The organism is Bacillus sp. M5A3_1b, assembly GCF_053345335.1.
In genome coordinates this window covers 1-56564 of sequence record NZ_JBKEZY010000008.1, presented here as the reverse complement: position 1 = coordinate 56564, position 56564 = coordinate 1, and the positions used below count along the sequence as shown (strand labels likewise).

Annotated in this window: 61 protein-coding genes and 4 pseudogenes; 47 read left to right on the top strand and 18 right to left on the bottom strand. The window is 35.6% G+C overall.

Going from position 1 to position 56564, the window contains the following annotated elements:
- The first annotated feature begins 51 nt into the window (after positions 1–51).
- From ACLBWW_RS21595 to ACLBWW_RS21585, 3 genes are all read left to right on the top strand, one after another.
- Positions 52–1953 carry an endonuclease MutS2 gene (locus ACLBWW_RS21595; protein ID WP_098706350.1) on the top strand — a complete coding sequence of 634 codons (1902 nt, stop codon included), beginning with the start codon at positions 52–54 and terminating at the stop codon, positions 1951–1953.
- A gap of 6 nt (positions 1954–1959) precedes the next feature.
- The gene (locus ACLBWW_RS21590) at positions 1960–2484 is read left to right on the top strand and encodes a GNAT family N-acetyltransferase (protein ID WP_048543860.1); all 525 of its coding nucleotides are present in this window, start codon (positions 1960–1962) and stop codon (positions 2482–2484) included.
- Positions 2485–2644: 160 nt separating this feature from the next.
- Positions 2645–3355 carry a histidine phosphatase family protein gene (locus ACLBWW_RS21585; RefSeq protein ID WP_048543858.1) on the top strand — a complete coding sequence of 237 codons (711 nt, stop codon included), beginning with the start codon at positions 2645–2647 and terminating at the stop codon, positions 3353–3355.
- 50 nt (positions 3356–3405) lie between these two features.
- Here ACLBWW_RS21585 and ACLBWW_RS21580 read toward each other — a convergent pair whose 3' ends face one another.
- Complete coding sequence (locus tag ACLBWW_RS21580; RefSeq protein WP_048543855.1) at positions 3406–4371, bottom strand: quinone oxidoreductase family protein; 966 nt, start codon at positions 4369–4371, stop codon at positions 3406–3408.
- Between the two features lie 122 nt (positions 4372–4493).
- On the opposite strand from ACLBWW_RS21580, the gene ACLBWW_RS21575 reads away from it, so the two are divergent.
- The 4 genes from ACLBWW_RS21575 to ACLBWW_RS21560 all read left to right on the top strand — a co-directional run bounded on the left by ACLBWW_RS21575 (position 4494) and on the right by ACLBWW_RS21560 (position 7712).
- Entirely contained in the window at positions 4494–5387 is an 894-nt protein-coding gene (locus tag ACLBWW_RS21575; RefSeq protein ID WP_048543853.1) for a LysR family transcriptional regulator, read from the top strand.
- A 300-nt stretch (positions 5388–5687) separates the two neighbouring features.
- Positions 5688–6200, top strand: a complete 513-nt coding sequence (locus ACLBWW_RS21570) for a DUF2690 domain-containing protein (protein WP_000473763.1) — start codon at positions 5688–5690, stop codon at positions 6198–6200.
- A 16-nt stretch (positions 6201–6216) separates the two neighbouring features.
- Complete coding sequence (locus ACLBWW_RS21565) at positions 6217–6693, top strand: DUF2690 domain-containing protein (RefSeq protein ID WP_048543851.1); 477 nt, start codon at positions 6217–6219, stop codon at positions 6691–6693.
- Between the two features lie 257 nt (positions 6694–6950).
- The gene (locus ACLBWW_RS21560; RefSeq protein ID WP_048543849.1) at positions 6951–7712 is read left to right on the top strand and encodes a CPBP family intramembrane glutamic endopeptidase; all 762 of its coding nucleotides are present in this window, start codon (positions 6951–6953) and stop codon (positions 7710–7712) included.
- A gap of 215 nt (positions 7713–7927) precedes the next feature.
- On the opposite strand, the gene ACLBWW_RS21555 is transcribed toward ACLBWW_RS21560, so the two are convergent.
- On the bottom strand, positions 7928–8416 hold the full coding sequence (locus ACLBWW_RS21555) for a DinB family protein (protein WP_048543844.1): 489 nt from the start codon (positions 8414–8416) through the stop codon (positions 7928–7930).
- Between the two features lie 184 nt (positions 8417–8600).
- On the opposite strand from ACLBWW_RS21555, the gene ACLBWW_RS21550 reads away from it, so the two are divergent.
- Together ACLBWW_RS21550 and ACLBWW_RS21545 are read left to right on the top strand one after the other, a co-directional pair.
- Positions 8601–9077, top strand: coding sequence for a DinB family protein (locus tag ACLBWW_RS21550; protein ID WP_116442961.1), 477 nt, complete (start codon positions 8601–8603; stop codon positions 9075–9077).
- A 218-nt stretch (positions 9078–9295) separates the two neighbouring features.
- Positions 9296–10333 (top strand): DUF4003 domain-containing protein, encoded by a 1038-nt coding sequence (locus tag ACLBWW_RS21545; RefSeq protein ID WP_098078045.1) that lies wholly within the window; start codon positions 9296–9298, stop codon positions 10331–10333.
- 84 nt (positions 10334–10417) lie between these two features.
- Here ACLBWW_RS21545 and ACLBWW_RS21540 read toward each other — a convergent pair whose 3' ends face one another.
- Positions 10418–11182 (bottom strand): DUF817 domain-containing protein, encoded by a 765-nt coding sequence (locus ACLBWW_RS21540; protein ID WP_048543841.1) that lies wholly within the window; start codon positions 11180–11182, stop codon positions 10418–10420.
- A 275-nt stretch (positions 11183–11457) separates the two neighbouring features.
- Between ACLBWW_RS21540 and ACLBWW_RS21535 the strand changes: the two genes are divergently transcribed.
- The 5 genes from ACLBWW_RS21535 to ACLBWW_RS21515 all read left to right on the top strand — a co-directional run bounded on the left by ACLBWW_RS21535 (position 11458) and on the right by ACLBWW_RS21515 (position 15529).
- The gene (locus tag ACLBWW_RS21535; RefSeq protein WP_048543839.1) at positions 11458–12492 is read left to right on the top strand and encodes a FecCD family ABC transporter permease; all 1035 of its coding nucleotides are present in this window, start codon (positions 11458–11460) and stop codon (positions 12490–12492) included.
- Entirely contained in the window at positions 12493–13509 is a 1017-nt protein-coding gene (locus tag ACLBWW_RS21530; protein WP_097889787.1) for a FecCD family ABC transporter permease, read from the top strand. It abuts the gene before it with no gap.
- Positions 13510–13530: 21 nt separating this feature from the next.
- Entirely contained in the window at positions 13531–14439 is a 909-nt protein-coding gene (locus tag ACLBWW_RS21525) for an iron-hydroxamate ABC transporter substrate-binding protein (RefSeq protein ID WP_048543835.1), read from the top strand.
- 216 nt (positions 14440–14655) lie between these two features.
- Positions 14656–15207: a GNAT family N-acetyltransferase gene (locus ACLBWW_RS21520; RefSeq protein ID WP_048543832.1), complete on the top strand. Its 552-nt coding sequence runs from the start codon at positions 14656–14658 to the stop codon at positions 15205–15207.
- Between the two features lie 94 nt (positions 15208–15301).
- Complete coding sequence (locus tag ACLBWW_RS21515; RefSeq protein ID WP_001047304.1) at positions 15302–15529, top strand: hypothetical protein; 228 nt, start codon at positions 15302–15304, stop codon at positions 15527–15529.
- Positions 15530–15659: 130 nt separating this feature from the next.
- Here ACLBWW_RS21515 and ACLBWW_RS21510 read toward each other — a convergent pair whose 3' ends face one another.
- Positions 15660–16985, bottom strand: a complete 1326-nt coding sequence (locus ACLBWW_RS21510; RefSeq protein ID WP_048543830.1) for an ArsB/NhaD family transporter — start codon at positions 16983–16985, stop codon at positions 15660–15662.
- 262 nt (positions 16986–17247) lie between these two features.
- Here ACLBWW_RS21510 and ACLBWW_RS21505 point away from each other — a divergent pair, with 262 nt between their 5' ends.
- Positions 17248–17598, top strand: a complete 351-nt coding sequence (locus ACLBWW_RS21505; protein WP_000407039.1) for a YojF family protein — start codon at positions 17248–17250, stop codon at positions 17596–17598.
- A gap of 15 nt (positions 17599–17613) precedes the next feature.
- Positions 17614–18276 carry a bacillithiol biosynthesis deacetylase BshB2 gene (gene bshB2, locus ACLBWW_RS21500; RefSeq protein WP_048543828.1) on the top strand — a complete coding sequence of 221 codons (663 nt, stop codon included), beginning with the start codon at positions 17614–17616 and terminating at the stop codon, positions 18274–18276.
- 79 nt (positions 18277–18355) lie between these two features.
- Here bshB2 and ACLBWW_RS21495 read toward each other — a convergent pair whose 3' ends face one another.
- Positions 18356–18781, bottom strand: a complete 426-nt coding sequence (locus ACLBWW_RS21495) for a cytidine deaminase (RefSeq protein ID WP_447614230.1) — start codon at positions 18779–18781, stop codon at positions 18356–18358.
- Positions 18782–18886: 105 nt separating this feature from the next.
- The gene (locus ACLBWW_RS21490) at positions 18887–19438 is read right to left on the bottom strand and encodes a DUF5823 family protein (protein ID WP_048543823.1); all 552 of its coding nucleotides are present in this window, start codon (positions 19436–19438) and stop codon (positions 18887–18889) included.
- A 363-nt stretch (positions 19439–19801) separates the two neighbouring features.
- On the opposite strand from ACLBWW_RS21490, the gene ACLBWW_RS21485 reads away from it, so the two are divergent.
- Together ACLBWW_RS21485 and ACLBWW_RS21480 are read left to right on the top strand one after the other, a co-directional pair.
- Entirely contained in the window at positions 19802–21001 is a 1200-nt protein-coding gene (locus ACLBWW_RS21485; RefSeq protein WP_447614229.1) for a multidrug effflux MFS transporter, read from the top strand.
- A 578-nt stretch (positions 21002–21579) separates the two neighbouring features.
- The gene (locus tag ACLBWW_RS21480; RefSeq protein WP_048543817.1) at positions 21580–22971 is read left to right on the top strand and encodes an amino acid permease; all 1392 of its coding nucleotides are present in this window, start codon (positions 21580–21582) and stop codon (positions 22969–22971) included.
- A gap of 48 nt (positions 22972–23019) precedes the next feature.
- On the opposite strand, the gene ACLBWW_RS21475 is transcribed toward ACLBWW_RS21480, so the two are convergent.
- Positions 23020–24039, bottom strand: coding sequence for a zinc-binding alcohol dehydrogenase family protein (locus ACLBWW_RS21475; protein WP_447614228.1), 1020 nt, complete (start codon positions 24037–24039; stop codon positions 23020–23022).
- 308 nt (positions 24040–24347) lie between these two features.
- Between ACLBWW_RS21475 and ACLBWW_RS21470 the strand changes: the two genes are divergently transcribed.
- The 4 genes from ACLBWW_RS21470 (at position 24348) to aiiA (ending at position 27172) form a co-directional block, all read left to right on the top strand.
- Positions 24348–24677: a PadR family transcriptional regulator gene (locus tag ACLBWW_RS21470; RefSeq protein ID WP_001102638.1), complete on the top strand. Its 330-nt coding sequence runs from the start codon at positions 24348–24350 to the stop codon at positions 24675–24677.
- Positions 24664–25227: an HAAS signaling domain-containing protein gene (locus ACLBWW_RS21465; protein ID WP_048543814.1), complete on the top strand. Its 564-nt coding sequence runs from the start codon at positions 24664–24666 to the stop codon at positions 25225–25227. Before ACLBWW_RS21470 ends, ACLBWW_RS21465 begins: the two co-directional genes overlap by 14 nt.
- The gene (locus ACLBWW_RS21460) at positions 25217–26083 is read left to right on the top strand and encodes a DUF4097 family beta strand repeat-containing protein (RefSeq protein ID WP_098706685.1); all 867 of its coding nucleotides are present in this window, start codon (positions 25217–25219) and stop codon (positions 26081–26083) included. Before ACLBWW_RS21465 ends, ACLBWW_RS21460 begins: the two co-directional genes overlap by 11 nt.
- Positions 26084–26419: 336 nt before the next feature.
- On the top strand, positions 26420–27172 hold the full coding sequence (aiiA, locus tag ACLBWW_RS21455; RefSeq protein WP_048543810.1) for a quorum-quenching N-acyl homoserine lactonase AiiA: 753 nt from the start codon (positions 26420–26422) through the stop codon (positions 27170–27172).
- A 47-nt stretch (positions 27173–27219) separates the two neighbouring features.
- Here aiiA and ACLBWW_RS21450 read toward each other — a convergent pair whose 3' ends face one another.
- The 3 genes from ACLBWW_RS21450 to ACLBWW_RS21440 form a co-directional block, all read right to left on the bottom strand.
- Entirely contained in the window at positions 27220–27714 is a 495-nt protein-coding gene (locus tag ACLBWW_RS21450; protein ID WP_116442960.1) for a hypothetical protein, read from the bottom strand.
- Between the two features lie 89 nt (positions 27715–27803).
- Positions 27804–28268 carry a DMT family transporter gene (locus ACLBWW_RS21445; RefSeq protein WP_000965807.1) on the bottom strand — a complete coding sequence of 155 codons (465 nt, stop codon included), beginning with the start codon at positions 28266–28268 and terminating at the stop codon, positions 27804–27806.
- Between the two features lie 13 nt (positions 28269–28281).
- The gene (locus tag ACLBWW_RS21440) at positions 28282–28728 is read right to left on the bottom strand and encodes a DMT family transporter (protein ID WP_048543806.1); all 447 of its coding nucleotides are present in this window, start codon (positions 28726–28728) and stop codon (positions 28282–28284) included.
- 109 nt (positions 28729–28837) lie between these two features.
- Between ACLBWW_RS21440 and yeiL the strand changes: the two genes are divergently transcribed.
- From yeiL to ACLBWW_RS21425, 3 genes are all read left to right on the top strand, one after another.
- Positions 28838–29530 (top strand): transcriptional regulator YeiL, encoded by a 693-nt coding sequence (gene yeiL / locus ACLBWW_RS21435; RefSeq protein WP_048544259.1) that lies wholly within the window; start codon positions 28838–28840, stop codon positions 29528–29530.
- Positions 29531–29543: 13 nt separating this feature from the next.
- Complete coding sequence (locus ACLBWW_RS21430; RefSeq protein WP_048543803.1) at positions 29544–29897, top strand: glyoxalase superfamily protein; 354 nt, start codon at positions 29544–29546, stop codon at positions 29895–29897.
- A gap of 524 nt (positions 29898–30421) precedes the next feature.
- On the top strand, positions 30422–30670 hold the full coding sequence (locus ACLBWW_RS21425; RefSeq protein WP_000666938.1) for a hypothetical protein: 249 nt from the start codon (positions 30422–30424) through the stop codon (positions 30668–30670).
- A gap of 36 nt (positions 30671–30706) precedes the next feature.
- On the opposite strand, the gene ACLBWW_RS21420 is transcribed toward ACLBWW_RS21425, so the two are convergent.
- A complete protein-coding gene (locus ACLBWW_RS21420; RefSeq protein WP_048543801.1) occupies positions 30707–31744 on the bottom strand; it encodes a serine hydrolase domain-containing protein in 1038 nt (345 codons plus the stop codon).
- Between the two features lie 102 nt (positions 31745–31846).
- Positions 31847–32041, bottom strand: a complete 195-nt coding sequence (locus ACLBWW_RS21415; protein ID WP_048543799.1) for a hypothetical protein — start codon at positions 32039–32041, stop codon at positions 31847–31849.
- Between the two features lie 132 nt (positions 32042–32173).
- On the opposite strand from ACLBWW_RS21415, the gene ACLBWW_RS21410 reads away from it, so the two are divergent.
- Positions 32174–32455: a hypothetical protein gene (locus ACLBWW_RS21410; RefSeq protein WP_048543797.1), complete on the top strand. Its 282-nt coding sequence runs from the start codon at positions 32174–32176 to the stop codon at positions 32453–32455.
- 29 nt (positions 32456–32484) lie between these two features.
- Here ACLBWW_RS21410 and ACLBWW_RS21405 read toward each other — a convergent pair whose 3' ends face one another.
- Positions 32485–32775, bottom strand: a complete 291-nt coding sequence (locus ACLBWW_RS21405; RefSeq protein WP_048543795.1) for a DUF3784 domain-containing protein — start codon at positions 32773–32775, stop codon at positions 32485–32487.
- 111 nt (positions 32776–32886) lie between these two features.
- Here ACLBWW_RS21405 and ACLBWW_RS21400 point away from each other — a divergent pair, with 111 nt between their 5' ends.
- The 9 genes from ACLBWW_RS21400 (at position 32887) to ACLBWW_RS21360 (ending at position 40491) form a co-directional block, all read left to right on the top strand.
- Positions 32887–33168: a MazG nucleotide pyrophosphohydrolase domain-containing protein gene (locus ACLBWW_RS21400; RefSeq protein WP_048543793.1), complete on the top strand. Its 282-nt coding sequence runs from the start codon at positions 32887–32889 to the stop codon at positions 33166–33168.
- A 34-nt stretch (positions 33169–33202) separates the two neighbouring features.
- Entirely contained in the window at positions 33203–33940 is a 738-nt protein-coding gene (locus ACLBWW_RS21395) for a glycoside hydrolase family 25 protein (protein WP_048543792.1), read from the top strand.
- Between the two features lie 137 nt (positions 33941–34077).
- Positions 34078–34851, top strand: coding sequence for a BcII family subclass B1 metallo-beta-lactamase (gene bla2 / locus ACLBWW_RS21390; protein WP_048543790.1), 774 nt, complete (start codon positions 34078–34080; stop codon positions 34849–34851).
- A gap of 744 nt (positions 34852–35595) precedes the next feature.
- Positions 35596–36882 carry a hydroxylamine reductase gene (gene hcp, locus ACLBWW_RS21385; protein ID WP_098131986.1) on the top strand — a complete coding sequence of 429 codons (1287 nt, stop codon included), beginning with the start codon at positions 35596–35598 and terminating at the stop codon, positions 36880–36882.
- Positions 36883–37153: 271 nt separating this feature from the next.
- On the top strand, positions 37154–37585 hold the full coding sequence (locus ACLBWW_RS21380) for a bleomycin resistance protein (RefSeq protein WP_088110357.1): 432 nt from the start codon (positions 37154–37156) through the stop codon (positions 37583–37585).
- A gap of 501 nt (positions 37586–38086) precedes the next feature.
- The gene (locus ACLBWW_RS21375; protein ID WP_098131987.1) at positions 38087–38407 is read left to right on the top strand and encodes a PadR family transcriptional regulator; all 321 of its coding nucleotides are present in this window, start codon (positions 38087–38089) and stop codon (positions 38405–38407) included.
- 75 nt (positions 38408–38482) lie between these two features.
- A complete protein-coding gene (locus ACLBWW_RS21370) occupies positions 38483–38824 on the top strand; it encodes a DUF1048 domain-containing protein (RefSeq protein WP_000891990.1) in 342 nt (113 codons plus the stop codon).
- 155 nt (positions 38825–38979) lie between these two features.
- Complete coding sequence (locus ACLBWW_RS21365; protein ID WP_098631170.1) at positions 38980–39741, top strand: ABC transporter ATP-binding protein; 762 nt, start codon at positions 38980–38982, stop codon at positions 39739–39741.
- Entirely contained in the window at positions 39742–40491 is a 750-nt protein-coding gene (locus ACLBWW_RS21360; RefSeq protein WP_000837803.1) for an ABC transporter permease, read from the top strand.
- A 150-nt stretch (positions 40492–40641) separates the two neighbouring features.
- Here the strand turns inward: ACLBWW_RS21360 and ACLBWW_RS21355 are convergent, their stop codons facing one another.
- Positions 40642–41601, bottom strand: a complete 960-nt coding sequence (locus ACLBWW_RS21355; protein WP_048543782.1) for a helix-turn-helix transcriptional regulator — start codon at positions 41599–41601, stop codon at positions 40642–40644.
- Between the two features lie 110 nt (positions 41602–41711).
- On the opposite strand from ACLBWW_RS21355, the gene ACLBWW_RS21350 reads away from it, so the two are divergent.
- From ACLBWW_RS21350 to ACLBWW_RS21340, 3 genes are all read left to right on the top strand, one after another.
- Positions 41712–42188 carry a GyrI-like domain-containing protein gene (locus ACLBWW_RS21350; protein WP_048543781.1) on the top strand — a complete coding sequence of 159 codons (477 nt, stop codon included), beginning with the start codon at positions 41712–41714 and terminating at the stop codon, positions 42186–42188.
- A 146-nt stretch (positions 42189–42334) separates the two neighbouring features.
- Entirely contained in the window at positions 42335–42592 is a 258-nt protein-coding gene (locus tag ACLBWW_RS21345) for a DUF3963 domain-containing protein (protein ID WP_048543778.1), read from the top strand.
- Positions 42593–42744: 152 nt separating this feature from the next.
- The gene (locus ACLBWW_RS21340) at positions 42745–43377 is read left to right on the top strand and encodes a LysE family translocator (protein WP_447614224.1); all 633 of its coding nucleotides are present in this window, start codon (positions 42745–42747) and stop codon (positions 43375–43377) included.
- Between the two features lie 243 nt (positions 43378–43620).
- On the opposite strand, the gene ACLBWW_RS21335 is transcribed toward ACLBWW_RS21340, so the two are convergent.
- On the bottom strand, positions 43621–44211 hold the full coding sequence (locus tag ACLBWW_RS21335) for a TetR/AcrR family transcriptional regulator (protein WP_048543775.1): 591 nt from the start codon (positions 44209–44211) through the stop codon (positions 43621–43623).
- 629 nt (positions 44212–44840) lie between these two features.
- Between ACLBWW_RS21335 and ACLBWW_RS21330 the strand changes: the two genes are divergently transcribed.
- Entirely contained in the window at positions 44841–45494 is a 654-nt protein-coding gene (locus ACLBWW_RS21330; protein ID WP_048543773.1) for a CPBP family intramembrane glutamic endopeptidase, read from the top strand.
- 320 nt (positions 45495–45814) lie between these two features.
- On the opposite strand, the gene ACLBWW_RS21325 is transcribed toward ACLBWW_RS21330, so the two are convergent.
- The gene (locus tag ACLBWW_RS21325; protein ID WP_048543769.1) at positions 45815–46396 is read right to left on the bottom strand and encodes a TetR/AcrR family transcriptional regulator; all 582 of its coding nucleotides are present in this window, start codon (positions 46394–46396) and stop codon (positions 45815–45817) included.
- 274 nt (positions 46397–46670) lie between these two features.
- On the opposite strand from ACLBWW_RS21325, the gene ACLBWW_RS21320 reads away from it, so the two are divergent.
- From ACLBWW_RS21320 to ACLBWW_RS21310, 3 genes are all read left to right on the top strand, one after another.
- Positions 46671–47930 carry an MFS transporter gene (locus ACLBWW_RS21320; RefSeq protein ID WP_048543767.1) on the top strand — a complete coding sequence of 420 codons (1260 nt, stop codon included), beginning with the start codon at positions 46671–46673 and terminating at the stop codon, positions 47928–47930.
- Positions 47931–48030: 100 nt separating this feature from the next.
- Entirely contained in the window at positions 48031–49104 is a 1074-nt protein-coding gene (locus tag ACLBWW_RS21315) for an LLM class flavin-dependent oxidoreductase (protein ID WP_000402360.1), read from the top strand.
- 51 nt (positions 49105–49155) lie between these two features.
- Entirely contained in the window at positions 49156–50094 is a 939-nt protein-coding gene (locus tag ACLBWW_RS21310) for an alpha/beta hydrolase (protein ID WP_048543765.1), read from the top strand.
- 581 nt (positions 50095–50675) lie between these two features.
- On the opposite strand, the pseudogene ACLBWW_RS21305 reads toward ACLBWW_RS21310, so the two are convergent.
- A pseudogene (locus tag ACLBWW_RS21305) lies at positions 50676–51340 on the bottom strand (NAD-dependent epimerase/dehydratase family protein); the annotation flags it as partial.
- Between the two features lie 113 nt (positions 51341–51453).
- Between ACLBWW_RS21305 and ACLBWW_RS21300 the strand changes: the two are divergent.
- The 5 genes and pseudogenes from ACLBWW_RS21300 to ACLBWW_RS21280 all read left to right on the top strand — a co-directional run.
- Positions 51454–51657 (top strand): annotated as a pseudogene (locus ACLBWW_RS21300) (hypothetical protein); the annotation flags it as partial.
- Positions 51658–52041: 384 nt separating this feature from the next.
- Positions 52042–52716 carry a response regulator transcription factor gene (locus ACLBWW_RS21295; protein WP_048543763.1) on the top strand — a complete coding sequence of 225 codons (675 nt, stop codon included), beginning with the start codon at positions 52042–52044 and terminating at the stop codon, positions 52714–52716.
- A complete protein-coding gene (locus ACLBWW_RS21290; protein ID WP_048543761.1) occupies positions 52713–54080 on the top strand; it encodes a sensor histidine kinase in 1368 nt (455 codons plus the stop codon). Before ACLBWW_RS21295 ends, ACLBWW_RS21290 begins: the two co-directional genes overlap by 4 nt.
- A gap of 165 nt (positions 54081–54245) precedes the next feature.
- Positions 54246–55226 (top strand): alpha/beta hydrolase, encoded by a 981-nt coding sequence (locus ACLBWW_RS21285; protein WP_048543759.1) that lies wholly within the window; start codon positions 54246–54248, stop codon positions 55224–55226.
- Positions 55227–55519: 293 nt separating this feature from the next.
- Positions 55520–55615, top strand: a pseudogene (locus ACLBWW_RS21280) (YjcZ family sporulation protein); the annotation flags it as partial.
- A 729-nt stretch (positions 55616–56344) separates the two neighbouring features.
- Here ACLBWW_RS21280 and ACLBWW_RS21275 read toward each other — a convergent pair.
- Positions 56345–56564 (bottom strand): annotated as a pseudogene (locus ACLBWW_RS21275) (IS4 family transposase); the annotation flags it as partial.

The following is a 56564-nucleotide window of genomic DNA, read 5'->3' as shown; positions in this document are numbered from 1 at the left end:
GGTAGGTATCTTCATTTATGATAAAAATCAATCATAGTGAGGAGAAACAAAATGAATACGATGACTTTTGAAAAATTACAATATAACGAATTGAAGGATATAGTGAAATCTTATTGTGTAAGTGGATTAGGTAAGGAATTATTAAATAAATTAGAACCGAGTACGAGTATAAAAGTAGTGAGAAATCGCTTGAATGAAACGACGGAAGCACGAGCTATAGTAGATGCAGAAGGGCATGTTCCTTTTTTCGGTATTTCAAATATTGCTAGTACAATTCAAAAATTAGAAAAAGGGATGATTTTAGATCCTGAAGAGTTAGTAAGTGTTTCAGACTTTTTACGTGGCTGTAGAAAGATTAAAAAATTTATGTTAGATAAAGAATTTTTTGCGCCAGTATTAGCTTCTTATGCAAATTCAATGACTGAATTTAAAAGTATTGAAGAGGAAATTAATTTTTCCATTAAAGGAAATAGCATTGATGCAGCTGCTAGTAAAGAGCTAAAACGAATTCGAAATAACATTGATTCGGTAGAAGGGAAAATAAAAGAACGTTTAACGAAGTTTTTAAATAGTAGTGCAAATAAGAAGTATATTCAAGAATTCTTTATTAGTAAGAAGGATGATAGGTATACGATTCCAATTAAATCTTCTTATAAAAATCAAGTTGCGGGAAGTATAGTTGAAGCGTCTGCTAAGGGTTCTACTGTATTTGTAGAACCGCATACGGTTACAAAGTTAAACGCGGAACTCGCTAGTGTGAAAGCAGAAGAAGCGATGGAAGAGTATCAAATTTTAGCGACTTTATCAGGGATGGTAGTAGAAAATATTTATCATATAAAAATTAATATGGAATTAATTAGTCAGTATGATATGGTATTTGCAAAAGCGAAGTTTAGTAAATCAATCGATGGAATAGAGCCGGAATTAAATGATCATGGCTACATTCGTTTAGTAAATTGTAAGCATCCGCTTTTAAGTGGAAAAGTAGTACCGTTACACTTTGAAATTGGTCAAAACTACCGTAGTTTAATTATTACAGGACCGAATGCGGGCGGGAAAACAATTGTATTAAAAACAATCGGATTGTTAACTTTAGCGACAATGTCAGGCTTGCACATCGCTGGAGATAAAGAAACAGAAATTGCTATTTTTGAAAATGTATTTGTAGATATTGGTGATAATCAAAGTATCGAAAATGCACTCAGTACATTTTCATCTCATATGAAAAATCTATCTGAAATTATGAGGATGTCAAACAATAATACGTTGCTATTATTTGATGAAATAGGAAGCGGGACTGAACCGAATGAAGGGGCAGCACTTGCAATCTCTATTTTAGAGGAGTTTTATCTTGCGGGATGTATTACAGTTGCGAGTACACATTATGGTGAAATTAAACGCTTCTCAGAAATGCACGATGATTTTATGAACGCAGCAATGCAATTTAATAGTGAGACACTAGAACCGCTTTATAAATTAGTGATCGGTAAATCAGGTGAAAGTAATGCGCTTTGGATTGCGAATAAAATGAATGTAAGAGAACGTGTACTACAAAGAGCGAAAGCGTATATGGAAAATAAAGAATATGCGCTAGAAAAAGTGAATGAAAGTAAAATTAGAAAACCGAAATTTGTGCAAGAAAAAAGAGAAAATTATTACGAGTACAAAATTGGCGATCGTGTAAATTTATTAGGTCATGATGATTTTGGTATTATCTATAAGGAAATAGATAATTTTTATAACGTCGTTGTATATTATAACGGTAAATTCGTTGAAGTAAATGTAAAACGTATTACTTTAGAGGTAGCAGCAAAAGAATTATATCCAGAGGGATACGATTTAAATACACTATTTGTCGATTATAAAGAAAGAAAAATGCAACATGATATTGAGCGCGGATCGAAAAAAGCGCTTCGTAAAATCCAAAAAGAAATAAGAAAGAATAGAGGATAAGTTAAAATGGTAGCGATTAGACAAGAGCAACAAAATGATTATAGGAAAACAGAAGAAGTTGTACAGCAAGCATTTTCACATGAAGAATGTAGCGATAAAACAGAACATGAACTTGTGAGTCGTATTAGAAAATGTGATGCATTTATTCCAGAATTATCAATCGTTGCAGTAGATGAGGAAATAGTCGGTCATATTCTATTATCGAAAATTACGATAGAACAGGGTGAAAATTCTGTAGAATCGTTAGCACTTGCACCAGTTTCAGTTACTCCAATTCATCAGAGAAAAGGAATTGGCGGTAAACTTATTATAGCTGCGTTAGAAAAAGCAAAAGGCCTTGGATACGGGTCAGTTGTAGTATTAGGCCATCCAGAGTACTATCCGAAATTTGGTTTTAAGAAAGCAAGTGAGTGGAATATAAAAGCACCATTTGAAGTACCAGATGAAGTGTTTATGGTGATGGAACTGAGAGGGAATGCTCTTGAAGGTGTAGAAGGAGTTGTTGAGTATTCGAGTGCATTTGCTGAGTAGGAGTATCGGTTAAAAAAATGTAATCATAAAAGATGCTATCTTTTTGTAGGGATATACAGAAAGATAGCTTTTTTATTAAACAAATGCACTTACGTATATTTTGCTCAATGAATAATTAAGATGGTAAAATTGATATAGAAATGTAAAGGGAGAGAAAAGAATGAAGAATCGAGAAACAGATAGCAATGAGAATGTAGTTACGTTATATGTTACAAGGCACGGTAAAACAATATTAAATACGAATCATCGCGCGCAAGGTTGGGCAGACTCTCCGTTAGTAGAAAAAGGTGTGGAAGTTGCCTCTAATTTAGGAACGGGATTAAAAGATGTTCATTTTATGAGTGCATATAGTAGTGATAGTGGCCGAGCGATTGAAACTGCTAATTTAGTATTAAAATATAGTGAGCAATCAAAATTGAAACTAGAGCAAAGAAAAAATTTACGAGAATTAAATTTTGGTATTTTTGAAGGTGAAAAACTTGAAAGTATGTGGGATATGGTTGGAAAAGCTGCGGGCGTTACATCACCAGAAGAACTTATGAAGTTTTCTATTCAAGAAGTGATTAATCTCATTAGAGCAGCAGACCCTACAAAACAGGCGGAAGATTGGGAATTATTTTCTACGCGTATAAAAGCAGAAATTGATAAAATTAGTGAAGAATCTACTAAAAGTGGTGGCGGTAACGTTTTAGTTGTCGTTCATGGGCTTTTGATTACTACCTTAATCGAAATGTTAGACAGTAGCAAAACAAAACTTGGAGTAGAAAATGCTAGTGTGACGAAGATTATATATCAAAATGGAACATACACAGTCGAGTCGGTTGGAGATATGAGTTATGTTGCAAAAGGGAAAGAAAGTGTGGAAATATAAAAATAAGAAAAGGAAGATAGAGAAATCTAGCTTCCTTTTTATTTTATGAATTATGGGATTAATAAAATCTTCCCTGTGCTTTTTCGGCTCTCTAATAATTCATGAGCACGGGCACCATCTTGTAAAGAGAAGGTAGTAGGACTTGCGATCTTTAATTTTTCGGTCGTAATCCATTCGAATAATTGAGAGGAGCGTTCTTTTCTCTCTTCATAAGATGTAAGCACGTTCCAAAGGTCTCCGCCAGTTAAAGTTTTTGAAGTATCCATAAGCATACGCGGATCAACGGGAGCAGGATTACCGCCAGCCATTCCGTAAAATACGACAGTACCACCAGTTTTAGTAGCGCTAAAACTTTCCTCTAGTGTAGAACCTACTGATTCATATACAACATTTACTCCATCACCGTTTGTTATTTCAAGTACTTTCGCAGGCCATGCTTCCGTATATAAAAATACGTGATCAGCACCAGCTAATGTAGCTATTTGTGCTTTTTCTTTTGATGACGTGAGGCCGATTACCTTTCCGCCTAGTAGTTTAATGATTTGAATAAGAAGTTGTCCAACACCACCAGCTGCGGCATGTACTAAAGCTATATCACCTTGTATTATTTGATAGCTATCTTTCGTTAAATAATGTGCTGTTAATCCTTGTAATAAGACAGAAGCGGCTGTTTCAAAAGAGATAGAATCTGGAAGCTTAATTGCTTTCTCCGATGGAACAGCAACTAGTTCTGCATTTGCAAAAGGTACATCAGCAAATGCGATACGGTCTCCAGGATTAATATTCGTAACGTCAGCTCCTACTTGTTCAACAATGCCGGCGCCTTCATAACCTAATATATAAGGCGGGTTACCAGCGAGATGATAATCACCGCGGCGTCTATAAATATCAGCGAAGTTTAATCCGATTGCTTTCGTGCGGATAAGAATTTCATTTGGATTTATGATTGGGTCATGTATTTCTTTAAATTGTAGTACATCTGGGTTTCCGAACTGTTCGAAACAAAGTGCTTTCATATGGAATACCTCCATTTTATTGTTTGTCGATGCTCTTTATCATACAATACAAATATCAATAGACAAAGAGGATTATTTCGATGAAATCAATCGGAAATATCGATTGAAAAGAGGGACGATAAATGGAGATAAAACAATTAATTACATTTAAAGTAGCAGCGGATACTTTGAATTTTACGCAAACTGCGAAGAAATTAAACTTTGCTCAATCGAGTGTGACAGCGCAAATTAAAACGTTAGAAGCTGAGCTAGGTACGCCGTTATTTGAAAGATTAGGAAAACGTCTTTTCTTAACTGAAGCAGGTAGGAAGTTTCAACTATATGCCGACAAGATGATTGCGCTCAGCAACGAAGCGAAAATGGCTGTGAAAGATGATAAGGAAATAGCAGGTACGTTAATAATCGGTGCGCAAGAGAGTCAATGTACATATAGGCTGCCATCTATATTAAAGAGGTTTAAAGCGCAATTTCCTCAAATAAAGCTTATATTTAAACCAGCGCATTCCAATAAAGATGCGAAGGAACAATTGATGGAGGGAAAAGTCGATCTTGCCTTTATTTTGGACGAATGTAAAACAGAAGATGCTTTACATGTGGAGCCGCTTATGAAAGAAGAATTAAAAGTAGTAGCTGCTTCAGGGCATCATTTACTCGAGCAAACTTCCGTTTCTATAAAAGATATAGAAACGGAAACACTTTTGTTAACAGAACTTGGTTGCTCGTACCGAACTTTATTTGAAGAGCTATTTCGTACAGAAGATGTGTATCCAGCAAATAAAATTGAGTTCGTTAGTGTCGAGGCAATTAAACAATGTGTTATTGCAGATTTAGGAATAGCAGTTTTACCAGCAATAGTAGTAGAAAAAGATATACGAGAAGGGACGATAAAAGAGTTACATTTAGAAAGTGCAATCTCACCGATTTATACACAAATTGCTTGGCATAAAGATAAATGGATGACAGTGCCGCTGCAACAATTTATTGATGTGACGAGGGAGTTTTTTACAACGGATTAAGTGGAGAAATATTTGATTTATATAAAAGAAAAAATGACAATTTTGTATAAAGAACCGATGCTTGAGTGAAATAAGTATCGGTTCTTTTATGTTTTAAATAAGGATGCAATAAAATGTGTATTTCTCAACTTTTTTTCTTAGACGGATAAGTAAATTTCTTCGTATATTCCAATAACTATAAGGGAATTTACAACGTTTATTCGTTTCTGTAAGATGCCTCTAGGAAGCATGAAAGGAGGGCTTACATAGGGGATAGATTGTCTTTATGATACGTACTTATTTTGAAGGAGGAGATTTACAATGTTTAAAAAGTTAATGAAAGTATGTGTGTTAAGTGTAGTGAGTGTAGGTGTATTATTTAGTTTCCAAGGAAGTACATTTGCAGCTACTGATTTAAGTAGTTATTATGACGGGAAAAATCCAGCAACAACGAAAGTATACGGAGGTAGTACAACGTGTGATGCAGATGGATTTAATGCAAAGTCTACAGCTGTATATGAAGGGAGTAAAAAAGTAGGGACAGTGTATTTACGTTATAGTAATAAATGTCATGCAGCATGGTCTAAGCTTGTTTTAGATCAACCAGCACCTTCTGTTTCTGGGGGAATATATGCTTACGCCGTTATTAATAAATATAAAAACGGTGTATTCCAAAAATCAGTAGATTCTAATAGTGGTAATGGAGCAATAAAAACAGGTCAAACGAGCACTTATACAGGAATGGTATTTGATTTAACTGCTGATTTTGGTTATACAGCTGATGCCGAAGCGGTGACGATTAATAATGGTTACGGGAAAACTGGACGCTATTAAAAAGGAGCGGATTGCTATGAAACTTTTAAAAAAGCTAAGCGCATGTTTTTTTCTATCTTTGCTCGTTTTAACTAGTATGTTTAGTATGACTGGTAATGATAAAGCATATGCAGAAGACCATTCATATGATGGGAAAAGTCCTTACTATAATAGTTGTGACCAATCCGCAGTAACGAAAGAAAAGAAGTGGATTGATTCCAATTCTTATGTGGAATTAAAATTTAGCACGACGTGTAAGACAGCATGGGCAAAAGTTACAGTAACTCGTGCAGCAGTATATAATAACGAAGCTGATGCAAGAATCGTAAGAAAAACAGATGGAAAGGCATATACTTGTGGGAGTACTGGAGGAAATGGTGTTGTAAATAAAGGGCAAACATCATGCTATACGCCAATGGTATATGATTTAGATCCAAGAAAGGCACAGGCGCAAGGGAAACATGCTATTCCGAATAGTGACGCATATAATTATGCGGAGACTATTTGGTATTGATCATATTATAAAAAATTTAAGATAGCATATTTAAAGAGCATGTTTTGATTGGGTTTCAAAGCATGCTCTTTGTTTATTCAGGATTAATGAATAGTAAGACTCTAACTTCAGACCTCAACTGAATTAAAGCAGGTAGCGGGATTGTTTGTAAAGATCTAATTGAGTATAGATGCTTCTTTGTGTTTTGGAATAATTTAACATAAAGTATTTTCTTTCATCCAAATTTATGCTGTAATTAAAACAAAGGAGGCAAGTAAATGGGGAAAGAAATTAAACGATATGTAATGTGCACTTTAATATTTACATGGATACTATGGGGGCTATTAATTAACTTAATAAAATTTAACATTACGACATTTGGTACACCGCTAGCGATGATAGTATTTGTTTTTGGGGGAATTATGCCGGCAATCGTTGCAATTAGCTTAAAGAAAAAATATGGATCAAAAGAAGAGTTCAGAGTGTTTATAAAAAATGTTGTTAATCCTAAGTATCATTTTTTATGGTATATTCTAATCGTTGTTTTGGCTTTTATTAGTTGTTATCTGCCAATAATATTTGGTGGAGCAACGATGCAAAAACCATTATACGTGGCATTACTTAGTTTTCCAATAATGATCGTTGGTGGTGGTCTTGAAGAAATCGGATGGAGAGGATTCTTACAGCCTGCCCTTCAGAAAAGGTTTTCGGCATTTTTTAGTACGATTATTGTGAGCTTTATATGGGCTATTTGGCACTGGCCGTTATGGTTTATTCCGGGCACGAATCAAACTCAAAGGGATTTTATAGCTTTTATAATTACGACAATTGCCATATCGTTCTTATTAACTACAATGTATAACGCAACTAAAAGTATTTTTATGTGTCTAATTTTCCATGCGCTTCTTAATTCTTTTTGGAGTGTGTACGTGCCAAATGATAAAGTGTTACCAGCATTTTCAACTTTTATTTTCGGAATTTTCGTATTTATTTTGTATAAAGTAATAATGAAAAGAAAGAATCCCTTATTGATTAGGTAATTGAAATAATAAAAGGAAACATATTAATATATTTTTTATGGATGTGAAACTAATTAATAAGAATACGACACAAACATAATTAAAATATAATACAAGTTTGTGCCGTAAAAAAATTTGTAAAACTATAAACAACATTAAAAAGAATGAAGAGCTTTTCCATATACATAAACAACGTTAACGACAGTTCTAGTAGTTCATTTGTTAAAATAATCGAATTAACTAAGGTCTGTATCAGGAGGATTGTATCCAAGGTGACGAGCCATTGATACAATTTGTCCTTTATGATGAAACTCATGTGTCTCTGTATGAGTTAAAAGCCATAGCGGTGTTGTACTCCAAGGTTCTTTTTGCCATTTCACTTCATTTGCTATATTTTCGAGCCAGCGGTCATTGTATTCATCTAAAAAACGTTGTACAGTCTCATCTACTAACTTAAATCTAGCACGGACTTTCTCTACATCTGCATACTCAATTTCATAATCACTAGCAAATGAAAAATCTGCTCGCTTTTGCTTAAATGCAAATGATCCAAGCCAGTATCGATAGCAATCGGCTACATGAATATGCGTCTTTATAATGCTACCGCTCCCGAAATTTGGAACAGTGCTATGTAATTTTTCTAGTGGGATTTCTTCCAAAAACGAAAATAGGGTTTCTCTTGTAGAGCTAATAAGATTATATTGTTGTTTTAAAATATGTAACATGAAATTAACACTCCTCTTTTATTTACTAAACTATTTGTGTAGTAAATAATTCTATATGTACGAGAGGTGAACCTTTTTATTATTTTTGCTAAGCATATTAGATGTATTTCTTCATTGTTTCTGATAGATTAAACAAGGTGAAACTTTAATAAATTGAACATTTTTAGTTCATAATAAATGGTACATGAAGAGGGAGAACGATCAAATGAATAGATTAGTTGGTTTAAAACAATTTGAAATAACGCGCGGGGCATTACTTAAATTTATGGAAACGTTAGATGATAAAACTGTGGATACGCAGCCAGAAGGTTTTAACAATACAATTCGCTGGCATATCGGCCATGTGTTAACGGCAGCAGAAGTTTTCATGTTTGGAAAAGAATTTAAACAATTACCAACTGAATATCCAGGCATGTTTGGATATGGATCAAGACCATCTAAATGGAAAACAGAAGGACCATCGTTAGAAGTGTTAACGGCTCAATTAAAAGAACAAGCGAAACGTATTAACGAAATTCCAGCAGAAGCATTTGAAAATAAACTGCCAGAGCCATTCCTAGGATTGGAAACGGTAGGGGAGCTTTACGGTATGATGCTTTATCATGAAGCTGATCATATTGGACAAATGAAGGCGATGGAACGTATTATTAAAGCTCTTTAGTTGTAATTGCATGTAAAAAACGAAATTACACCTGTATTGTGAAATAATATAACGACAAAAAGGATAGATAATTTATTATCTATCCTTTTTGTCGTTGAGCTTAAAGGGGCATAAGCGATTGCAATCTTGATACTGATAAAATAGGAATAGTTATTATATTTGTTTTACATAATAGAAAAATATTGAAGATAATACAGAATTAAGGTTGCGAAACCTGCATGAAATATAAGTATAATAAAAGAGAAGAACTAGAAATAGGGGTGAATACTATGATTACATTAGAACAAAAGTTGGAGCAATACACACATACGTATACACAGTTAAAGCGAGAACTAAAATGGAAAACGAGTGATTCTCGAACAGGTATGATGATTGCTGCTATGTATACAGGTAGTGATAAATTGTTTAATCTCGGACGTTTTTTAGAGATTAGTAGTTATATTAAAAATCAAGTAGGGATGTTTTCATACTTAAAGTCTTATCATCGCTTTGTGGTGGCCGCAACTTTAGATATTCACTTTACAGATTACAAGAAGGCTTTTCGGAAGTTTTTAGATTTATATGAACAATTGGTTGCTGGTGGTTTTAGTCGGAGTATATTTACTTATCTCGCAGCATCTGTGCTTTTAACAGAAGAAAATGAACAGCATGGCACGCACATTCAGCGTTCGATGCAAGTATATAAACGTATGAAAGAGGATCACCTTTTTCTTACAAGTACAAATGATTACCCACTTGCAGTTTTACTAGCAGGACAATCAGAGAATGTAGAAACACTTATGGACCGAGTGGAACGTCTGTATCAGAAACTAGCGAAAGCTGGTTTGCGTAAAGGGAATGATCTTCAGTTTTTAAGTCATATCCTTTCACTAAAGAAGGATGTTCGTGAAGAAATGTTAGTTGCAACATGTACAAACATATGGAACTCGTTAAAAAAAGAAAAGGTAAAAGTGAAACAGATGCATTACCCAGCCATAGGGCTACTAGCGTTACTTGAGGATGGAGAAAAAGAGATTCATTCTATTAAAGCGCTGATTGAAAAATTACAGGGGGAGAAATTATTCCGTTGGCATACAGACGCGAATATTCTTATTGCTATTCAACTGTTCGTAAGTCAGAAAGGTGAGGAAAGTAAAGCTACTAACACAGGTTTACAAACAATGATAGAGGTCCTCATACAAGCACAACAAGCAGCTATGATGGCAACGATTGCCGCTTCATCTGCAGCAACATCTTCTGCTAGTAGTAGCTCATAATGTGTAACTCCTTTAATAAGGAAGGTAGAAAAGCCCATCACTCTCTAATGAGTGATGGGCTAACTATTTTTTACATAATCAGCATTATTTTTTCGACTCCTTCAAATGTTTGAGTTGTGTAACAATCATAATGCTAATAACAACGAGTAAAAACCATGAGCTAATTTTACTTAAGTGAACGAGATTCCACGCTTCCCGCTGATTTGGATATTGCCATGCTCCGAAAAATGTTGCGATGTTTTCCGCAATCCAAATGAAGAACCCGATAAGGAAAAATGAAAGAACGAGTGGCATTTTATATGTAACGCCTCGTAATGAAAATTCCACAAATGTCCGAAAGAAAACGATGAATAATAGTAAAGTTAATACCCATCTAAAGTCATATAGAAAATGATGTGTGAAAAAATTGAAGTAAATCATTGCGCCTAGCGGTACGGCAAAAATAGCACTCGGCCAATGGTGCATTTGTAAATGTAATCTTCTCCACGCTTGGCATATGTAACTGGCAACACTTGCATACATAAAACCACTGTAAAGCGGAACTCCAAAAACTTTTGAATATGCTTCTTCCGGATAACTCCATGAACCGAGATGTACTTTATATATTTCTAGTAGAAGGCCGATGAGATGGAAGACAGTAATTACTTTTAGTTCGTCTTTCGTTTCAAGTCCAGTTTTGTACATAATCCACTGCATAAGAAGACATACGATGAGTATGAAATCGTAGCGGTATAGACCTGGGATAGAAATGATTTTTGAAAGGGCTAGTGTTAAGAAAATAACGACTGGGAATAAGCAAGATAATGCTTGCTTGTAAGTGAAGTGTAGTAGTTGTTTTATATAGAACATTGTGTCACCTTCGATGTTTTTGTTGGAAAACTCAAAATAATGACTAAGTATACTACAATTTAAAAAATAAGCCAGTAGTTTATTTTTCATGTATTTGTAAGTTTTAGTAAGGAATTGTAAAAAGTATTTTAATATTTAACAAAGTAAAAAAATAGTTTGCTATTTAAAAAAAGTGGGGATATAATATCTAAATGAAAATGATAATTATTATCAGTAATGATTATAAATTAAAAATAATTATAAAAAACAACTGCATATAAAGGATGAAATGAAACATGTTACATAAGTTTGCTGTACATGCTGGCAATAATCGCTGGATACATATTAAGTTCATATGTTTTATGAGCTTAACAATTTTATGTTTAATCGGATCTATATTTTTAGCTATTGCATTCGGTGCAAAGGATATCCATTTGCAAACCGTATGGGCAGCGGTTTTTGATTATAATCCGAAATTAACGCAGCACCAAATTATTTATGAATTAAGGCTCCCAAGGGTAATTGGCGCAGCAGTTGTAGGAGCAGCTTTTGCAGTCGCTGGTGCTGTAATGCAAGGGGTAACACGAAATCCTTTAGCTGATGCAGGTGTGCTTGGTATAAATGCAGGTGCGATGTTTGTAGTAGCACTTAGTTTTGCCTTTTTCCCGCATATGCCGTATTCCTATTTAATGATTGTTTCCTTTATTGGAGCGGTTTTAAGTACAGTACTCATTTTTATTATCGGATCAGCAACATCAGGCGGATTAACACCAATGAGGTTAACGATTGCAGGGGCAGTTATGGCCGCGCTATTGCATTCGTTGAGTTCAGGTATCGCGATTTATTATGACTTAAGTCAAGATTTAGCGTTTTGGTACGCTGGTGGTGTTGCAGGGGTTAAGTGGGAACATTTGAAGTTTTTAGTTCCTATTATTCTTATAACGGTTCTTTTTGCGATAGTGATAGGGCGATCTATTTCACTCATATCAATGGGGGATGACGTCGCTACGAATTTAGGAGTAAAAACGAACCGAACGAGAATACTAGGGATGATTATAGTAGTCATTCTTGCAGGTGTATCTGTTTCAGCTGTTGGTTCTATCGGATTTGTAGGACTCGTTATTCCGCATATTGCTAGAAAATTAGTTGGTGTGAATTATCGACTCATTATTCCTATGTCAGCGTTATTAGGAGCAATGTTATTAGTTTTAGCTGACTTAGGGGCAAGAACAGTAAACCCTCCTAAAGAACTCGCGATAGGAATTATGGTAGCTCTTGTTGGAGTCCCGTTCTTCCTTTATATAGCACGTAAAGTTGGGAGGGAGCTATAAGTGAAGGATCTTTTGAACACAGATAAAAAGAGAGCTATTACTGTAACTACAATTTTTGGTTGTATTAGTATCGCTGTCATTTTAATTAGTTTAAATACAGGGACACTGAGCATAGCGCCACTTAAAGTAATTCAAACACTTTTCGGTTATGGTGATTTTGAGAGCGCAACAGTGCTATACGATTATCGTATGCCAAGAATTATAATCACCATGTTAGCTGGTATTGGCCTTGGGATTTCCGGTGCGATTTTACAAGGATTATCACGTAATGCACTTGCAGACCCTGGTATTTTAGGATTACATGCAGGTGCATCTTTCGGGCTAATTATATTTGTTACTTTCTTTCATTCTATTAATGAGAATGCATCGATTTTAATACCGTTATTTACATTTGGTGGGGGAATACTAGCTGCATTTTTAATTATTATACTTGCGAGTGATCGATCAAAAGGTTTACTTCCTATTAGACTTATTCTCGTTGGTATTGCTGTTTCAGCTGGATTTAGTGCAATTTCGTTATTTTTCTCTCTCAAGTTAAATGATGAGACATATACATTCGCTTCTAGATGGTTAGTTGGTAACGTGTGGGGAAGGGATTGGATTCATGTCCTAGCATTATTACCTTGGATTTTCATACTAACCCCGTATGCATGGCTAAAATCTAAAACGTTAAATGCATTGTCACTAGGTGATAGTGTGGCAGCAGGACTTGGTGTTTCTGTTCAAAAAGAACGGTTACTTCTTTTAGCTACAGCGGTTGGATTATCTTGCGCGAGTGTATCGATGGCAGGAGGGATTGGTTTTATCGGTTTAGTTGCTCCGCATATTGCAAGAAAGTTAGTAGGTACTACGTATCAACATTTCCTTCCACTAGCTGGCATTATCGGAATGATTGTTTTAGTACTAGCAGATACGATAGGTCGTTCTATATTCGAGCCAAATTCTATTCCAGCTGGTGTAGTAGTGGCAGCTTTAGGAGCACCTTATTTTCTTTATTTACTTACAAAAACAAAATAGATACTTCAAAGAGGAGAACATATGAAAAAGAAACTTACTATTTTATTTAGCATGATGTGTATTTTAGTATTAGCAGCATGTGGTCAAACGAAATCTAATGAAGAGGCAACGAAAAAAGCGGAAAAAAGTAATGATCCGAAAATCGCTTCTATGTCCATTCATTTAACGAATAATTTACTGGCATTAGGAATTACACCTGTAGGCTCTGTTATTGGTGGAGATTTAAAAGATTTCTTACCGCATGCAAAAGAGCAGTTGAAAGATACGAAGAAACTTGGTGTTGTAACGGATCCGAATATGGAAGCATTACTTCAATTGAAGCCAACTGACATTTATGTGGATGAAAAATACGCGGGCAAAGATGTAGCGAAATACGAAAAAATTGCAAAAACACATTCTTTCAATTTAGATGAAGGTACGTGGAGAGACCATTTAAAACAAGTTGGTAAACTTGTAAACCGTGAGAAAGAAGCGGATACATATATTCAAGATTACGAAGAGCAATCAAAACGAGTAAAAAGTTTAATAGATAAAGAGTTAGGTAATAACGAAAAAGTAATGGCAATTCGCGTTACTGCAAAAGAATTACGTGTATTTAGTACGAAAAGACCGATGGGACCAATTTTATTCCAAGACTTAGGATTACAACCTGCAAATGGTGTAGAGAAAATTGATGGAAATCGTCCTTTCGAAGTCATTTCACAAGAAGTATTACCTGACTTTGATGCAGATGCGATTTTCGTTGTTGTAAATAGAGACGATAAGGCAAAAGCTGCATTTAAACAACTTCAAGAAACACCAATTTGGAAAGACTTAAAAGCTGTTAAAGGAAAGCACGTATACATTATTAATGACCAACCATGGCTTGACTATTCTGCTTTAGGTAACAAAATGGCAATGGATGAAGCGGAGAAAATGTTTACGAAATAATATTGATTCGATGTTAGGAAGATCCTCTAAATTTTGAGGGTCTTTTTTTATTGTTAGAATAAATAAAAAATTATACAATGAATGTAATTTAATGTAGAGGAGATGTGCCAATGTCAGCGCTTATTGTAAGTATCCCATTAAAAAAACAGTTTATGGAATAAGGGGATAAATAGGCTAAAATAAGTATCCCCGTTATTAAAAAAGGGGGAGTTTGAAATGACAATGAATCTTTTTCAAAATAAAACGATTAAATTATCAGCTATGAGAGAAGCAGACGCTGAAGTAATGGCTATGTGGCAAGAAGATAGTGAGTATTTAAGAAACGTAGATACAGATGTAGCATTCCCACAATCTTTACAGGAAATAGCGAGTGATGGGCTATTAAAGGGACGGAGATCGAATAGTGTCGCTTTCATGTTAAGAACAGTTCAAGATAATCGCTTAATTGGTTTTGTTGCAATTCATGGCATAGAGTGGAATAACAGAATGGGTTTATTAGCCATTGGTATAGGAGATGCAAATGATAGAGGGAAGGGATATGGAAGAGAAGCGATCCATCTTATCTTAAAATATGCTTTCTATGAATTGAATTTGCACCGCGTCGGTCTGGATGTTATTTCTTATAATAAAGCAGCCATTGCACTGTATAAAAAGATGGGTTTTCAGATGGAAGGGTGTATGAGAGAAGCAGTCCAGCGAGATGGAAAGTGTTTTGATCGTATGATTATGGGGATATTGCGGGACGAGTGGATAGAGCTGCAAGATTAAAAATGCATTCTTATATATGTAATATGCAGGAGATATAACGATAATTGGCGAATTTTTACAGTGTACTGATTGAATTTATAAGGAGCTATGCAAAATGAATTTAGAAAAGGCAAAACCAGTAAATGAAGAGGTCGCTGAATTAAAGGAACTAATTAAAGAATTACACGGAAGTGTACATCAACTTCAAAGTGAAGTGCAGCAACTAAGGCACGAAAGACCGGTTGTTGAAGTGCGAAAGGGTGTTCAATTATCACCAACAATCGTCGGACAAATTGGCGGTATGATATTAGGTGGGTTAGCAATTATCGGCATATTTTGGTGAATGAAAAAAGGTATGCAATTTAGAGTTGCATACCTTTTTCGTTGTCGTTATTTGTCGGTAAGTCGATATAATTAGAAAATCGTTGATATATTCGAAGAAACGATCGATATAATTTCACGCACTATAGCTTTTACATTAAATAACGTAAATATATATAAGCATGTGATAGTAATAATGCAATAATAGTTAACGGTAAACCAATTTTTAAGAAGTCCATATACGAGAAAGCATGTCCTTCACGTTTTGCAATACCAGCAACGACTACGTTTGCGGATGCTCCAATTAATGTTCCGTTTCCTCCTAAGCAAGCCCCAAGTGATAACGCCCACCATAGTACTTCGATTTGCGGAGAGTCGACAGATAGTCCGAGTCCTGTAGCTAAATCTTGAATAAGCGGAATCATCGTTGCGACAAAGGGGATATTGTCAATTGTCGCAGATGCGATGCCTGATACCCATAAGATAAGTATCGCAGCGAAACCGATATCGCCATTTGTTACGTCGAGTACTTCTTTTGCGAGTGAAGAAATAAGTCCGATATCAATTAACCCGCCAACGAGAACGAATAATCCAGCGAAGAAGAAAATGGTTACCCATTCAACGTGGGCAAATACATCTTCAATATCATGTTCTTTTACTCCGATTAGCATAAGAAGTGTAGCGCCTGTCATCGCGATAACCGCAGCGTCTACATGAATAATCGAATGAAGTACAAAGCCTAAAATAGTTAGTCCTAAAATTGAAATGGATTTTAAAAGGAGGCTTTGATCTTTAATATAATCTTTTTCGTTCAATGCCATTAATATTTTAATTTGCTCAGTTGTTGTTTTTAGTTTGTTACGATACATGAAGTAAATAATGCCAAGTGTCACGATAGAGATAATGATTACGATTGGAGCTAAGTTTAGTAAAAAGGCATTAAAGTCTAAATGCTTGTTTGCTGATCCAATCATAATGTTCGGTGGGTCACCGATTAATGTTGCTGTTCCACCTATATTTGAAAATAGTACTTCTGAAATCAAATAAGGAACAGGGTTTACTTTTAAAATACGTGTAATGGACAGTGTAACAGGAACGATTAGTAGAACGGTCGTTACGTTGTCCAAAAAGGCAGAACCGACAGCAGTTAATAGGGATAGTAATAATAAAATGCGGATTGGTTTTCCACCAGCTGCCTTCGCTGCTTTAATGGCCACAAATTCAAATACGCCTGATTGACTCGTAATATGTACGAGAATCATCATCCCAATTAAAAGGGTAATCGTTTCCCATTGAATATGTGATGTGAAAGCAGTATGTAAATCTACAACTCCAAAAATAATCATAATAGCAGCGCCGAATAGTGCGATTACAGCACGATTCAATTTCTCAGAAATAATAAATCCGTACGTGATTAAAAATACGGCAATTGCAAAATAATATTGCCAATTTGCTACTTCATGTGCTGATTGTTCCAATCATGTCACCTTCTTTAAAGTATGTATTCAATTGTCAAAATGTATCTCGCTGCATAAATACGGGATAAAATATATTGTAGCAAATTCAAAAAAGAAAGAAAACTATTTAACAAAGTGAAGGAAAAAATATATTTTTTACATATCATATAAAAAATATAAAAAACACAGTGCAAATTATTAGGAAAAGTGGGCGTTGTCCTCTAATATAGAGATAGCAATTTACATTATTTTTGCGTAAAATGGTTTAAAGAGGTGAATTCCGATGGAAATAGTAAAAGATAGTTCTCTTATTCAAAATGAAATTGAACGTTTTGTAAATAAAGATGTATATATTCATTTAGAAACAACGAACGGAGCGTATGCGTCACACTTTAACGAAAAGATGATGACGGTTGGTGCATTCATTCGAAATGCAATTATTCGCTTTGAACGCGGGAAGATTACTGGCACGAATCCATACCGAGTTGGTTTAAAAATGGATCATGGCTGGGTATATGCAGAAGGTATTACGCACTGGGAAGTAGACGATAAAGAGCGTTTATTACTTGCAGGGCATGATAACCAAGGTCGCTTAGCAGTTGCACTTGAGTTAAGCTTAACGCCATTTAAGTAAGAAGGAGGGAAACTTATGGAGAGACATGTACTTGTTGTATTTCCGCATCCAGATGACGAAGCATTTGCTGCGGGAGGAACAATTCGCTTATTAACAGATCAAGGAGTACCTGTAACGTATGCATGTGGTACTTTAGGACAAATGGGACGTAACATGGGGAAGAACGTATTCGCTAACCGTGAAACGATTCCAAATATCCGTGAAAAAGAATTAAAAGATGCATGTGAAGCGATGGGAATTCAAGATTTAAGAATGCTTGGTTTCCATGATAAAACGTTAGAATTTGAAGATGTTGATTTCGTTGCAGATAAAATTGAAGCAATCATTCAAGAAGTAAATCCATCTCGAATTATTACATTTTATCCAGAGCACGGCGTACATCCAGATCATGATGCATTTGGCCGCGCTGTCGTTCGCGCTGTATCGCGTATGCCAAAAGAAGAACGTCCAGCCATTCATGCAGTTGCGATTACGAGAAATCGTGAAGCTGTATTAGGTGAGCCGGATGTTGTAAATAATATTAGTGAAGTGTTCGAGCATAAATTAGCTGCACTAGGTGCGCATCGTTCACAAACAGAAGCGATGTTAGAAGAAACACACGTAAAAATCAAAAACAAAGATGCAGCAACATTAAAATGGCTGCAACTGGAACAATTTTGGACTTATAAATGGGAGTAGGCTAGAAGGGAACCTTCTAGTAGCTCTTACATAGAAAAAGCACCGTCATTTGTGACGGTGCTTTTTTAGTGAACAGTTATCACGTACTCCATTCTTTTACGAATTCATCATGGTATGCTTCGCTCCAATGGTATGGCTGCAATTCTTTTAACGGTTTGAAAATGATATCTTGTTTAGGATTTGTAATGGCGCATAGTACTTCTGGTCCCCAATAAAATAAACGTTCTTGGCATACACCACAAGGTGATAACACTTTTAATTCAGAATGCTCATTTTCCCTTGCAAGACAAATAGAATGTGTAACTTTCTTATGAAATTTATGTGCTTCTAAAATTGCACCTGTTTCCATACAAAGTTCTGTTGAAGCGTTTATTACGTCAGGGGCCACACTTGTATAAATGGATCCATCTTCTACACGAATTGCTGCAGCTCCGCCCCAACCGTGTGGGTATCTTTGGTCAATTAAACTTTTCACTGTATCATATAATTGTTGTTCAATGCTCAATTGTATTTCCTCATTTCTGCTTAAATTTCGATTCAAGGACTGTTATTTTTTTAGTTACACGGCTAAAAAGAATAGACACTCAATTTCAAACTATAAATGCAAGAATTACTCTTCATCTGCATACTTTTCCTCTAAAGAAATTAATACAGCAATGAATCCGAGTACTACAATAATTAAAGTGGCTATAAAAGATTTAGAAAGAGAAAAAGAACCTGCAATGAAAGGTGATAAAAACTTGAATGAAAGTATACTAGCTAGTAAGGACACTACTAAAATGGTAAAAAGAGCTACATTTTTATTACTAATAGATGATTGTAAAAAGTCTTTAATAAAGCCAATAGAGACAAATATAGTTAGTATGATAAGGGAAATAAAATAATGTGTTACATTTGTCATACTAATAGTAGGATCGTCTATTATGTAGGCAAGTAACTTAGATATTAACATACCACCAAATAATAGAATGATAAAAGCGAGTAACTCTGTTGACATATAAGTGCTAAAATTGACTTTCTTTTTAAAGAGCTTATAGCTTAGTGTAGCCTGGATTATTTGCATGATAAAAAGAGCGATAATCCACACATAATAGACAATTGGTAATTCTCCTGAGAATAGAGAAATTAGGAAATTTATTACTGTCCTTAAAATTTCAATCATTACGAAAGGCCTCCTGTTTGCAAGCTTTACGACACTAAAAATGCTAGTCTATCGCTTTATAATTAGAACTGTTAATTCAAACTATTTCTAATTATTCCATAAAAAGGTGGTAGCTTCAAGTTATCTTTTTAACAAAGATTCCAAGGCTCAACACTAGAAAAAGAAACGCAATATGTAATATAATTGAAAAAGTATATATTAAAATTAATGTTAATATTACCCTCCTATAAGTATTAACATACGTAATTGAGGTGTTTTCTTTGTTGTTTTATGATCGAATTTCTATAATGGCCCCTCCTGTTCCGTAGCTAAGGAAAGTCTTTTTATTTCTGAGATTTTCAAAGTTATAGGAGGGTATGAAAAATGAAAAAAGTCTCAGTACCATCACTTTTGTTAATGATCATTCTTGTCGCATTTCCGCAAATTAGTGAAACGATTTACACACCGTCTTTACCTGATATTTCAAAGGCGTTACATGTAAGTAATAATGAGGTACAGTTAACACTTAGTCTGTATTTTGCTGGATTTGCTTTAGGTGTATTTTTTATTGGATGGTTATCAGATATAATTGGCCGTCGCCCGGCAATGTTATTTGGAATTGTCGTATATGGCGTTGGGAGTTTCTTATGCTTTATTGCAAATTCCATTGAAGTTTTATTGCTAAGTCGTTTTATTCAAGCGTTTGGAGCAAGTGCTGGCTCTGTTGTTACACAAACGATTTTACGTGAAAGTGTAGAAGGGCATAAGAGGCATGTTATGTTTGCTCAAATCTCGGCAGTCATTGCTTTTACACCAGCGATAGGGCCGTTAATTGGTGGTTTTCTTGATCAAATGTTTGGATTTAAAATCGTATTTTTAAGTTTAGTAGTTATGAGTGTCGGAATTTTGCTGTATACGTTTGTTTCCCTTCCGGAAACAAAAACGGACTCAGTAACGAATAAAATAAATGTGTTTTCTGTTTTTAAACGTTTAATTACAAATCCGAAAGTAGTAACATATGGGTTATTAATTGGAGGAACGAATGGTGTTTTATTTAGCTATTATGCAGAAGCGCCGTTTATCTTTATTGAATACTTTCAGTTATCGCCTAGTATGTATGGATTTCTAGGAATTGTTGTTGCTTCCGCTTCTATTATTGGAGCGAAAGTTTCAAAACGATTGCTTGCCACGTATAAACCAGAGAAAATTATATATATCGGTTGTCTCGTAATGACAGGAGGAGCTATCCTTTTATCTGTTATTACGTTTGTTGGATCAAATGCAAACATAATATATATGATTGCATTTTTAATAGCGATGTTTATATTGCTATTAGGAATTGGGATAGCGTTACCTAACTGTTTAAGTTTAGCATTAGTAGATTTTCAAGATGTCGTTGGTACAGCCGGAGCTTTGTTTAGCTTAGGGTACTATGTCATTGTAACGATAACAATTTGGGGAATGAGTCAGCTGCATACGGGCTCGTTACTCGTGATGCCACTTTATTTTCTGGCTATTGTAGTTATCATAATGGTGTTTACTAAAGTGTTTATTTTAGGGAAACAAACTTCAAAAATGATTTAAATATGAAATGGTAAAAGGGTCTCATTAAAAATGAGACCCTTTTATATTGTATCCCGCTGTTTTGAGGCAATAAGATTCCTGCCTCAAAATTGTGCTGGACTAAAGAACTTAGTAGTTTATTAATATATTAAATTTCTGGTTGGTATATGAATCGGACGTGTGGGGAATTACGTTAACTATTATAAAGATTGAAGTACATGAGATGTGAAACTGAGGAAGGAATACTCTCCTCGGTTATTTATATTGTAATAATATTCATACCGGAATCATATTGAATAGATGTATTTTATTGTTAATTCAGTTAAAAATTAAACGTAATCATGCATATTAATTTATTGAAAAAATAATTGAATTTTTCAGATTAATGAATTAATATAAGGTAAGTAATTTTAAGATTTATAGAATATTGGAAGATGAAAGGTTTTGAGAATTTTGCAAGAGGCAAAAAACGATTTTAGGATAGCTTTAAAGCTAGTGTAAAATGACGTTTGTTTCATCATTTTCAAAGCCGAAAGGAATTAGGGGAAAGCATCTTGTTTTAAAATGCGGCTATGAATCATCTAAGAGGGGGAAGTGAAGTGGCAAACAAAGAATTGAAAAGGGGTTTAGAAGCACGTCATATTCAAATGATTGCTTTAGGCGGAACGATTGGTGTTGGTTTGTTTATGGGGTCAGCCAGCACAATTAAATGGACAGGTCCGTCAGTAATGCTTGCGTATGCAATTGCAGGTATTTTTATTTTCTTCATTATGCGTGCAATGGGTGAAATGTTGTATATGGAGCCGAGTACAGGTTCATTTGCGACGTTCGGTCATAAGTATATTCATCCGTTAGCTGGTTATATGACAGCGTGGAGTAACTGGTTCCAGTGGGTTATCGTTGGGATGTCAGAAATTATTGCGGTTGGGGCATATATGCAATATTGGTTCCCGGACTTACCAGCTTGGATACCAGGTGTAATCGCAATGGTTATTCTTGGGGCAGCTAACTTAATTTCTGTTAAGTCATTTGGCGAATTTGAATTTTGGTTTGCGATGATTAAAATCGTTACGATTCTATTAATGATTATTGCGGGATTTGGACTTATTTTCTTTGGAATTGGTAACGGCGGAGAAGCAATTGGTATATCAAATCTTTGGTCAAATGGCGGTTTCTTTACAGGTGGTTTTTCAGGGTTCTTCTTTGCATTATCACTTGTAGTTGGTGCATACCAAGGTGTGGAATTAATCGGTATTACTGCTGGTGAAGCGAAGGATCCGAAGAAGACACTTACAAGAGCAATTCAAAGTACAATTTGGCGTATTTTAATTTTCTATATTGGTGCTATTTTCGTTATTGTAACTGTGTATCCGTGGGATCAATTAAGTACAATTGGTAGTCCGTTCGTAGCAACTTTTGCGAAGGTTGGTATTACGGCAGCAGCTGGACTTATTAACTTCGTTGTTATTACAGCGGCGATGTCTGGTTGTAATAGTGGTATTTATAGTGCGGGGCGTATGCTGTATACGTTAGGTGTAAATGGACAAGCACCGAAATATTTTACGAAAATTTCTAGTAACGGTGTTCCATTATTTGGTACAGTTGGTGTGATAATTGGTTTAGCGGTTGGTGTTGTATTAAGTTATATTGCGCCGAAAAACTTATTTGTATATGTATATAGTGCGAGTGTACTTCCTGGTATGGTGCCATGGTTCGTCATTTTAATTAGTCAAATTAATTTTAGAAAAGCAAAAGGGGCAGAGATGAAAGATCATCCGTTCAAAATGCCATTTGCTCCTGTTACAAACTATTTGACGATTGCTTTTTTAATAATGGTATTAATTGGAATGTGGTTTAACGATGATACGCGTATTTCACTAGTTGTAGGTATTGTTTTCTTAGCTATCGTAACAATTAGTTTCTACGCTTTCGGAATAGGGAAACGACCTCCGTTAGATGTTCCACATGATCAAGAGATTTCAAGTAAATAAAGATAGTAAAAAGTCCGATTTCTCATTTGGAAATCGGACTTTTTGTTATTAAAACTTTTCTAAAACGATTTTTCCAATTGTACTTCCGCTTTCAAGCAGAGCATGTGCTTTCTTTACGTTTTCAGCGTTAATTGGTGAAAGTGTTTCATTTAATGTAGTCTTTAAAATACCTTCATCTAATAGTTCGCTTACTTTATTTAATAGTTCGTGCTGCGTGATCATATCGCCAGTTTCGTACATCGCTTTTGTAAACATAAACTCCCAAACGAATGTAGCACTTTTACTTTTTAAAATACCCATCTCAAGAGGGTGTCCATTTTCTACGATAGAGCAAATTTTTCCTTGTGGTTTAATGAGGTCACAAATTGCTTGCCAATGTTCATCTGTATTGTTTAAGCAGAAAATATAATCTACATCTTTTAGCCCAAACTCTAATATTTGATCTTGTAAAGGTTGGTGATGGTTAATGATATAATCGGCACCAAATTTTTCAACCCAGTGTATCGTTTCATTACGGGATGCAGTTGTGATTACATTCAGTCCAGCCCATTTCGCAAGTTGAATTGCGATTGAACCTACACCACCAGCCCCGCCGATAATTAAAATGTTTTTGAATGTATTCTCATCTTTCTTATTATAATCAATGCTTAAACGTTCAAATAAACCTTCCCAAGCCGTAATAGCTGTTAAAGGAAGTGCTGCAGATTCAGCATCACTTAACGTTTTTGGTTTTTTACCAACGATTCTTTCATCAACTAGGTGGTATTCACTATATGTACCTTGTCTCGTAATACTTCCAGCGTAAAATACTTCGTCGCCTTCTTTAAATAACGTACAACCTTCGCCCGTTTGTACGACGACACCACTAGCATCCCAGCCAAGTATTTTCGCTACATCTTCTTTTTTATCTTTCGGAGAGCGAACTTTTGTATCAACTGGATTAACGGAAATAGCGTTAATTTTAACAAGTATATCTCTTCCTGTAGCAACAGGTCTTTCAACTTCAATATCAATTAAACTGTTTTCTTCTTCAATAGGTAAGTATTCATGTAAACCAATTGCTTTCATTTCTATTCCCTCCAATAAAGTAAGAGTTTTTCTCTTTTATTATAGTAGGTAAAGCGTCATTATGTAAAAAAGTTGAGTTCTTTCCATTTTGTAAAAGAGCTGTTTCAACTTCATTTAGAACTTTGTAACTGGCGAGCAACACCCATCACTCTGATTTTATAAGCGTCGGATGAGAGGTATACTTATTTTTCCAGTGTACCTTGCAATGAACAATACCAAGTGTTATATTATACTTGTAGTTATTCGTTATAAAACAGTACTAAATAATAAACAGTAGTGGATATCAATTAGAATAGGGTGAATGAATATTGAATGTACAATTTAAAAAAGGAGTTTTAGAACTTTGTGTTCTTGTCTTACTGGATAAGCAAGACCGTTATGGATATGAATTAGTTCGAAATATTTCCAATCGAATTGAAATATCAGAAGGGTCTGTTTATCCTCTTCTTCGAAGGCTAACTAAGGAAGAATATTTTACAACGTATTTACAGGAGTCTTCAGAAGGCCCTTCAAGAAAGTATTATACACTGACGGATAAAGGTAGAACGTATTTGTATCAACTTTTGGAGGAATGGAATGAGTTTTCACAAGGTGTCAATCAATTAATTAAAGAAGGTGTAGGTAATGACGAAAGATAAATTTTTACAACAATTAAATGTATCTCTAAAAAGGTTATCTGATAAAGAGCGTGCAGATATTTTAAAAGATTATGAAGAACATTTTACTTTCGGATTAGAGGAAGGGAAAAGTGAAGAAGAAATTGCAACTTCATTAGGCTCTCCAGCTCAAATCGCCAAAGAGTTATTAGCAGATTATCATATTGAGAAAGTAACAGCAAGTGCAACAACAGGAAATGTTTTTCGGGCAATTTGGGCAGTAATTGGATTAGGTTTTTTTAATTTGTTAATCGTGCTTGGACCTGCAATTACATTAGCGGCATTAATTTTTTCAGGATGGATTCTAGGTATCTCATTTTTAGGCGCACCATTACTTGTTTTAGTTGATACTATTATACATCCAAATACATTCTTGCTATTTAATCTTTTTGTTTCTTTAGCACTTTGTGGACTTGGATATTTCATTGTTATTGCTATGTTATTTTTAACGAAGCTAGCAAAGAATGGATTTGTTCGTTATTTAAAGTTCAATATAGCATTAGTAAAAGGTGGTTTGAAGCATGATAAATAAAAAGAGTCTTTCAATCATTGCAGGTATTATTTTCATTATTGGTATGATCGGAAGTTTATTCACTTATCGTTCAATTGCTGCAGTACCAATTTCAGAAGAAAAGGTCGTTAATAATAATAATGTGTCAAGCGTCATTATTGATACAAATAACGTTCGTGTTAATATCAATCCTACAAAAGATAGTAACGTGAAAGTAAAATTAGATGGCGAGGTTAATCCAAACGTAAAAAGAACATTAGCTACGGATGAGGAAGATTCAACGCTTCTCATTTCTTATAAAGAAAAACAACAGAGCTGGTTCAACTTTAATATTTCTGAAGTATTGGCTCCATTAACATTAAATGTGTATCTACCCGAAAAACAATATGATTCATTAAAAGTTTCCAATAATAATGGCTACGTTTCTGCTAAAAAACTAAACGCAACACATTTTAATATCAATACAAGCAATGGACATGTTGAATTAAGAGAAATCAATTCGCCAAAAATTATCGCAGAAGCAAACAATGGAATTATGGATTTCAAAGATGTATTGGCACAAAATATTCATGTGAAATCGAACAACGGACGAATAATGCTAGACCATGTTGAAGGTGAAATAGATGGACAAACTAAAAATGGAAGTCTTACTCTTAAAACGAATGAACTGGATCGAAATCTCAATTTTATGACTCATAACGGGAAAATTAATATTGAAACCGAAAAAGAACCAACTAATGTTCAATTTAATGTTTCTGTCGCCAACGGCAGCGCGAATATCCTGAATAAATATAACGGGAATACGGTTATTGGAAAGGGAGAAAATATAATTAAATTAAACACACATAATGGAAATATTACAGTGAAAAACCAATAGCATATTACCTTTTATAATCTCAGCTCGTCGCACATAAAGAGCGATAATAAATAAAAAAGAACCGACTCCTTTTTTTAACATATAGGTAGTCGGTTCTTTTTTATGTAACCTTCGTTTAAGTGTGTATCCTTTTCGTATTTCAAAATACAAACAGTTGATTTATTACCCTGGATTCTTAGAAAAATAACGAATAATAATTAATAGTGTAAGGAGAATTTGTGAATGACTCAAAAATAATAGCTGAAACAATGAAAAGTGAGAAGGAGTTTATTTCTAGCAAGAGGAATTCTTTACTGTATTGTTTTATTCAAAACTAAATTTAAAGGTGGATACATAATGACAGTAAAGAAGCTTTATTTCGTCCCAGCAGGTCGTTGTATGTTGGATCATTCGTCTGTTAATAGTACATTAACACCAGGAGAATTATTAGACTTACCGGTTTGGTGTTATCTTTTGGAGACTGAAAAAGGACCTATTTTAGTAGATACAGGTATGCCAGAAAGTGCAGTTAATAATGAAGGTCTTTTTAACGGTACATTTGTCGAAGGGAGGGTTTTACCGAAAATGACTGAAGAAGATAGAATCGTGAATATTTTAAAACGGGTTGGTTATGAGCCGAAAGACCTTCTTTATATTATTAGTTCTCACTTGCATTTTGATCATGCAGGAGGAAATGGCGCTTTTATAAATACACCAATCATTGTACAGCGTGCTGAATATGAGGCGGCGCAGCATAGCGAAGAATATTTGAAAGAATGTATATTGCCGAATTTAAACTACAAAATCATTGAAGGTGATTATGAAGTCGTACCAGGAGTTCAATTATTGCATACACCAGGCCATACTCCAGGGCATCAATCGCTATTAATTGAGACAGAAAAATCCGGTCCTGTATTATTAACGATTGATGCATCTTATACGAAAGAAAACTTTGAAGATGAAGTGCCGTTTGCGGGGTTTGATTCGGAATTAGCCTTATCTTCAATTAAACGTTTAAAAGAAGTTGTGATGAACAAGAAGCCGATTGTTTTCTTTGGACATGATATAGAACAGGAAAAGGGATGTAAAGTGTTCCCTGAATATATATAGTGCAAAAAGTCATGAGCTCACTTCACATGTGCTCATGACTTTTTCGTTTAAATAATTTTTTTGAATAAGTTATAAACTTTTTTAGAACTATCTTCATTTAATTGATAGTACGTAAGGTTTACATCATCAGGAGTATCTTGCTGAGCAATCATCACTTCGTTACTGTGATGGTCAACTACCCATATAAAATATTTTTTATAAGTTCCATCCTCGAAAGTAATCCACATATCACAGTCTATTAAATCTGATCCTTCTTCATCTAATGTTAATTTCCCTTTTTTGGCGGTATCCATACTGTTAATGAATGTTTTTAATTCATCTGTTTTTGTGAGAAACATATCCTTTTTTGTTTTAATTGACTCGACATGTATATCTTTTATTTCCTGTTTTCCTAAAAAGACAGGGGGCTCATTTGGATCTCTTTGAGTTGAAAGGATAGTAGCTTTCTTCTTTGGTTTATTTGCTGTATAGAAATCTTGAATAGATTTCCCAGAGTTGAAAAACCATGCGATTCCAAAAATAATCAATGCACTACCTAGCAGTAAAATGATTTTTTTAATAGAATATTCTCCTCTCTATCACTTCGTATGAAGAGCTTTTCTATTAATATATGATAGGGAAGCGTAAAGTATTATAATTGAACTTGGTTATTCTGCACAGTTTTAACAGGACGATCCACGAGTAAATTGTAAGTGAGTCCGATTAGTACGAAAATGCCACCGACAACCTTTCCTATAGAGAGTTCGTGTGACAAGATGAAATCAATGATAGTCCCCGCAAATAATTGTCCGATAAAGATGAGTAACGTTAAATAAAATGCTGATATTTTAGGTGTAATATAGTTCGATAACGAGATGACGATAACGCCTACTAATCCGCCTAAGTAAACAGCGATAGGAATAGATTGCAACGTATGACTAGGAATGTACATTGAATCTGAACTGAAAATTAAAAATAACATAGAGAAAAATAATCCAGTAATATAATTAAAAAACGTACCTTCCCAATTACCGATTTTCGCTGCTAAATTTGCGTTAATAATTCTAGCAACAACGATAGAAACACCAGCTAAAATAGCGATAGTAATATATAACATTTTCTTGCCCCCATTAATAAATTGTCATGATTATAATTCCGGAAGAGATGAAACATAATCCAATTAGTTTTTTCTTTTCAAACTTTGCAACTTTCATTCCTAATAAGCCGAAATGATCAATAACGATGGAAGCAATGGATTGACCAAGTAAACTTAATGCGATCGTAATAGAGGCACCAAGGACGGAGAAACTTATATTATTAAAAAGGACAGTGAATACCCCAATCGCTCCAGCGCTATATAAAAAAAGTGGAATGCTTTTATCAAAATAAATTTTATTTTTGTTTATGATTAAAACGAAAATAACTGCAATTAAACCGACAAGGTGAATGACAACGCTTGATGTATACTTGCCAATTAATTCAGATAAAATCCCATTCAATGGAAGCATAACGGCGATGAGCACACCAATAAAGACAGAAAGAAAGTTGTACAATGTAATATCCCCTTTAATTTTCATATTTGTAATGACTGTATCATGCTGAAATTGTGAATTACTATGACATATGTCATAGTGGAAGGGGAAAATTTTGATTACAATGGGGAGTAGTTGTAAAGGCGGGGGAACTATGAAGAAAATATGTAATTCTATTAAATTAACAAATTATATGAAAGAAAATAATATTGACTCCTTTTTTAGTAATGATATGAAACCGTATATGGAACTAATATTTTTTAAAAAGAATGAGTTTATTTGTAGAGAGAATGAAGAGATAGATTATTTATTTTTCTTCGTTGAAGGAAAAGCGAAAGCGTTTAATACATTAAGTAACGGGAAATCTGTATTGTTATGCTTTTATGATAGTTTGCAGCTGTTAGGAGATGTGGAGTTAATTCATTCTCAAAAGACAGCTTCAAACGTACAAGTGATGGCAGATTCATATTGTGTTGGTTTACCTTTAGGGAAAGTGAGAAATCAACTATTTCATGATGCGAAATTTTTACGGTGTATTTGCGGATCATTAGCACATAAGTTAAATCGGCTTTCAAAAAATAGTACAATTAATTTACTATATCCACTTGAAAATAGACTTGCGAGTTACATGTTAGCAGCAGGGGAACGAGCGGTGCAGCATGGAAATAGAATTGTATTTAGTGGGAATTTAACGGAAACAGCGGAATTGTTAGGAACGAGTTATCGTCATCTATTACGTACATTAAATATTTTTTGTGATAAAGAGATTATAAAGAAGAACAATGGTTGCTTTGAAGTAGTAAATGTGGATGTTTTGAGGGAATTGGCGGCAGATGTTTATAAATAGGAGAGAATTATAAATGATTACACCTATATTTAGAGTTTTTGATATTGAAAAGGCTCAGTTATTTTATTTAAATTTTTTAGGATTTAAACTGGATTGGGAACATCGGTATGAGGAAAATATGCCATTATATATGCAAATTTCGTTACACGATGCTGTCATACATTTATCAGAGCATCATGGGGATGCTTCGCCAGGTGGTGCGATTCGCGTGAAAATAGAGGGGTTAAAAAGTTATTATACTAGTTTATCAAGTAAAGATTATGCCTATGCAAAACCTGATATAGAGAGCACACCGTGGGATACAATGGAATTAACTGTGATTGATCCGTTTTTTAATAGAATTATATTTTATGAGGAGAGGGTTTAGAATTAGCACTACTAAGCCTTTATTAGATTGACCTGGTGAGTTAATGGCTTGGCGAATAAAATAATGAACTACTCGTGGAAATATGGAGCAAAAAAATAGATCAGTAGCAGCGACTACTGATCATCCATATGTACATGAATTAGGAGAGGTCAAACATTTATTAACTTTATTATAATAGATTTTTATAAGAATAAAAACTGAAAATTCTAATTTTATGTTGAGAAAGTTTTTTGTATCGAAATATATAAAAGAATAGGGGGTTTTTAGTAAAAGGAAATATGATATTTATCCCGCATTAACGGGCAGTAAGACTCCTACCTCAAAATCCAGCGAAAGCAAAGAAGTTAGGTGGGGATCAACTGCCCGTAAAAGCCCGATTGGTTCAACTAATAATCAGTGGGGGATGAACAAAACCCCCACTGATTAAAGTTTCACTTTATATTTTAATAAATTATGATATAGTTTATAAAGAATAGATTACATAAAATGTTATTTTATTACATATAAAGTAAGGGGGAATGGTTGTGAAGTTTGATGATCAACGCCTACTAGGAGTACGATTAGGTTCTATACTTGTAACAGAGGAGAATCAATATTTAGTAATTAAGAAAAAAGATCATTATGCACTTTTAAATATACATAATTTAGAATGCACACATGTTGAAGTGCAGCTAGAACATATTGAAGAAATGTTGCAGGAAGATTTCCAAGAAAGTATAACGGAGATTATCGCACCAGAACATATAAAAATTGTTGCGAAAAATGTAATATAAGTAAAGAAGCTGGAAGGAACAGCTTCTTTACTTATATTATAAGGATAACGTTTTTAAGACATCACCAATAATCCCTTCCATTTGATGAACGCCTACGTCAGTGTTCGTCATAATAACAGCACCATTACCTCGGTATGGATAGCATATCAGCATGCATTGAAATCCCACGCCCCATCCAAGTGAATGCATTTGTAAGTCTTCGTTAGAATCATTTAGAAAGATACCTAATCCAGTCCATTTTGAGCAACCTTGAGGAGAAAGCATATCTTGTATTAATTTTTGAGAAAGTTTTAGTTTGCCCTTTCCTTGTAAGGAATGAATGATTTCGATAACTAAAGCTGATAAGTCTGTTGGTGTTGTCCAAATACCTGAAGCAGCTGCGAATGGATAAAATGGATATTTTTCATCTGTGACAATCCCATCCTTATTATGTCCACAAGCAAAGGCCTCTATTTTACTTATATCTTCAGGAGGGAATAGCATACTATTTTTCAGTTGCAGTGGCTGAAAGATATATTCTTCAAGTAAAAGGTTAAATGGTTTTCCAGTTATATTTTCAAGTAGTAATTCGATAATACAAAAGTTTGCATCAGAGTAGTGAAATTCACTTTCTGGTTTATAAGTTACTTCAATAGGTACGGAGCAATATGATGTTTTACCAACAAGTAGTTCAGCCATTTTTGGTCGCCCTTGTGCAAGTGTATAATTCTCAAAACTATTAGGAGGATCAATAATTCCAGATTGGTGACTTAATAAATTTCGGAGGGTGACTTTTTTCTGTGAGGTAAATAGGTTGATAGGTATGTTCCAAGAGGTGAGTCTATCATTTACGTCTTCATCTAAATATATCATTTCTTGATCTGATAACGTGAGTACGAGCATTGTAGTCATGAATTTACTAATTGAACAAGAGTTGAATATAGAATTCGTAGTGACCGTTCTAGTTGTTCCAGATTCAAGTGTTCCGAAAGCAGCGACTTTGTCTAGTGTACCATCACGTATAACGGCAAGGCTTAAACCTGCAACGGAATATTGGTTCATTTTTTCGTATATATTGTTACTTTTTAAGTTCATAGTGACTCCTTTCTTAAAAAGACAGAATGTTAGTTCTATTATACAGTAGTAAATAGAGAGAAAAAGAAAAAACTTCATCTTTTATCGATGAAGTTTTTTTAGTTAATTCGAAGTGAATGTTTTAAAAAATTTATCTCGGTACATGTACATAAGCCATGAAGTTGTTAGTAAGGAAATAATAATTTGTTTGTTTTGAATTGGCGCATTGAAAACAAGCCAGCCAACGATATCAAATAATACATGTAGTGCAATTGAAAGGACTACAAATTGTAGTAACGTATTTAAAAATCTTTTCATAAAGTGTCCCCCTAAAATAAAAGGTTTTATCAACATTGTTGTATATTACTATTATACATTAAATGTGTTTCGTGGTAAAATTTACATAAGATAGTGGAATAAAACAAATGAAAGCTAATAGGGGGGATATTCATGGAATTTTGGATGATCATACCGATAGCGGTCTTTGGGTTTATTTATATTGCTGAAAAATTAAATAAAATCGAAAAGAAAACGGATGCACGTTTAAAGAGGATGGAAGATAGATTACAGCTAATTACGAAAGAAATGGGAATTATAGATAGAGAACCTGAAATTAATAAAGAGCTGCGTCAGCTTATGGAAGAAGGAAAAACAGTTACAGCAGTTAAGAGAGTAAGAGAGGCTTTTGGGTTTTCTTTACTAGAAGCGAAGCAATATGTTGATAAATTATAAAAAAGATCATCCATTTGGGTGATCTTTTTTCAATGCACCATGCGTGTATTTACATAAGCAGCGATTATAACGTGGCCAATTATAATGATAGGAAATAAGATTTTGACATTAGGAGTAGTGAAGACACTACCAATTGTGGCAATAGCACCGGCAGTTAAATTATAAAGACCAACTATTTTTGATAACTTACCTTTATCTGGCACACGGCGTTCATTGAATCCTGATAAGAGCCAAGTGTATTGTTTAACTCCGATGAAATAGGCTAGTGCAAATGAAATAATTGCTAGTATGAATAATGATGGGGAAGCGAAGAGGGTCATTGAAAACACCTCCGTTAAAGGGTTATAAATAAATTATAGTATGAATGTTATAATTTAACAAAATATAAGTGTAATAGAAAACAGAGTATTTATCATGAAGGAAGATTAAGTATGAATATTGTGGAATTCCAGAGATATGTATCAAATTTCAGTAAAGAAAAAGGATTTCAAGATACAACAATTGAAGAGCGTACGATGTATGCGATGGCGGAATTAGGTGAATTAGCGGAAGTTATATTAAAGCGTGATAAAATACAAGATTCGAAAAGAGAGATTGGTTTAGAAATGTTTGATGTCATTTGGAATGTATGTGACTTAGCAAATAAGTTAGAAATTGATTTAGAGAAGGCATTTGAAGAAAAAATGAGGATTAATAAAAAACGTGAATGGTAAGTGGAATATTAATGTGTAAAGATGGGGGATACGAATGAAAAAGAAGCTTATTATAGGAGGAGTCTTTACCTTAATTAGTGTAATGAGTGTTGTCGCTTACTTAGTTTTTCACGGCATATTTATTCCGAATCAAATAAGTGCGGATAAGTATGAAATAAAAGGTGTAGATGTTGCGTCATATCAAGGGGATATAGATTGGAGAGAGTTGGAAAAGCAAAATATGAAGTTTGCGTTTATAAAGGCTACTGAAGGAAGCTCGTTTGTGGATAAATACTTTTTGAAAAATTGGGCGAATGCGAATAAGACAAGCATGCGCGTCGGAGCGTATCATTTTTTTAGTTTTGAGAGTAAGGGTGAAACACAAGCAGAGCAATATATACAAACTGTTCCAAAATATAAACAAGCATTGCCACCCGTAATTGATGTTGAATTTTATGCTGATAAAAAAGATAATCCACCTAAGCGTGAAGATGTTGCGAAAGAGTTGTCGGTCATGATTGAAATGCTAGAAAAACATTACGGTAAGAAAGTAATATTGTATGCAACTCAAGAGGCATATGATTTATATATAAAGAATGCGTATCTCCAATGTGATATATGGATTCGTAGTGTCTTTACAAAACCGAGTTTATCTGACGAGAGAAAATGGACGTTTTGGCAATACACGAACCGCGGGAGATTAAATGGTTATAATGGAAAAGAGAAGTATATTGATTTGAATGTATTTTATGGTAACGAGGAAGAGTTTGAGAATTATGGAATAAAAGGTTAAGTTTTAAAGCGTACAAAATTTTGTACGCTTTTTTTTGTTACTTACATAAAATATGCAAGTAAAGATGGAACAAACATATAAGATGAATTGTCTATTATAAGTAATAACTATTTCGTTTGAAAGAAAGGGTGGAGAAAATGAAAAAGAATACATTATTAAAATTAGGGGTATGTGTTAGTTTACTAGGAATAACTCAATTTGTTAGTACAGTTTCTTCTGTACAAGCGGAACAAAAGCTAGAGCAAAAAGTAATAAAAAATGAGGCAGGAACTATTTCAATTTCTCAGTTAAACAAAAATGTATGGGTTCATACGGAGTTAGGTTATTTTAACGGAGAAGCAGTTCCTTCGAACGGGCTAGTTCTTACTACTTCTAAAGGATTAGTACTTGTCGATTCTTCTTGGGATGATAAGTTAACGAAGGAATTAATAGAGATGGTAGAAAAGAAATTTAAGAAGCGCGTAACAGATGTCATTATTACACATGCACACGCTGATCGTATTGGCGGAATTAAAACATTGAAAGAAAGAGGCATTAAAGCGCATAGTACGGCATTGACTGCAGAACTAGCAAAGAAAAGTGGATATGAAGAACCACTTGGAGATTTACAAACGATTACGAATTTGAAGTTTGGAAATATGAAAGTAGAAACATTTTACCCAGGGAAAGGACATACAGAAGATAATATCGTCGTATGGTTACCACAATACAACATTTTAGCTGGAGGCTGTTTAGTGAAATCTGCGGAAGCTAAAGATTTAGGGAACGTTGCTGATGCCTATGTAAATGAATGGTCCGCATCGATTGAGAATGTGCTGAAGCGATATGGAAACATCAATTCAGTAGTGCCTGGTCATGGGGAAGTAGGGGACAAAGGATTGCTTTTACATACATTGGATTTGTTGAAATAAGAAACTGTGGAAATATAAAAGCGAGGAGAAACAATTTTCTCCTCGCTTTCTTCTAGCTATATTTAAATGCGAAGCCATCAATTATGCCTGCATACGTTACTGAGATTTTAATTCCAAGTATACAAATACCAGTACCGTCATAATTGCTATAACAACATAAGTAATATCGAGCATTATAAGTGTTTTTAAAGTTTCAGTCATCCTCATTCACCCCTGGTATGAAAATATAACATAATCTCTTATCAATCAGATCAGAGATTATAAAGATAACAATGTACATGAAATTTCTTAAGTAGTTTCTATATAAATATATCATATAAATAATGTAAGTAATGTTAAGATAGTGTAAATGTATTGTAAATAAAGTGATTTTTCATAAAATATTTAATCAAAAAATTGATAGTTCTTCAAAATGAAAAGAAGCTATTCTTTCTGTTGCATAATAAAAAGAAAGAATAGCGTTTTTATATGTCTATTTCTGTTTGCTTAAGAGATTTATAGTACGAAATTGTTCTTTCGTACTATAAACTAGAAAGTTAACTATGTGATTCAGCAATAGTTTAGATATTTGAAAACCTGAACAATATGATTATGTAATGTTTTTTGGTGTCAATAAAAATATTATGTCAACAATATGAACTGTCACACATTTATACTTAGTATTGTGATTGATATCACATCCTTTTTTCCTAATGGGTATTATGCTTGATTTGTAAGGAATGATTGGGAGAGGGTGGGATGATCATGTTTTGTTATCAATGTGAACAAACGCCAACAGGTGGATGTAAAGTGAAGGGTGTTTGCGGTAAAAATGAAACAATTGCAAGTTTACAAGATACGATTGTGTTTGGGCTAAAAGGAATTGCTGCGTATCGTACGCATGCTGCTCAGCTAGGGTATACTGATGCATTTGTAGATGCTACGACGCAAGAAGCGCTGTATATGACATTAACAAATTCCAACTTTAATGAACAAGAACATATTGATATGGCTATGAAAGTAGGGAAATCGGCTTTACGAGTAATGGAGTTGTTAGATGAGGCGCATACGAATCACTTTGGTGTTCCAGAGCCCGTTCAAATTACACAAAACCATGTAGAAGGTAAAGCAATTGTAGTTACTGGTCATAATTTATTTGCGTTAGAAGAATTATTAAAACAAACAGAAGGAAAAGAAATTAATATTTATACGCATTCTGAAATGTTACCAGCACACGGTTATCCGCAGCTGAAAAAATATAAACATTTAAAAGGAAACATCGGTAAGGCATGGTATGATCAACGACGTCTTTTTGAAAAATTTACAGGTGCTATATTAGCGACAACGAACTGTGTTATGCCAATTAAAGGGGCGTACTCTGATCGATTCTTTTCACATGATATTGCAGGTTTAGAAGGTGTACAAAAAATTGAAAATGATGATTTTGCACCATTGATTCAAAAAGCGCTAGAACTTCCAGAAGTACATATGGAGTCGGATGAACAGTTAGTAACAGGGTTCCATCATAATACAGTATTATCATTAGCTCCTGAAATTATTGAGGCAGTAAAAGAAGGAAAGATTAAGCGTTTCTTTGTCATCGCAGGTTGTGATGCACCAGGAAAAGGCGGAGAATATTATCGTGAATTAGCAACGTCACTTCCACCAGAAACAGTTATTTTAACGACTTCTTGCGGGAAATTCCGCTTTAATGATGTGGATTACGGTGTTGTACCTGGTACAAAGATTCCGCGTTACATTGACTTAGGGCAATGCAATAATTCAATTTCAACAGTGAAAATAGCAGCCGCTTTAGCAGATGCTTTTCAATGCGAAGTGAACGAACTGCCAGTTAGTATTGTCCTATCATGGTTTGAACAAAAAGCGGTTGCCATTTTACTTGGACTATTTAGTCTCGGTATTCAAGATATCCGCATCGGTCCAAAGGCGCCTGAATTTATTTCACCTGGCGTGCTTGATGTATTACAAGAAACATTCGGTTTAAAACTAATTACAACTGCAGCGGAAGATATGGATATAATGTTATCGTAACAAAAGGATGATCTGTCTTATTAAGAAGAAGAGCTAACCTATAGCGCTCCAAAACAAAAATGTAGAATATTTGTTTTGGGGTATTTTCTTTTCTTGGCGGGATAGGTATGTGGTGAAATTTCTTCAAAAAGAAAATTGGCTGTCTCTAATGTGTAGAGATAATAAAGTTGTTTACTTCTTATAGGACTAATGAAGTAGTTTAATGGAAGAAGTATTTATAGTAAGTGTTATAATATAATAATCAATAACTTAAGCAAAGGGGGAAGCATTTTTGCACAAACTCAATGCATTAATACCAGAGCTATCAGTCTCAGATATGGAGCAAAGTTTAAATTTCTATTCGGAAATTCTCCTGTTTAAAATTGAATATCAAAGACCAGAGGATAAGTTTGCTTTACTGTCTTTAAATGAATGCCAGATTATGATTGAAGAAGTAAATGGTCATTGGAGTACTGGAGAGTTATCTTATCCCTACGGAAGAGGAATTAATTTTCAAATTATTATAAATGATATTGATCCACTATATGATAGTTTGAAAAAGAACGAGTATCCAATTAAATTTGATATTCAAGAGAATTGGTATAGAGCTCATACTAAATTAAAGGGACAAAAAGAATTTTTAATTATGGACCCTGATGGTTATCTATTAAGATTTGTTCAAAATTTAGGTGAAAAAGATGTTGAGGCAGATTCAGCTATGTAAGACAGGATGAAAATTTAGTAAATGGAGCAAGCTACTTTTTTCAATAAGGGGCATTAGATGAAGAAGAATTGACCAATTTTATGATTTTTATAAATTACAGGCTATAACAATTAAATTTAGTAGGTGGTTATTACATTTTTTAGACTAAAATTAACCAACTTTATTGTCACTGAACATCTAATAGGTAATAGTTGATTTTAGAAAAATATAAAAATCGAGTTGACATTTACAACTACTAAGTCATACAATGCAGTTGTAATAGGTGATACAGAGTAGTGTTGTTTCTCGAAATATTTTTAGTAAACAATAGGTAATAGCGGATTTTAGAAAAGTTTTGAAAATCTGTTGACATTCATCACTACTAAGTCATACAATGTAGTTGTAATAAGTAATACTGAATAGTATGTTTTTACTCAAAATCTATTCAGTAAAAATTCGCCTTAGTACTCTGTGATACTGAATATAAGTCAGACAGAATAGGGGGTAAAGGAGGATCAGGACATGGAAAATTTAACTGAAATGCTGAAAGGTTCACTGGAAGGGTGTGTGCTGGAAATCATTAGTCGCCGTGAAACGTATGGCTATGAGATTACCCGCCACCTGAATGATCTTGGGTTTACAGAGGTTGTGGAAGGGACGGTTTATACTATCCTTGTACGATTAGAAAAGAAAAAGCTTGTGAATATTGAAAAGAAACCATCAGATATGGGACCGCCTCGTAAGTTTTATTCATTAAATGATGATGGCCGTCAGGAGCTTGAATTATTTTGGGAAAAATGGGATTTCGTTTCTTCAAAAATTAACGTCTTGAAGTCAAAATAGCCTCATAATATAAAATGTTCCGGCTCATATTTGGAGAGTTTCTTGTTCTGCTTTATAAAAAAGGAGGAAAATAAGATGTTGGAAATGTTTAAAAAATTAATCGGTGATAAAAAAGAGTACAAAATGATGATGGCACGTGTTGGAGCACTGCCAGAGGATTATCAGTTTGTGTTTAAGAAAATTCAAAACTACATGTGGAATTTCTCAGCGGGTAATGGGATGGATATGCTGCATATACAGTATGAATTAATCGATTTGTTTGAAGCTGGTGCAGCGGAAGGCAGACAAGTGCTTGACATTACTGGGGAGGACGTAGCATCCTTTGCTGACGAACTAGTGGCAAACGCTAAAACGTATGTCTCTAAGTATCGTGAAGATTTGAATGAAAGTATTATGAAGAAATTGAGAAAAAAATAAATGCAATTAGTAATACCGACTGATTAGCTGGTTACAAATGTGAATTGCCGCCATCGCTATTCAGTTATATTTTTAAACCAGTACTAAGTAATACAGATTATCAGTGATACTAAATAGAGGTTATAGGTAACCTATTTTAATAAGGGGGAAAAAGTATGAGCAATGCAGCAATTTCTATAAAAGGGTTAAAAAAATCTTTTAAAGATAAAGAAGTCCTAAAGGGAGTGGATTTTGAGGTGCAGCGTGGCGAAATTTTCGCGCTGCTAGGCTCAAATGGAGCGGGAAAGACGACAACGGTCAACATCCTTTCAACGCTAATGAATCAAGATGATGGTGAAGTAAGTATTTGCGGTTTTGACGTCCAACGTCAATCAGATCATGTTCGTCAAAGCATCAGTTTGACAGGACAGTTCGCAGCTTTAGACGGCATGCTTACTGGAAGGGAAAACTTGATAATGATTGCTAAGTTACGTGGTGTTTCCAATCCCACTCAAGTTGCTGACAATCTACTTGCAAGATTTAGCCTGACTGATGCGGCCAACCAGAGGGCAGACCAGTATTCAGGCGGGATGAAGCGCCGACTTGATATCGCGATGAGTTTGATTGGGGCGCCAGCAGTTATTTTTCTTGACGAACCAACGACTGGACTTGATCCGGAAGCGCGGATCGAAGTGTGGGATACTGTCAAGGAACTTGCCGGCAGCGGCACAACGATCTTGCTCACGACTCAGTACTTGGAGGAAGCAGAACAACTGGCGGACCGTATCGCTATTTTGCATGGTGGAACAATTATTACGACAGGTACTCTTACTGAACTGAAAGAGATGTTCCCGCCAGCAAAAGTAGAGTATATCGAAAAGCAGCCAACATTGGAAGAAATTTTCCTTGCGATTATCGGTAAAAAGGAGGAGATGTAAATGAAAAGCAAAACAGGGGTATTACTAGGGCGCTTAATGCGTAATATTATGCGAAGCCCAGATACAATTATTACAGTAGCGATTACACCGATTATGATGATGCTATTATTTGTCTACGTGTTTGGCGGCGCAATAAAGACAGGAACGGATAACTACGTTAATTATTTATTGCCAGGAATTTTGCTAATGGCTATCGCATCTGGTGTGGCTTACACTTCTGTACGATTATTTACGGATGTAAAGAGTGGACTGATGGCGCGTTTCATTACGATGCCCATTAAGCGCTCATCGATATTGTGGGCTCACGTTTTAACTTCTCTTGTTGCTAATGTGCTTACTATTGTGGTGGTTATTCTTGTTGCGCTCTTAATGGGCTTTCGTTCTAGTGCAAATATGCTAGATTGGCTTGCGGTAGCGGGAATACTGGGGATGTTTACGTTAGCGCTAACATGGCTAGCTATCATTCCAGGGCTGAAAGCGAAGTCTATGGAAGGAGCGACAGCTTACTCGTACCCACTAATTTTTCTTCCATTTATTAGTTCGGCCTTTGTACCTACTGAAACGATGCCTAAAATTGTTCGTGCGTTTGCTGAGAATCAGCCTGTAACTTCAATCGTGAATGCGATTCGCGCCCTATTATATGAAGGGACTGTTGGCAACGATATTTGGACTGCACTTGCTTGGTGCGTGGGTATCATGATCATCTCTTACTTTTTCGCAAGTAAAGCATTTAAACGTCAGTTAGGGTAAGTGAATTAAGTCATCCGAAATTATATATATTTTTGAAAAAGCACGGGAAGGTTTTCCGTGCTTTTATTATGTATTGTGCTCTCATGGTAAAAAATATGGGCAACTGGTAACGAATTAAACTCAATATTTTTGGGTTTAAGCGATCACTGCTCATGGAGAATATAAACATAACCGCTCTTGTAAATCATTTAATGCTTCTTCAGGCATTTCCTTGATTGTGATATCTTTCCCTAGGAAAAGTAGCCAATTTGTTATCTCTGTCACGTCATCGGAATTGTTAACATCGATAAATGTTTTTAAAATGGCTGTGGATTGGTAAGGGTTTGTATAAGAAATTGAAATTTTTAAAGGATGGTATTTTTTGTACTGGGCAATCGCTTTTGGACCAAGTTCAAGTACAAGGTTAATTGCTTCGTCCTTCTTATTTAGTTTTTCTAAAATCTGTTTCTTATTTAACCTCTTTTTCGTCGTGTACGGTTCGATATTGATGAGGTCATCGACAGGAAACAGCAGTTTCTTTTCCTCTTTTAAGTCAAACCCTTCAATAATCCAATGGCTTTTTTCTTGATAAAGGTGTAATAGATATATTGGATAAGACTTGATTTCTTCTTCTTTGACAGTAATCAATAAATGTCTATCCAAAAGAAGGATTTGGATGAGTTTTTCTAACATAGGGTGGGGTAGGTCAGAAAGCTCCAGTAGATCGGGATTATGTGGGTTAGTCCCTTCAAAAAGCAAGAGTTGATTTAAAAGAACGAGGTCATCTTGCTGGGTTTCTGAGATGAGTCCTAGTAGTTTTTCGGCTAAAGATTGGCGACTCTTTAGATAGGGAAGTTGTTGATTTCTTGTAGCCATAAAGGCAATAAAAAGAGCTTTGACTTCATTGTCAGTAAAGCGAACAACGGGCAGGATAGAATTATGCATGACAAAATATCCACCAGTTCTTCCAACTTCAGCGACAAGCGGCATGCCCATAGCTTCAATTTCTCTTATGTCTCTAATAGCTGTCGATCGTGATATGTTAAATTCTCGTATGATTTCAGTAATTGTAAAGTGGGAGCGATTGTTGATATACCGCATAATTGTATTAATCCGTTCAACTTTTTTCATTGGAGTCTCCTAAACAGTATCATTTTTTGACATGATTTAAAGATATTATAAACTCATCAGATGAAAAGATAAATCATTTGATTCATTTTAAAAAAAGGAAGGTTTTGAATATGAAAAATTATACGATTGAAGAAAAAGATAGCTTTATTGTGTTAGGAATTGGAACTGAAATTAAGAGTGACTATACAGACTTTGTTGGAATAAATAAAGAAAAAGAAGACTTTTGGGAGGCTGTTAAACAAGATGGAAGGCTGGCTACTTTAAAAACTTTGGCTACAAATGAATATATTTTTTCTGTGAGCGAAGCGGTGAATAACAAGATGATGTATTATGCTGGTGTCATGACAGAAGCACAAATAGAAGAATCTAGAGTGATCCAGTTTCCGAAGGGAGAATACTTAGTAGTGAAAGGGGAAGACAAAACGGCTGAAGAGCTAAGTAATAAGCTGACTGGCATCGCCTTTGGTCAAGCTTTACCAGATGCAAAAGATTTTGCTTATGTTGGTGGGCCAAATACAACAGTTGAGATGGGGCAAAGAGACGGCTTAGTATTTGGTGAAATGTGGATTCCAGTTGTTAGGAAGTAAAGTGATAAAAGGTACGAAGATGGAAAGTAGAGGCTAACAATCTTGAATTGTTAGCCTTTTTGACATGAATATAATATTCATATACTGCTACACATTATGTTCTGGTAAAATGGAATAAAAGGGAATTATTGTAAGGTGGTGGCAAGGTGAATAAAAAAAGGATATTTGAGCTATTCATAGTAGCGTTTGTTTTTCTATTCCTTCATGTAAGCACATATACCAATGAAAAATTTAACGATAAATTGGGTTCCTTTACTTTCGTTGTTTTATTTCTTATCGTTTATATCAACGCTATATTTATAGAACGGTATTTTGATGATATACAAAAGTGGGTTCGAAATATCACAATTTGTTTTGCTTTGTTAGTAGTTGCTGTAGTATCAATATGGATAGGTTATTTTTAAATCTCTGTTTAAGAGAAGGAGAAGTATATCATTACCATAAATTCGATCTGATTATATTACTTAGTTACATCGACTGATATTAATCTTTTTTCTCCTTAATCATGATAAAATGTACAATAGGAAATTTTATGTAACATGAAGGGGGAAGAGTTATGGTCAGCTTGAGTGCTTTGTTAGCCTTTGCAATTGTTTCGCTTAGCATGGTTTGTTCACCAGGGCCTAATATGATTTATCTCATTTCTCGTTCCATTACGCAAGGACGTATGGCAGGATTTATTTCTCTCTTGGGCATTATGCTCGGATTTGTCATTTATATAATCGCAACAATGTTCGGACTTACAGTTCTATTCCTTGCAGTACCCGCTGTCTATGAAGCAGTCAAGTGGGCAGGTGCTGCTTACTTGCTTTGGCTCGCCTGGAATTCGATAAAACCGAGTGCTACTTCTATTATGGAACCTCGTACTATTTCTAATGAGCCACTACGGAAATTATTTCTAATGGGACTTATGACTAATCTTCTAAATCCAAAGATTGCTATTTTGTATGTGTCACTGTTACCTCAATTTGAAGATCCTGAGAAGGGATCGTTACTTCTACAAGGTGCAGTTTTAGGCCTTACGCAAATCACTGTTAGTTTTATAGTCAACCTTTTAATTGTGTTTACAGCAAGCAAAATTGCTACATGGTTTGGCACACGCCCAACGTGGCTGCGAGTGCAGCGTTGGCTTATGGCAAGTGTATTAACGGGTCTTGCTGTACGTCTTGCTTTTGAACGCCGACAGTAGGAGTATCTGAAAATTTGAAGATCTTTTTTTAAAAGACAGGAATGCTGTTTTTTTATTTTAGGGGTAGGATAAAAAGGCGAGGTATGTGAAAAACAGGTTGGTTGTATGCCTAATATACAACGTCTAAAAAGCTCCCTTTGCTAAAAATTATTCACCCCTCACATAAATAGAAGATACTTTTTATGTGAGGGGTTTATTCAGTTTAAGCTATAAAAATTGAATGGAAGAAATACAAGTTCTCACTTATTTAGAATAAGAGAAAAGATGATGTTTTATTTGTTCAATAAAATACTGGTGGTGTATATTATCGTTCGATACTCGACTTGCCATAATAGCGCCCTCCATTGAAGATGTAAGAAAAGAAGCGAGCGATATAATGTCCATATCTTCTTTAAGTTCTTGTTTCTCTATTCCTTCTTTTATGAGAGAAGCCATTAACATTACTGTATCATCATAACCCTTTGCTGCTGCTTTTTGTAATTCTGGAAATACTCCTGTACTTTCAATTGCGCTATTAAGCAATGGACAGCCTCCAGCAATAGGGGGATTATTAGCTGCATCTTGATATATAAGGAAAATGGCAAGGATTTTATCGATTGCTGTCTTTTTATTTTCCATTGCTTTATGAAAATGCCCCCACATAATCTCACCACTTTTGTCGTAGGCAGCAAGGACAATTTCTTCTTTATTTTTGAATCTACGATAAATAGCTCCTTTAGATAGTTCAGTAGCTGTCATTATATCCTGGATGGATGTGTAAGTTATCCCATTAGTGTTAAATAAATATAAAGATGTTTCAATAATCTTTTCTTTTACCTTATCGACTTTAGTCATGCTTTGTGGCCCTCCTAATAAAACGAACTTAATATTTAAGATGATTTTTCTTGAATTTTTATTGTAAGTATAAATAAGCTTGAAGTAAAAACATTTTATCAATCCCTAACTTATAGGAACCTAAAACAATACAGTGTGAGGTTAATTAAAATATATTAGCTACATCATTCGTGTGAATTTTCTGTCAATTATAATGTGACCAATTGATTAATTCAGTCATATTATACAACTAATTTCACCTAAAATCATAGACGAAGTAAAAAATATCGTTAATTTTAATGTATAAACATATAACTATTATATCTAATTTTTATTAATAGGATTAGCTAAAGGGGGCGGGCTACTCCCACTTTCACTCCATTCCATAAACGATTAATCATTAACAATTATTGGAATTTGATTGTAAATAAGCAACTGAGAAAAAAATATATTTAGTTTTTAACATATTTTTTTGTTAATACTTTGTAAAAAGGGTTCAAAAAACTAGAAACATATAGTATTATTGAACACTGGAACAGAACGAACCGAACGGTTCGGTTCGTTAACTTGTATGAATATATTTGGAAGGAGAACTTTATGCAGAAAGAAAAATCAAAGATTGTAGCTAATTTAATTAGGGGAATAATAAAGTGAACTTTATAAACAAGAATAAAAAAGAACTTATTATGCTAGTAATTTTAACACTGTTCTTACCATTTCAAATTGGTTTGTTCATATTATTTGGCATATCACTTTTAACTAACTACAATTTAGTTGAATCAGAATTTGCCCTTGGTGCCATCGGTTTTACTGTACCTGCTATTGTTGGAATAATTTTATTTAAGAACGAAATTATTGAGAGTTTTGCATATTTTAAAGAGAAGACAATTTTGAAAGTAGTAAGTGTTCCTCTGTTGGTTCTACTTATGGTAATTATAGAACAGGCTGTTATGCGTTTTCTAGCAACTGATCAGCCAGAGAACCAAGACCAGCTCCTTGAAGCAGGTGCGGGGGCACCTCTTATATTCACATTGCTTGTATTTGGTATTCTGGGTCCAATACTTGAAGAAATTGTGTTTCGTCATATTTTAATAAATCGCTTTTCGCATTATATTGGTACTACTATTGCATCTATCATTTCAATTATAATTTTTACACTTCTTCATACGAACCAGCTTTCGGATATTGCTATCTATTTACCAGGATCGGTAATACTTACTATTGCTTATCTGATTTCTAAAAGATCCCTTGCATATGTTATGGCGATACATGTGTTAAACAATTGCCTTGGTTTCATTCTGTAAGAAATTAAACTTAGCTCTGTTACGAAGTTGAAAACTAGATACAGATATTGATAAATGAGGAGTACAATTTAGACAGTGATTTATGATTCATGTAATTCCTTGTACTTCAAAAAACCACAGTTTTGGTGTGAACTGTGGTTTTTTTATATAAGGGCCCAACATATCGCCATCAAGCTTAAAGAACGATTTATCCCCAAACAATAAATACGAACAACATGCATAAAATTTTCGTTCAGGAGGTGGTATGAGATTTTGATTTGATGGAGATTTGACGCTACCCCTATAAAGGTATAGTTTTCGTACTTTCATATACAATCATGTCACTTAAGTAATGTGAGCGTCGCTGCTATTACATTGTCCACAAATGAACGTTGGGGGCGAGATTTCATCATAACCGTTAGACCGATTAACGATACAATCAGTGCCTGTGCCAAAGACTTTGCATCTGTGTTGACTTCCAGCTCACCTGATTGAATTCCTCGTTCGATCGTCTCCTGAAAAATGACGGCAAGGTACATTTGATGTTCTCTGGTCAAAATTTCAAATCTCTCATCATGAGGTGCTAGTTCAACCATTGTATTGATACAAAAACAACCTTTACTAAGATCCCCTGCGTATTCTTCATTGACGACATCGGCAAAGAAAATAGAAAATGCCTCTTTTACAGAGGAGTGACTTTGAAGCCTATTTCGTATATCAGAGGCCCGAGACATTGTATATCTACGAAGTGCGGCTTCAAACAATTCTTTCTTATCTCCAAAAGCCGAATAAATACTAGGGCGTTGAATGCCCATTCTAGAAGTAAGATCACTTAATGAGGTAGCCTCATATCCCTTCTCCCAAAATAACTGCATTGCTGCATCTAAAACTTGATCCTCATCAAATTCACGAGTTCTTGCCATTAAGAATTCTCCTTCTCAAACTTTGATTTTATTAATTGTTTTAGGATAGGTGTGTAGGTAATTACAATTGTTGTTTTTATTACCAAACAGTATGTAATTATTATATAATTAGCCCTTCTTCCTGTCAAATTAAGCTCCATTCATTTAATGAAACATTAACTTTAGTGAAAAAATCGTTGACATTATGAATGAGACTAAGTTATATTTACCAGTAATCATATTGTACCGAACGGTACGTTATGATTAAAAATCTAATGTGATTGGAGGTTAATGTATGTTTAAAACAGAGAAAAATGTAGACGATGATCCACTCTACACTAAGATAAGTCATAAATCTTCCATAACAAAACCTAATTTGAATCAACAGCCATCCATGTCTCACGCTTTGGCATTATTGTTTGCGACGGCCTGTGGAATGTCTGTTGCCAATATTTACTTTGCACAGCCGTTGCTTGATCAACTATCTAAGGAGTTTAGTATTAACCATTCCATTATTGGTATTGTTATTACCGTTACACAAATTTTTTATGGATTGGGCTTACTGCTACTCGTACCGCTTGGAGATTTGCTAAACCAGCGACGTCTAATTGTCGGTCAGATGCTATTATCTACAACAGCTCTGGTTATAGTTGGTACTGCTTCCTCCAGCATAGTACTTTTCGCAGGTATGGCTTTGGTGGGTCTGCTTGCAGTTGTGACACAGACTCTCGTGGCGTTTGCAGCGACCATCGCTTCCCCTACAGAAAGAGGACGTGTCGTTGGCATTGTAACAAGTGGGATTGTTATTGGCATACTTCTTGCGCGTACTTTTGCGGGTATATTAACAGATGTTGCGGGATGGCGTTCTGTATATCTATTTTCTGCTGCGCTCATGCTTTTGATGGTTTTTATGTTTATAAAGATGTTGCCCAATGTTGAGCGCGAGGTAAAATCGCTATCTTACCCTCAGTTGATTAGATCGGTGCTTGCTTTGTTTATTCAAGAACGAACGTTACGCGTTCGCTCTGTTCTAGCCATGCTGATTTTTGCTGATTTCAGCATTTTGTGGACTTCACTAGTACTGCCACTTAGTACACCGCCAATTGCTCTATCTCATAGTGCAATTGGCGCATTTGGTCTTGTAGGTGTGGCTGGAGCCTTAGCTGCGGCACGGGCAGGAAAATTGGCCGATCAAGGTTACGGACAACGAACGACAGGCATTGCTTTAGCTCTATTATTGATTTCATGGTTGTTCATCAGTTATATAGAGCAGTCGTTAATCGCATTAGTAATAGGGATAGTTCTACTTGATTTGGCCGTACAGGCAATACATGTCACGAATCAAACCATGATCCTTCCATTGCATACAGAAGCACGGAGTCGACTTACTGCTGGATATATGGTGTTTTATTCTATCGGCAGTGCTGGTGGTTCAATTGCGTCGACTCAAATATACGCACACTTTGGCTGGGGAGGGGTTTCCTTACTCGGAGCCTCTGTCAGTGCTTTCGCTCTTCTTTTTTGGGCTATGACCAGACGAGTTAAGATTTTATGAAATAAACGTGTGTTAGCCAATATGAGAAACACGTTACTACCATAAAGGAAATGATTAATTTTTTTGACTTAAAATCTAATTGGACTAGGAGAGATAACAAATGGAAATAGGTATTACGTCTTTTGTAGAAACGAAACCAGATGTACATAGTGGTGAAGTGATAAGTCACGCACAGCGATTGCGTGAAGTTGTTGAAGAAATCGTTCTTGCTGATCAAGTAGGACTTGATGTGTTTGGTGTTGGTGAGCACCATAGGGAGGATTATGCAGCATCCTCTCCAGCGATGGTTCTATCAGCGGCGGCACCACAAACGAAAAAGATACGGCTTGCGAGTGCAGTAACCGTGCTTTCTTCAGCTGATCCTGTGCGTGTTTTTCAGGATTTCTCTACACTGGATGGCATTTCAAATGGACGTGCAGAGATTATGGCGGGGCGTGGTTCCTTTATAGAATCTTTTCCACTGTTTGGTTATGAATTGAAGGACTATGATGAACTGTTTGAAGAACATTTGGACCTACTGCTCAAAATACGTCAGTCCGAAAAAGTGACTTGGGAAGGCAGACATCGACCGGCAATCAATAATTTAGGTGTGTATCCAAGACCTGTTCAACATCCTTTACCGATATGGGTTGGTAGCGGTGGGAATCAGGAATCTGCTATCCGTGCCGGTTTTCTGGGATTACCACTTATGCTGGCGATTATTGGTGGTAGCCCAATGCACTTTGCACGAATTGTACAACTATATAAGAAAGCGGCGGCTCACGCTGGTCATGATGTGTCAAAACTTCAGGTGGGGTCTCATTCGATTGGATTTGTTGGAGAGAATACGGAATTGGCAGCAGATACATTTTTCCCTTCCACTCAGGCAGGCATGAATAAACTTGGTAAAGAGCGGGGGTGGCCTTATTATGATCGTTCCAGCTTTGATACTGCACGAAGTTTTGAAGGGGCGTTGTATGTTGGTGATCCAGATACAGTCGCCGAAAAAATCATCCATCTTCGTAAGCATGTAGGGATTACACGCTTTATGATGTATGTACCATTAAGTACCATGCCACATGATCAAGTCATGCGTGCCATAGAATTGCTTGGAACAGAAGTTGCCCCTCGTGTAAGAGAGGAAATTGCCAAATGGGAAGCTGAAGGAGAACAGGAGACACATCTATTCCGCTAATTATTCGATAAGGATTGCATCAAGTCTCATTATTTAACTGGAGGAATTTATATGAAAATTGACAGTCGAGTATTACCAGAATTAAAACAGGCTTTCTCACAATTTCCAGGCTTTCAATTAGAGGGGGATTTAGAGGCGAGTCGAAGTCTCTTGTCGAATCCACATTTGGAAAAATCAGAGCTTGTAAACATGACCAAGCGAATGATTCCTGGCGCAGCCGGCGAGATGTTAGTTAAAATTTACGAACCCGTTGAGAAGAATCTTGATAAACTTCCAGCTATGCTGTGGATTCACGGTGGTGGATACGTAATGGGCCACCCTGATATGGACGATGTTTTGTGTGAACGCTTTGTTCAGAATGCTGAATGCGTTGTTGTGTCTGTCGATTATCGACTTGCGCCCGAACATCCTTATCCAGCGGCTATTGAAGATTGTTATGCAGGCTTGGTTTGGATGACAAATGAGGCAGACTCGCTTGGAATTGATGTGAATCGAGTTGCGATTGCCGGTGCAAGTGGAGGCGGTGGACTAACAGCAGCGCTTGCATTAATGACTCGTGATAAAGGAGGTCCATCTATTATTTTTCAGATGCCGCTGTATCCGATGCTTGATAGCCACAACATAACACCATCAAGCTATGAGATTATAGAAGACAATGCAACATGGAATAGATCAAACAATTTAACGGCTTGGAATATGTACTTGGGAAAGAAGAACGATACTAACGAACCATCTCCCTATGCCGTACCTTCGAGAGCAGACAACTTAGCAGGACTACCGCCAACTTATACATGTGTAGGTCAACTCGATTTATTCCGAGATGAAATTATTGAATATGTAACACGACTTGCACAAGCAGGAGTAGATGTTGAATTTCATCTCTACCCCGGCTGCTTCCATTGCTTTGAAGTACTTGTGCCTGAAGCCGAAGTGAGTCAGCGTGCCAGTCAGAATTATTTTGATGCGATGGCACGGGCGCTTCATCCATAACTTATCTTAGTTCATTCATCGGGGTGTTCAAATGAAGGCATGAGTGATAGCTCTAAATTTATTCGATGAGTAGAGATTACAGAAAGAAGTACAAATAGTGCCACCATATACTTTAAATTTTGCCCCTTACTCATTGATTAAAAACAGGAAATACTTCAAAGGTGGAATAGTTAACCAAGGTGTCAAAATTGTGTGCTAGCAATTCAACTTTTTTACTGCAGTTACGATGATAAGCACAATCAACACTTTGGAGCGTTTTTTTTCGTAAGTCGAGTTACTTTTTTAATCGCATTCATACTAAACAGTAGCAGGAAAGGGCGCCAATTGAACATTGGCACCGTTTATAAGAAGCGATAGACTGTATCCTTAGCTGGATCTTCATTTCGAGCTCGGAAAAAATAGAATTAAGTTCTTTTGGTAGTTGATGATATTGGTTATTTTGAGCTATTGTAGTTAAGGCACCTCTTCTGTGGTAGTGATTTCTAGGTAATCTCACTATAACAAGGATCGAGGTGTTTTTCATTTTACTCAAGTTGAGTTATTTAATTCCCATCTTAATGAAGAATTATTGAAATATATTTCTCCATATCAATTCGTTTAAACCTGTTGTTAGATACACCATGTAAAATTAAAAATGGAGGTAAGTTCTTTGCCGTCATCGACTTTAAGAGAAGGTCCATAAAATCTTCTAGGTTTAAGTATGTACTCATATCTCTAGCTGTTAGTGGTTTACCGTATGGATTATTATACGAATAGCAAGACTTTGTAACCCTTCTTCATAAGCAAAGTAAGAAGCAACAGCCTATGCGAAACACTTACTTACCCCGTACATATTTTTGGGTCTCGTGGGTGAATAAGCATGTGGTTGATAATCCAAAGGATAGCCTTCAATTGTTTGAGCACTGGAAGCAACTATCACTTTGGATACATTATTATCACTAGCAGCTCTAAAAATATTATAGGTTCCCTTTATATGATTTTCTAATAAGGAGCCATAAAAATCAGCATTTGGCGAAGGATTACCTGCCAAGTCTATAACTATATCTATCCCTTTCGTAAATTCTTGACAAGCAGCTAAATCAGAAATATCTAAATATATGATTTCATGATTTATATCTTTAAAAGTTTCTAAAGCAGATAAGTTAATATCTGCTAGCCGTAACTGGTAATTCCTTTGCTTATCTAGGAATCTTGTAACATCTTGGCCAATCTTACCTGCAGCACCTGTAACTAAAATTTTTTGCATTTCACTTTATCCTTCCATAAAAATACATCCCTTGTCAAAGGTCATATAATAGAGCATGCACTTATTGTATGTTGGTAATGGCATTAAATAAAACGAAGAAATATAATGGAGGCATGAATAAAATTCATGAGGAGGACCATAGTTCAGTTAAATTAACAAGTAATGATTTGGAACGAATGTGCAATCAAAGTTGACACGTCATCTACGCATTTGACGAAAAATAATTAGTGGGTATGGGACGTGTTATTTCAGATGGTGTAATTACTGGAGTAGTTTGGGGAATATGTGTTCTACCAATCTATCTGTCCGAAGGAATCGCCGCATGTACAAATAGCGCTGGGAAATTGAATCATTTTTCCGCTGGATTTAGCTGAATTTGAACGTTTCCGTATTGTTTGGCACAACATCCAATGCGTTGTTCAATCAGTTATTCACAGCTATAATTGCCTATGCTTTGCTGAAATTTCTTCGTGCACAAGGCCAAAAGACAAAATAAACGCTTGTCATTTGCAGGTTTCACACGCCTGTTTTTTGTGAAGCCTTGTCAATTGAGTGGAAAATTAGTTTGAAAGAAACACTTGAATTCTACAGGTCGATAAATCAAGAACCTGTATTACTTTGGTTAATCAACATACGTGTTAATTTATAGTAGAATGATTGCTTGAAATAATGCGGTGGAAAATAGGGAAAAGAGGGAAACGATGCCTACTATACTAGTTGCTGACGACGATGCGAACATTCGCGAACTCGTCTGTTTATTTCTACGCAACGACGGATTCGCAACAGCTGAAGCAGCGGATGGCAAGGAAGCACTGGCTGTCTACATCTCAACGAATGTCGATCTTGTCGTACTTGACATTATGATGCCGATTATGGATGGTTGGACGTTAAGCAAGGAGCTCCGAAGAGCCAATCCTGATCTACCTTTACTTATGCTGACTGCGAGAGGAGAAACATGGGAGAAAGTGAAAGGTTTCGAACTTGGGACGGACGATTATTTAACCAAACCATTCGATCCGTTAGAGTTGACGGTTCGTGTTAGGGCACTACTCAAACGATACAAGATTGGCTCCACGCAGACGATTCATTTAGGGAACGTCATCCTTGATCGACAGACCTATAAGGTGATGAAAGGGACGGAGTCGCTTACGTTGCCGCTAAAGGAGTTCGAATTGCTGTATAAGCTCGCTGGAACACCCGGACAAGTCTATACGCGCGTGCAGTTGATCGATCAGATTTGGGGTATCGATTACGCCGGAGATGATCGAACGATAGACGTACATATTAAACGGCTGCGTGAACGGTTCGCGACAACACCCGATTTTCGGATCGAAACGGTGCGCGGGCTTGGGTATCGGCTTGAGGTTTATGAATGATCAGATCCTTATATATACGTGTTGTCCTGACATTTTTAGTCTCTATCATCGGGGGTACGATCATTTCTTTTTTGGTGTCAACTTGGATATTCGAGGATAAATTGAACGAAAACGCTCAAATCAACTCACGTAACTTTGGCCAAGACATCGTCCGGATTTACAAGACCTTTCCGTTACGTGAAGCGGACTTGTTCGTAAGTGAAATGAAGCAGCTCGATTCTTATTATATTCGAATTTACGAAGCAACGGGTCAGTTCAAGTCTTACGGTAAACTTCACGGGCACAAACCTGCGCCTGTGACGATGGAGCAACTAAAGAAAGTATTAGATGGAGGTGTTGTTCAGGACACTCCTAATGGTATTGCCACGGTCCTCTTAGGGCTGCCGTTGAAAACGGAAATGGGAACGAAAGCGATATTTTTGGAAGCGCTCGCTCCTCCTTCAGCCTCTTTTGTCACAAAGTGGGCATTGGTCTTTGCAACATGTTCGTTGATTGCAGGAAGCTTATTGATTCTAGTTGCCTCTGTATTCCTGGTAAGACCGATAAAAAAGCTGACAAAAGCGACCAGGCGGATAGCATCTGGAGATTTCAACGTCAAGTTGAATATTAAGCAAACGAGTGAGCTGGGTACTTTGGCTCGCAGCTTCGAAGAAATGATGCACGATCTGCAGCAACTTGAGCAGATGCGCAGGGAATTCGTAACGAACGTGTCGCACGAGGTTCAGTCTCCGCTCACTTCGATATCCGGTTATGCTCTAGTGCTTAAGCAAGTTGACCTCTCAGAATACGAACGAAGTCGTTATCTTGATATTATCATCGCTGAAGCGAAAAGGATGTCCAAAATGAGCGATAACCTGCTAAAGCTGAGTTTTCTTGAATCGCAGTCAAAGCAACTGCGGCTCGTCACGCTCAGCCTCGATGAACAAATCCGACGGATAATTGTGGCGCTCCAGCCACAATGGTCTGCTCGCGATATACATTTCGAGCTTGATTTACAGACAGTTAAAGTAACGGCTGATCATGACCTGTTAAATCAGGTATGGACGAATATCCTCGGAAATAGCATCAAATTTTCCGAGGATGCCGGCGTGATTAACGTAAGCATCAAACAAGATATCAAAAACGTGACAATCCTAATATCCGACACTGGTATTGGTATTCACCTTGACGACCAGAAGCGTATATTCGAGCGTTTTTTTAAGGCCGATCGTTCCCACAGTCGTAAGTATGACGGAAGTGGTATGGGACTCGCTATCGTTAAACAGATTGTGTCGCTTCATCAAGGTGACATCCGAGTGAAAAGTGAACTTGGTCAAGGAACGATCTTCATTGTCACCTTGCCAATCACTACACCAACAGATTAGTTAGATTCATTCTCTATGCTACGACTCATATGCAAGCTTACTTGCATATAGAGCCGTAGCATTTTTTTTGCAGTTCATATTCAGTTCATATTGTCGTCATGGTGAGTACATCTTCATTGGTTAAGTTGAAGGAAGGTAAACAGATCAGGACAGGAGAAGATGACAGTGACACAACAAGAGGAAAAGAAAACGCTGAGTGGAATGAAAATAAAGAAAGTGCGAAACATCTTACTTAAAACCATAGGAGCAATCGTTCTAGCCATTGTACTTTTTTTAGGTATTGTTTATATCGTAAATGTGATGAGTAGTCATTCGGAGCAAAAACGAATAGTGCACTACGGGCAGCACGTATCTGTAGACGGGAAAAACATGAATGTGTTAATTCAAGGCGAGGGCGAGGAAACAATCGTGCTCCTGCCTGGCTATGGAACAGCTACTCCAGGGCTTGATTTTAAGCTTCTTATCAATGAATTATCTCTATTTTACAAAGTTGTTGCGGTAGAGCCTTTCGGTTATGGATTAAGTGATGAAACTGTAAAAGAGCGAACCACGGAGAATATGGTAAGTGAAGTTCATGAAGCTCTACAGCAGCTTAATATTAACAGATACATGCTCATGGGCCACTCCATTACAGGTATTTATGGAATTGATTATGTGAACAAATATCCAAACGAGGTGACTGCATTTGTCGGAATCGATAGCAGTGTTGCAACACAACCGGGTATGGATATCAATTTCCCATTAAAAACGTTTGCATATCTCAAAAAATCAGGTCTCTTAAGATTGGCTATGAAAATTAGTGCTGACCCCTATGCTGGACTGGCATTTGATGAAAAAACCGTAGAGCAAATGAAAATGATTTCGAATAAAAACATGTATAATGACACAACCTTGAATGAGATGGACCATATTTCGTCTAATTTTAAAGGGGCTCAAGGTTTAATCTTCCCTAAAAATCTTCCACTACTTCTCTTTGTACAAGCGAATAATGAAGATGTAGCAGGGTGGATACCTCTGCATGAAGGACAGATCAAAGACTCGGTACATGGAAAAGTAGTAACCATGGATGGATCACATTATTTACACCATACCAAATTCAAAGAAATCGCTGAAAACGTTAGACTATTTATAAAAGAAGTAAAGTAAGTGTTCAGAGAAAGGTTCATTCGTTATTTTATGCATTTGTCTACAGTCTGCAAGACCATCATTTCGATGGTCTTTTTTATGTCCAAACAGTTGTATATTTCCAAACCAAGATTATACTTTCGCCTGAAAGATATTGGGTTTCATTTTCATATTAACTAACGAGGCAGGTGTGCGGCCGAGCCTAGGTCGTATCATATAACGGGTGGGATTCCCGTCGAGTAAGAACTAGCCATTCGCTCGTAGCGAGTCTTGGAGGGCTAAAGGTAACTTTAGTCTTTAAGCGTAGACAGTTAGGTGGCGGATTTATTTTACTGATCGTTCTATTCATCCTGTTAATCATTATAGGATGTAGTTGTTGGGGCGGCGGTAGCGGCGGATTCGGTTACTAAAAAAAGGGGCACTCATAAGAGTGTCTTTTTTCTCAATATAAGAACCCTAAGAATATGAAATTATTTTAATGCAAATTCCCTTTTGTGCAATGAGATAGTAATGCCCAATAAAAAACCCACCTATTTCCGTAGGTGGGCCTTATCTTTATTACACAATATCAAAGTATACTCTCTTTTTCTCGTGAATTTTATGTAATTATACATATTTGTAAAAACTACATAAAATAAATATTACATGTAGTAAAATATAAATTGTGGACACGTTCTATAAAGCTGATTCTCCGATTAGAAGGCGTAACACATCTCAACCATATAGGTGTGGCGTTGCTTTAATCTAGCCAAACAAACGATCTTGATTCTCTTGTATTTGTACACTAACAATCTGTTGAAAATAAATGATTCTGTTTTATAGGACGTGTTTACTTAATGTCCAATACATATTATTAAATTAAAGTGGTTCAAGTCGGAGGAAGGCACCTTAGGGTGTCTTTTCTTTATGGGGTCTCACCACATCGGTATCTGATTTATTTTTTATGTTTATCATGCCATTTTTTGTTGTTGCATTTATTTTTATTAGCTTGATAGCGATGTGGCGGTACCCCATCGCTATCAAGCTAAGCTTATGCAAAGTCAATTTTAGGCGAGATTGTTTCTTTTTCTAAAGGGCAAGTGTAGGTGATTGAAAGATTTGCATACGAAATAAACCCTAACGGGTTTCACTTTTTTGAATTAAGCGGCTTGATTATCAGACATGGTACAATTGTAAACGACACCTAATATATCAAAGACCGTTTTTTTCTCATATCGATGAGATTTCCGCCCGTTTTGCTGTAGGAGATTGAACAGGCGGAGTAACACCTTTGATAGCTCTTGGGTGTTTTTTTGTATAGTTTGGAATAGAAGAAGAAAATAGTCTTTAATCATATATATGGCTTTATACTCACTAAGC

What these genes read in the sequence shown, in the direction of transcription:
- ACLBWW_RS21335 (WP_048543775.1), bottom strand. Translation starts at nt 44,211, where the DNA reads ATGACTAAAGTCGATAAGGTAAAAGAAAAGATTATTGAAACATCTTTA.
- ACLBWW_RS21320 (WP_048543767.1), top strand. Translation starts at nt 46,671, where the DNA reads ATGTTTAAAACAGAGAAAAATGTAGACGATGATCCACTCTACACTAAG.
- ACLBWW_RS21595 (WP_098706350.1), top strand. Translation starts at nt 52, where the DNA reads ATGAATACGATGACTTTTGAAAAATTACAATATAACGAATTGAAGGAT.
- ACLBWW_RS21515 (WP_001047304.1), top strand. Translation starts at nt 15,302, where the DNA reads ATGAATTTAGAAAAGGCAAAACCAGTAAATGAAGAGGTCGCTGAATTA.
- ACLBWW_RS21525 (WP_048543835.1), top strand. Translation starts at nt 13,531, where the DNA reads ATGAAAAAGAAACTTACTATTTTATTTAGCATGATGTGTATTTTAGTA.
- ACLBWW_RS21555 (WP_048543844.1), bottom strand. Translation starts at nt 8,416, where the DNA reads ATGTTACATATTTTAAAACAACAATATAATCTTATTAGCTCTACAAGA.
- ACLBWW_RS21445 (WP_000965807.1), bottom strand. Translation starts at nt 28,268, where the DNA reads ATGTTATATATTACTATCGCTATTTTAGCTGGTGTTTCTATCGTTGTT.
- ACLBWW_RS21590 (WP_048543860.1), top strand. Translation starts at nt 1,960, where the DNA reads ATGGTAGCGATTAGACAAGAGCAACAAAATGATTATAGGAAAACAGAA.
- ACLBWW_RS21505 (WP_000407039.1), top strand. Translation starts at nt 17,248, where the DNA reads ATGGAAATAGTAAAAGATAGTTCTCTTATTCAAAATGAAATTGAACGT.
- ACLBWW_RS21565 (WP_048543851.1), top strand. Translation starts at nt 6,217, where the DNA reads ATGAAACTTTTAAAAAAGCTAAGCGCATGTTTTTTTCTATCTTTGCTC.
- aiiA (WP_048543810.1), top strand. Translation starts at nt 26,420, where the DNA reads ATGACAGTAAAGAAGCTTTATTTCGTCCCAGCAGGTCGTTGTATGTTG.
- ACLBWW_RS21585 (WP_048543858.1), top strand. Translation starts at nt 2,645, where the DNA reads ATGAAGAATCGAGAAACAGATAGCAATGAGAATGTAGTTACGTTATAT.
- ACLBWW_RS21520 (WP_048543832.1), top strand. Translation starts at nt 14,656, where the DNA reads ATGACAATGAATCTTTTTCAAAATAAAACGATTAAATTATCAGCTATG.
- yeiL (WP_048544259.1), top strand. Translation starts at nt 28,838, where the DNA reads ATGAAGAAAATATGTAATTCTATTAAATTAACAAATTATATGAAAGAA.
- ACLBWW_RS21475 (WP_447614228.1), bottom strand. Translation starts at nt 24,039, where the DNA reads ATGAAAGCAATTGGTTTACATGAATACTTACCTATTGAAGAAGAAAAC.
- ACLBWW_RS21420 (WP_048543801.1), bottom strand. Translation starts at nt 31,744, where the DNA reads ATGAACTTAAAAAGTAACAATATATACGAAAAAATGAACCAATATTCC.
- ACLBWW_RS21465 (WP_048543814.1), top strand. Translation starts at nt 24,664, where the DNA reads ATGACGAAAGATAAATTTTTACAACAATTAAATGTATCTCTAAAAAGG.
- ACLBWW_RS21485 (WP_447614229.1), top strand. Translation starts at nt 19,802, where the DNA reads ATGAAAAAAGTCTCAGTACCATCACTTTTGTTAATGATCATTCTTGTC.
- ACLBWW_RS21395 (WP_048543792.1), top strand. Translation starts at nt 33,203, where the DNA reads ATGAAAAAGAAGCTTATTATAGGAGGAGTCTTTACCTTAATTAGTGTA.
- ACLBWW_RS21340 (WP_447614224.1), top strand. Translation starts at nt 42,745, where the DNA reads ATGGTCAGCTTGAGTGCTTTGTTAGCCTTTGCAATTGTTTCGCTTAGC.
- ACLBWW_RS21375 (WP_098131987.1), top strand. Translation starts at nt 38,087, where the DNA reads ATGGAAAATTTAACTGAAATGCTGAAAGGTTCACTGGAAGGGTGTGTG.
- ACLBWW_RS21575 (WP_048543853.1), top strand. Translation starts at nt 4,494, where the DNA reads ATGGAGATAAAACAATTAATTACATTTAAAGTAGCAGCGGATACTTTG.
- ACLBWW_RS21540 (WP_048543841.1), bottom strand. Translation starts at nt 11,182, where the DNA reads ATGTTCTATATAAAACAACTACTACACTTCACTTACAAGCAAGCATTA.
- ACLBWW_RS21315 (WP_000402360.1), top strand. Translation starts at nt 48,031, where the DNA reads ATGGAAATAGGTATTACGTCTTTTGTAGAAACGAAACCAGATGTACAT.
- ACLBWW_RS21490 (WP_048543823.1), bottom strand. Translation starts at nt 19,438, where the DNA reads ATGATTGAAATTTTAAGGACAGTAATAAATTTCCTAATTTCTCTATTC.
- ACLBWW_RS21350 (WP_048543781.1), top strand. Translation starts at nt 41,712, where the DNA reads ATGAAAAATTATACGATTGAAGAAAAAGATAGCTTTATTGTGTTAGGA.
- ACLBWW_RS21535 (WP_048543839.1), top strand. Translation starts at nt 11,458, where the DNA reads ATGTTACATAAGTTTGCTGTACATGCTGGCAATAATCGCTGGATACAT.
- ACLBWW_RS21415 (WP_048543799.1), bottom strand. Translation starts at nt 32,041, where the DNA reads ATGAAAAGATTTTTAAATACGTTACTACAATTTGTAGTCCTTTCAATT.
- ACLBWW_RS21360 (WP_000837803.1), top strand. Translation starts at nt 39,742, where the DNA reads ATGAAAAGCAAAACAGGGGTATTACTAGGGCGCTTAATGCGTAATATT.
- ACLBWW_RS21355 (WP_048543782.1), bottom strand. Translation starts at nt 41,601, where the DNA reads ATGAAAAAAGTTGAACGGATTAATACAATTATGCGGTATATCAACAAT.
- ACLBWW_RS21410 (WP_048543797.1), top strand. Translation starts at nt 32,174, where the DNA reads ATGGAATTTTGGATGATCATACCGATAGCGGTCTTTGGGTTTATTTAT.
- bla2 (WP_048543790.1), top strand. Translation starts at nt 34,078, where the DNA reads ATGAAAAAGAATACATTATTAAAATTAGGGGTATGTGTTAGTTTACTA.
- ACLBWW_RS21460 (WP_098706685.1), top strand. Translation starts at nt 25,217, where the DNA reads ATGATAAATAAAAAGAGTCTTTCAATCATTGCAGGTATTATTTTCATT.
- ACLBWW_RS21310 (WP_048543765.1), top strand. Translation starts at nt 49,156, where the DNA reads ATGAAAATTGACAGTCGAGTATTACCAGAATTAAAACAGGCTTTCTCA.
- hcp (WP_098131986.1), top strand. Translation starts at nt 35,596, where the DNA reads ATGTTTTGTTATCAATGTGAACAAACGCCAACAGGTGGATGTAAAGTG.
- ACLBWW_RS21580 (WP_048543855.1), bottom strand. Translation starts at nt 4,371, where the DNA reads ATGAAAGCACTTTGTTTCGAACAGTTCGGAAACCCAGATGTACTACAA.
- ACLBWW_RS21405 (WP_048543795.1), bottom strand. Translation starts at nt 32,775, where the DNA reads ATGACCCTCTTCGCTTCCCCATCATTATTCATACTAGCAATTATTTCA.
- ACLBWW_RS21430 (WP_048543803.1), top strand. Translation starts at nt 29,544, where the DNA reads ATGATTACACCTATATTTAGAGTTTTTGATATTGAAAAGGCTCAGTTA.
- ACLBWW_RS21370 (WP_000891990.1), top strand. Translation starts at nt 38,483, where the DNA reads ATGTTGGAAATGTTTAAAAAATTAATCGGTGATAAAAAAGAGTACAAA.
- ACLBWW_RS21550 (WP_116442961.1), top strand. Translation starts at nt 8,601, where the DNA reads ATGAAGAGGGAGAACGATCAAATGAATAGATTAGTTGGTTTAAAACAA.
- ACLBWW_RS21365 (WP_098631170.1), top strand. Translation starts at nt 38,980, where the DNA reads ATGAGCAATGCAGCAATTTCTATAAAAGGGTTAAAAAAATCTTTTAAA.
- ACLBWW_RS21570 (WP_000473763.1), top strand. Translation starts at nt 5,688, where the DNA reads ATGTTTAAAAAGTTAATGAAAGTATGTGTGTTAAGTGTAGTGAGTGTA.
- ACLBWW_RS21545 (WP_098078045.1), top strand. Translation starts at nt 9,296, where the DNA reads ATGAAATATAAGTATAATAAAAGAGAAGAACTAGAAATAGGGGTGAAT.
- ACLBWW_RS21440 (WP_048543806.1), bottom strand. Translation starts at nt 28,728, where the DNA reads ATGAAAATTAAAGGGGATATTACATTGTACAACTTTCTTTCTGTCTTT.
- ACLBWW_RS21400 (WP_048543793.1), top strand. Translation starts at nt 32,887, where the DNA reads ATGAATATTGTGGAATTCCAGAGATATGTATCAAATTTCAGTAAAGAA.
- ACLBWW_RS21560 (WP_048543849.1), top strand. Translation starts at nt 6,951, where the DNA reads ATGGGGAAAGAAATTAAACGATATGTAATGTGCACTTTAATATTTACA.
- ACLBWW_RS21290 (WP_048543761.1), top strand. Translation starts at nt 52,713, where the DNA reads ATGATCAGATCCTTATATATACGTGTTGTCCTGACATTTTTAGTCTCT.
- ACLBWW_RS21295 (WP_048543763.1), top strand. Translation starts at nt 52,042, where the DNA reads ATGCCTACTATACTAGTTGCTGACGACGATGCGAACATTCGCGAACTC.
- ACLBWW_RS21325 (WP_048543769.1), bottom strand. Translation starts at nt 46,396, where the DNA reads ATGGCAAGAACTCGTGAATTTGATGAGGATCAAGTTTTAGATGCAGCA.
- bshB2 (WP_048543828.1), top strand. Translation starts at nt 17,614, where the DNA reads ATGGAGAGACATGTACTTGTTGTATTTCCGCATCCAGATGACGAAGCA.